The organism is Lysinibacillus sp. BPa_S21 (genome assembly GCF_023337795.1).
In the GTDB taxonomy this organism is placed as follows: Bacteria; Bacillota; Bacilli; order Bacillales_A; family Planococcaceae; genus Lysinibacillus.
Genome location: NZ_JALIRS010000003.1, coordinates 288,358 through 346,028, shown reverse-complemented (window position 1 = coordinate 346,028; position 57,671 = coordinate 288,358). Strand labels below are relative to the sequence as shown.

54 protein-coding genes and 1 riboswitch (2 of these 55 only partly in view) are annotated in these 57,671 nt (G+C 37.2%); of the genes, 36 read left to right on the top strand and 18 right to left on the bottom strand.

Going from position 1 to position 57,671, the window contains the following annotated elements:
* The 5 genes from MOK21_RS07550 to MOK21_RS07530 form a co-directional block, all read left to right on the top strand.
* A protein-coding gene (locus MOK21_RS07550; protein WP_249073323.1) for a vWA domain-containing protein crosses the window boundary here: on the top strand, positions 1–1,034 show its 3' portion. It extends 712 nt beyond the left edge of the window; the window shows 1,034 of its 1,746 coding nt (coding positions 713–1,746); its start codon lies off the left edge, out of view; the stop codon is at positions 1,032–1,034.
* Complete coding sequence (locus tag MOK21_RS07545; RefSeq protein ID WP_249073322.1) at positions 1,018–3,615, top strand: VWA domain-containing protein; 2,598 nt, start codon at positions 1,018–1,020, stop codon at positions 3,613–3,615. The genes MOK21_RS07550 and MOK21_RS07545 overlap by 17 nt, the downstream gene beginning before the upstream one ends.
* Positions 3,616–3,978: 363 nt before the next feature.
* The gene (locus MOK21_RS07540) at positions 3,979–4,401 is read left to right on the top strand and encodes a MarR family winged helix-turn-helix transcriptional regulator (protein WP_249073321.1); all 423 of its coding nucleotides are present in this window, start codon (positions 3,979–3,981) and stop codon (positions 4,399–4,401) included.
* 37 nt (positions 4,402–4,438) lie between these two features.
* Complete coding sequence (locus tag MOK21_RS07535; protein ID WP_249073320.1) at positions 4,439–4,762, top strand: hypothetical protein; 324 nt, start codon at positions 4,439–4,441, stop codon at positions 4,760–4,762.
* A 13-nt stretch (positions 4,763–4,775) separates the two neighbouring features.
* Entirely contained in the window at positions 4,776–5,255 is a 480-nt protein-coding gene (locus MOK21_RS07530) for an EVE domain-containing protein (protein WP_249073319.1), read from the top strand.
* Positions 5,256–5,320: 65 nt separating this feature from the next.
* Here MOK21_RS07530 and thiW read toward each other — a convergent pair whose 3' ends face one another.
* The 7 genes from thiW to MOK21_RS07495 all read right to left on the bottom strand — a co-directional run bounded on the left by thiW (position 5,321) and on the right by MOK21_RS07495 (position 12,385).
* The gene (thiW, locus tag MOK21_RS07525) at positions 5,321–5,821 is read right to left on the bottom strand and encodes an energy coupling factor transporter S component ThiW (protein ID WP_249073318.1); all 501 of its coding nucleotides are present in this window, start codon (positions 5,819–5,821) and stop codon (positions 5,321–5,323) included.
* Between the two features lie 242 nt (positions 5,822–6,063).
* Positions 6,064–6,171: riboswitch (TPP riboswitch) on the bottom strand.
* Between the two features lie 66 nt (positions 6,172–6,237).
* Entirely contained in the window at positions 6,238–7,434 is a 1,197-nt protein-coding gene (locus MOK21_RS07520) for an MFS transporter (protein WP_249073317.1), read from the bottom strand.
* A gap of 618 nt (positions 7,435–8,052) precedes the next feature.
* Positions 8,053–9,126 (bottom strand): ABC transporter substrate-binding protein, encoded by a 1,074-nt coding sequence (locus tag MOK21_RS07515; RefSeq protein ID WP_249073316.1) that lies wholly within the window; start codon positions 9,124–9,126, stop codon positions 8,053–8,055.
* Positions 9,123–9,920, bottom strand: a complete 798-nt coding sequence (locus MOK21_RS07510) for an ABC transporter permease (protein WP_249073315.1) — start codon at positions 9,918–9,920, stop codon at positions 9,123–9,125. Before MOK21_RS07510 ends, MOK21_RS07515 begins: the two co-directional genes overlap by 4 nt.
* Complete coding sequence (locus MOK21_RS07505) at positions 9,917–10,729, bottom strand: ABC transporter permease (protein ID WP_249073314.1); 813 nt, start codon at positions 10,727–10,729, stop codon at positions 9,917–9,919. The genes MOK21_RS07510 and MOK21_RS07505 overlap by 4 nt, the downstream gene beginning before the upstream one ends.
* Positions 10,719–11,825, bottom strand: coding sequence for an ABC transporter ATP-binding protein (locus MOK21_RS07500; RefSeq protein WP_249073313.1), 1,107 nt, complete (start codon positions 11,823–11,825; stop codon positions 10,719–10,721). The genes MOK21_RS07505 and MOK21_RS07500 overlap by 11 nt, the downstream gene beginning before the upstream one ends.
* Before the next feature lie 17 nt (positions 11,826–11,842).
* Positions 11,843–12,385, bottom strand: a complete 543-nt coding sequence (locus MOK21_RS07495) for a helix-turn-helix domain-containing protein (RefSeq protein ID WP_249073312.1) — start codon at positions 12,383–12,385, stop codon at positions 11,843–11,845.
* 406 nt (positions 12,386–12,791) lie between these two features.
* Between MOK21_RS07495 and MOK21_RS07490 the strand changes: the two genes are divergently transcribed.
* The 7 genes from MOK21_RS07490 to MOK21_RS07460 all read left to right on the top strand — a co-directional run bounded on the left by MOK21_RS07490 (position 12,792) and on the right by MOK21_RS07460 (position 20,399).
* On the top strand, positions 12,792–13,334 hold the full coding sequence (locus MOK21_RS07490; RefSeq protein ID WP_249073311.1) for a peroxiredoxin: 543 nt from the start codon (positions 12,792–12,794) through the stop codon (positions 13,332–13,334).
* 522 nt (positions 13,335–13,856) lie between these two features.
* On the top strand, positions 13,857–14,309 hold the full coding sequence (locus MOK21_RS07485; protein ID WP_053483465.1) for a TlpA family protein disulfide reductase: 453 nt from the start codon (positions 13,857–13,859) through the stop codon (positions 14,307–14,309).
* Between the two features lie 354 nt (positions 14,310–14,663).
* On the top strand, positions 14,664–15,326 hold the full coding sequence (locus MOK21_RS07480) for a potassium channel family protein (protein WP_079559812.1): 663 nt from the start codon (positions 14,664–14,666) through the stop codon (positions 15,324–15,326).
* 5 nt (positions 15,327–15,331) lie between these two features.
* On the top strand, positions 15,332–15,811 hold the full coding sequence (locus tag MOK21_RS07475; protein WP_249073310.1) for a hypothetical protein: 480 nt from the start codon (positions 15,332–15,334) through the stop codon (positions 15,809–15,811).
* 237 nt (positions 15,812–16,048) lie between these two features.
* Positions 16,049–18,571 (top strand): bifunctional lysylphosphatidylglycerol flippase/synthetase MprF, encoded by a 2,523-nt coding sequence (mprF, locus tag MOK21_RS07470; RefSeq protein ID WP_249073309.1) that lies wholly within the window; start codon positions 16,049–16,051, stop codon positions 18,569–18,571.
* Positions 18,572–18,914: 343 nt separating this feature from the next.
* Positions 18,915–19,883, top strand: a complete 969-nt coding sequence (locus MOK21_RS07465; protein ID WP_249073308.1) for a S66 family peptidase — start codon at positions 18,915–18,917, stop codon at positions 19,881–19,883.
* Positions 19,884–19,901: 18 nt separating this feature from the next.
* A complete protein-coding gene (locus MOK21_RS07460; RefSeq protein ID WP_249073307.1) occupies positions 19,902–20,399 on the top strand; it encodes a GNAT family N-acetyltransferase in 498 nt (165 codons plus the stop codon).
* Between the two features lie 41 nt (positions 20,400–20,440).
* Here MOK21_RS07460 and MOK21_RS07455 read toward each other — a convergent pair whose 3' ends face one another.
* A complete protein-coding gene (locus tag MOK21_RS07455; RefSeq protein WP_249073306.1) occupies positions 20,441–20,995 on the bottom strand; it encodes a GNAT family N-acetyltransferase in 555 nt (184 codons plus the stop codon).
* Positions 20,996–21,303: 308 nt separating this feature from the next.
* A complete protein-coding gene (locus tag MOK21_RS07450; RefSeq protein ID WP_249073305.1) occupies positions 21,304–24,393 on the bottom strand; it encodes an efflux RND transporter permease subunit in 3,090 nt (1,029 codons plus the stop codon).
* Positions 24,394–24,492: 99 nt separating this feature from the next.
* On the opposite strand from MOK21_RS07450, the gene MOK21_RS07445 reads away from it, so the two are divergent.
* A complete protein-coding gene (locus tag MOK21_RS07445; RefSeq protein WP_249073304.1) occupies positions 24,493–25,326 on the top strand; it encodes a TetR/AcrR family transcriptional regulator in 834 nt (277 codons plus the stop codon).
* A 352-nt stretch (positions 25,327–25,678) separates the two neighbouring features.
* Here MOK21_RS07445 and rnjA read toward each other — a convergent pair whose 3' ends face one another.
* On the bottom strand, positions 25,679–27,346 hold the full coding sequence (gene rnjA / locus MOK21_RS07440; RefSeq protein ID WP_249073303.1) for a ribonuclease J1: 1,668 nt from the start codon (positions 27,344–27,346) through the stop codon (positions 25,679–25,681).
* 5 nt (positions 27,347–27,351) lie between these two features.
* On the bottom strand, positions 27,352–27,561 hold the full coding sequence (locus tag MOK21_RS07435) for a DNA-dependent RNA polymerase subunit epsilon (RefSeq protein WP_079559694.1): 210 nt from the start codon (positions 27,559–27,561) through the stop codon (positions 27,352–27,354).
* A gap of 444 nt (positions 27,562–28,005) precedes the next feature.
* On the opposite strand from MOK21_RS07435, the gene MOK21_RS07430 reads away from it, so the two are divergent.
* Positions 28,006–28,776: a Cof-type HAD-IIB family hydrolase gene (locus MOK21_RS07430; protein WP_249073302.1), complete on the top strand. Its 771-nt coding sequence runs from the start codon at positions 28,006–28,008 to the stop codon at positions 28,774–28,776.
* A 47-nt stretch (positions 28,777–28,823) separates the two neighbouring features.
* Here MOK21_RS07430 and MOK21_RS07425 read toward each other — a convergent pair whose 3' ends face one another.
* A complete protein-coding gene (locus MOK21_RS07425; protein ID WP_249073301.1) occupies positions 28,824–29,600 on the bottom strand; it encodes a DeoR/GlpR family DNA-binding transcription regulator in 777 nt (258 codons plus the stop codon).
* A gap of 146 nt (positions 29,601–29,746) precedes the next feature.
* Here MOK21_RS07425 and MOK21_RS07420 point away from each other — a divergent pair, with 146 nt between their 5' ends.
* From MOK21_RS07420 to phnX, 5 genes are read left to right on the top strand one after another with little or no spacing between them, the layout of a single operon-like run.
* Positions 29,747–30,499, top strand: a complete 753-nt coding sequence (locus MOK21_RS07420) for an ABC transporter ATP-binding protein (protein WP_249073300.1) — start codon at positions 29,747–29,749, stop codon at positions 30,497–30,499.
* Positions 30,492–32,156, top strand: a complete 1,665-nt coding sequence (locus MOK21_RS07415) for an ABC transporter permease subunit (RefSeq protein WP_249073299.1) — start codon at positions 30,492–30,494, stop codon at positions 32,154–32,156. The genes MOK21_RS07420 and MOK21_RS07415 overlap by 8 nt, the downstream gene beginning before the upstream one ends.
* Positions 32,119–33,102, top strand: coding sequence for an extracellular solute-binding protein (locus MOK21_RS07410; protein WP_249073298.1), 984 nt, complete (start codon positions 32,119–32,121; stop codon positions 33,100–33,102). The genes MOK21_RS07415 and MOK21_RS07410 overlap by 38 nt, the downstream gene beginning before the upstream one ends.
* A 15-nt stretch (positions 33,103–33,117) precedes the next feature.
* Positions 33,118–34,212 carry a 2-aminoethylphosphonate--pyruvate transaminase gene (locus tag MOK21_RS07405; protein ID WP_249073297.1) on the top strand — a complete coding sequence of 365 codons (1,095 nt, stop codon included), beginning with the start codon at positions 33,118–33,120 and terminating at the stop codon, positions 34,210–34,212.
* A complete protein-coding gene (gene phnX, locus MOK21_RS07400) occupies positions 34,209–35,015 on the top strand; it encodes a phosphonoacetaldehyde hydrolase (RefSeq protein WP_249073296.1) in 807 nt (268 codons plus the stop codon). Before MOK21_RS07405 ends, phnX begins: the two co-directional genes overlap by 4 nt.
* An 80-nt stretch (positions 35,016–35,095) precedes the next feature.
* Here phnX and def read toward each other — a convergent pair whose 3' ends face one another.
* Entirely contained in the window at positions 35,096–35,653 is a 558-nt protein-coding gene (gene def, locus MOK21_RS07395) for a peptide deformylase (protein WP_249073295.1), read from the bottom strand.
* 393 nt (positions 35,654–36,046) lie between these two features.
* On the opposite strand from def, the gene pdhA reads away from it, so the two are divergent.
* From pdhA to MOK21_RS07360, 7 genes are all read left to right on the top strand, one after another.
* Positions 36,047–37,162, top strand: a complete 1,116-nt coding sequence (gene pdhA / locus MOK21_RS07390; RefSeq protein ID WP_249073294.1) for a pyruvate dehydrogenase (acetyl-transferring) E1 component subunit alpha — start codon at positions 36,047–36,049, stop codon at positions 37,160–37,162.
* A 3-nt stretch (positions 37,163–37,165) separates the two neighbouring features.
* Complete coding sequence (locus tag MOK21_RS07385; RefSeq protein WP_079559704.1) at positions 37,166–38,143, top strand: alpha-ketoacid dehydrogenase subunit beta; 978 nt, start codon at positions 37,166–37,168, stop codon at positions 38,141–38,143.
* 236 nt (positions 38,144–38,379) lie between these two features.
* A complete protein-coding gene (locus MOK21_RS07380) occupies positions 38,380–39,720 on the top strand; it encodes a dihydrolipoamide acetyltransferase family protein (protein WP_249073293.1) in 1,341 nt (446 codons plus the stop codon).
* A gap of 5 nt (positions 39,721–39,725) precedes the next feature.
* Positions 39,726–41,141 (top strand): dihydrolipoyl dehydrogenase, encoded by a 1,416-nt coding sequence (lpdA, locus tag MOK21_RS07375; RefSeq protein WP_249073292.1) that lies wholly within the window; start codon positions 39,726–39,728, stop codon positions 41,139–41,141.
* A 455-nt stretch (positions 41,142–41,596) separates the two neighbouring features.
* A complete protein-coding gene (locus MOK21_RS07370; RefSeq protein WP_249073291.1) occupies positions 41,597–42,379 on the top strand; it encodes an SDR family NAD(P)-dependent oxidoreductase in 783 nt (260 codons plus the stop codon).
* Between the two features lie 246 nt (positions 42,380–42,625).
* Positions 42,626–43,069, top strand: a complete 444-nt coding sequence (locus MOK21_RS07365) for a CidA/LrgA family protein (protein WP_249073290.1) — start codon at positions 42,626–42,628, stop codon at positions 43,067–43,069.
* The gene (locus tag MOK21_RS07360; RefSeq protein ID WP_249073289.1) at positions 43,062–43,739 is read left to right on the top strand and encodes an LrgB family protein; all 678 of its coding nucleotides are present in this window, start codon (positions 43,062–43,064) and stop codon (positions 43,737–43,739) included. The genes MOK21_RS07365 and MOK21_RS07360 overlap by 8 nt, the downstream gene beginning before the upstream one ends.
* 33 nt (positions 43,740–43,772) lie before the next feature.
* Here the strand turns inward: MOK21_RS07360 and MOK21_RS07355 are convergent, their stop codons facing one another.
* Positions 43,773–44,369, bottom strand: coding sequence for a class I SAM-dependent methyltransferase (locus tag MOK21_RS07355; RefSeq protein WP_249073288.1), 597 nt, complete (start codon positions 44,367–44,369; stop codon positions 43,773–43,775).
* 224 nt (positions 44,370–44,593) lie between these two features.
* Between MOK21_RS07355 and MOK21_RS07350 the strand changes: the two genes are divergently transcribed.
* Positions 44,594–44,923, top strand: a complete 330-nt coding sequence (locus MOK21_RS07350) for a helix-turn-helix transcriptional regulator (protein ID WP_249073287.1) — start codon at positions 44,594–44,596, stop codon at positions 44,921–44,923.
* 40 nt (positions 44,924–44,963) lie between these two features.
* Here MOK21_RS07350 and MOK21_RS07345 read toward each other — a convergent pair whose 3' ends face one another.
* Positions 44,964–46,433: an aminotransferase class I/II-fold pyridoxal phosphate-dependent enzyme gene (locus tag MOK21_RS07345; protein WP_249073286.1), complete on the bottom strand. Its 1,470-nt coding sequence runs from the start codon at positions 46,431–46,433 to the stop codon at positions 44,964–44,966.
* Positions 46,434–46,584: 151 nt separating this feature from the next.
* On the opposite strand from MOK21_RS07345, the gene MOK21_RS07340 reads away from it, so the two are divergent.
* Positions 46,585–47,544 carry an NAD(P)H-dependent flavin oxidoreductase gene (locus tag MOK21_RS07340; protein ID WP_249073285.1) on the top strand — a complete coding sequence of 320 codons (960 nt, stop codon included), beginning with the start codon at positions 46,585–46,587 and terminating at the stop codon, positions 47,542–47,544.
* 21 nt (positions 47,545–47,565) lie between these two features.
* On the top strand, positions 47,566–47,853 hold the full coding sequence (locus tag MOK21_RS07335) for a UPF0223 family protein (RefSeq protein WP_249073284.1): 288 nt from the start codon (positions 47,566–47,568) through the stop codon (positions 47,851–47,853).
* A 435-nt stretch (positions 47,854–48,288) separates the two neighbouring features.
* Here MOK21_RS07335 and MOK21_RS07330 read toward each other — a convergent pair whose 3' ends face one another.
* On the bottom strand, positions 48,289–48,915 hold the full coding sequence (locus MOK21_RS07330; protein ID WP_249073283.1) for a YktB family protein: 627 nt from the start codon (positions 48,913–48,915) through the stop codon (positions 48,289–48,291).
* A gap of 123 nt (positions 48,916–49,038) precedes the next feature.
* On the opposite strand from MOK21_RS07330, the gene MOK21_RS07325 reads away from it, so the two are divergent.
* Complete coding sequence (locus MOK21_RS07325; RefSeq protein ID WP_053483442.1) at positions 49,039–49,236, top strand: hypothetical protein; 198 nt, start codon at positions 49,039–49,041, stop codon at positions 49,234–49,236.
* 179 nt (positions 49,237–49,415) lie between these two features.
* A complete protein-coding gene (locus MOK21_RS07320) occupies positions 49,416–50,210 on the top strand; it encodes an inositol monophosphatase family protein (RefSeq protein ID WP_249073282.1) in 795 nt (264 codons plus the stop codon).
* 47 nt (positions 50,211–50,257) lie between these two features.
* Here the strand turns inward: MOK21_RS07320 and MOK21_RS07315 are convergent, their stop codons facing one another.
* Positions 50,258–50,443, bottom strand: coding sequence for a DUF5325 family protein (locus MOK21_RS07315; RefSeq protein ID WP_079559722.1), 186 nt, complete (start codon positions 50,441–50,443; stop codon positions 50,258–50,260).
* A gap of 138 nt (positions 50,444–50,581) precedes the next feature.
* Between MOK21_RS07315 and typA the strand changes: the two genes are divergently transcribed.
* The 5 genes from typA to MOK21_RS07290 all read left to right on the top strand — a co-directional run bounded on the left by typA (position 50,582) and on the right by MOK21_RS07290 (position 55,993).
* The gene (typA, locus tag MOK21_RS07310) at positions 50,582–52,426 is read left to right on the top strand and encodes a translational GTPase TypA (protein ID WP_249073281.1); all 1,845 of its coding nucleotides are present in this window, start codon (positions 50,582–50,584) and stop codon (positions 52,424–52,426) included.
* 32 nt (positions 52,427–52,458) lie between these two features.
* Positions 52,459–52,824 carry a YlaH-like family protein gene (locus MOK21_RS07305; protein ID WP_374110120.1) on the top strand — a complete coding sequence of 122 codons (366 nt, stop codon included), beginning with the start codon at positions 52,459–52,461 and terminating at the stop codon, positions 52,822–52,824.
* A 614-nt stretch (positions 52,825–53,438) separates the two neighbouring features.
* Positions 53,439–54,431, top strand: coding sequence for an ABC transporter substrate-binding protein (locus tag MOK21_RS07300; protein WP_249073280.1), 993 nt, complete (start codon positions 53,439–53,441; stop codon positions 54,429–54,431).
* A gap of 1 nt (position 54,432) precedes the next feature.
* Entirely contained in the window at positions 54,433–55,200 is a 768-nt protein-coding gene (locus MOK21_RS07295) for an ABC transporter ATP-binding protein (protein ID WP_249073279.1), read from the top strand.
* On the top strand, positions 55,193–55,993 hold the full coding sequence (locus MOK21_RS07290; RefSeq protein ID WP_249073278.1) for an ABC transporter permease: 801 nt from the start codon (positions 55,193–55,195) through the stop codon (positions 55,991–55,993). Before MOK21_RS07295 ends, MOK21_RS07290 begins: the two co-directional genes overlap by 8 nt.
* A gap of 307 nt (positions 55,994–56,300) precedes the next feature.
* Here MOK21_RS07290 and MOK21_RS07285 read toward each other — a convergent pair whose 3' ends face one another.
* Positions 56,301–57,671: the 3' portion of a S8 family peptidase gene (locus MOK21_RS07285; protein ID WP_249073277.1), read on the bottom strand. The gene runs 60 nt beyond the window's last position; 1,371 of the gene's 1,431 nt are visible here — the last part of the coding sequence; the start codon falls outside the window, past its right edge — the gene reads right to left on this strand; the stop codon is at positions 56,301–56,303.

The window sequence follows — 57,671 nt, the reverse complement described above, 5'->3', positions numbered from 1 at the left end:
AAAATGATACGGACCAAGAGCAAAATGTATCGCTGTCGATAGAAAATGCTAAAGGTAAGGAGTTAGTTTCAGAGAGTGTCATTTTGCCTCCAAGTGAAGCAGTAACAAAAACCTTTAAAGACCTACATTTAGAAGATTCTATGACGGCCAAGATAGATGCTAAGGATGATTACGCTGTTGATAATACACAAACGGTATTGCTACAGACAGCTACTTCAAAGGTGATTGTCGATCAAAGTATACATCAACTCATTCAAAAAGGTATGCAAACGATTAATAGCAGCGTGAAAATTGTGCCATCTTCACAGGTGGCTGACCATCAGGATGCCACTGTTGTGACGAAACAGACAGCGCTACTCGAAAAGATGGACAAGCCAATTGTATTATTTGGACGGGATGATGTTGAGAAGGTTGAAGCTTCTGGGGAAGTCGGTACAACAAGTGATGCACTGTTTGCATTTAGTGAGCTTAAAGGTATTTACGTCAGTGCTGTATATCCTGGATTCGACGATTATAAAACGATTGCATCCGTTGGAGACAGGCCATTTATTCAGCGCTCACCTAAAGGAGATTTAGTTGTATTAGCTGATATTGCAGATACAGATTGGCCGTTACATCCTTCATTCCCATTGTTTTTATGGAGTGCCGAGCAGGAGCTTTCAGAATCAATTGGTTCACTTGGAGTTTTTACACCAAATGAGCAACGTGCAGTTGCTTTAGCGCAGGGGGACTGGAGTATTTATTCACAGGAAGATGAATTTTTGTCAACCATTACAAAGGGTCTATTAACTGCCCCAATGAAGCCTGGAATTTACACAGCTCGCTCAAAAGATGAAGAAAAGCGCTTTATTGTACAGCTTCAAGCGCAAGAACGTGTTATTGAAAAAGGGACTAGCTATACGCTTGGAGAGCTTCCGGACAATGGTAAGGAAGAACAGTCAAAAACCTCGTTCGTACCTTGGTTGATCCTTATTATCGTCGTATTACTGGTTGTAGAGTGGGAGGTGCAACGACGTCGTGGATTTACGAATTGATATGCCATTAGCATTGTTGCTTTTACTTCCGTTGCTTGTGTATTTTGGCTGGACTTATTGGCGTGAACGTCAGCGACTAAAGAAAAGCCATATCGTCGTACTAGGAATTCGTATTGTGGCAATATGCTGTTTGGTTTTTGCACTTGCTGGGCCCTATCTTTTATTGCCCGTAAAGGAAGAACAAGTATTATTCTTAATTGACCGTTCTGCTTCAATGAATGGAACAGCTGATGAGATGGCCAATGCCATAGCGGAAAGTTTACAGTCGAAAAAAGATGAACAGCTTGCAGGGATTTATTCTTTTTCATCGACATTACAAACGGAAGCTATTTTATCGGATTCTTTAAAGGAAGTACCTAAATTCACAGCTATAAAAGCAACAGATCAAACAAATATCGAGCAGAGCCTACAGCTTGCATCAGGCATTGTAGATCCGAAAAAAGCAACACGGCTTGTGCTCTTAACGGATGGCAATGAAACAAAAGGAGATGCCTTGGAATTTGCAACGAAGTTTAAAGGGTCAAATATTAGTGTGGATGTGATGCCATTTAACCAACCTGTTGCTAAAGATGTATCCATGAAAAGTTTTGTAACGCCACAAGTAGCTTATGTAGGCGAGCAGCAACAGCTAGTCGCCGAAATCAATGCAACTGTAGCAGAACAAGGTGAGCTATTATTATACGAAAATGATAAGCTTATTCATCGTGAGAAAGTTGAGCTTACAGAAGGTTCAAATGTTTTTACGTATAAACATTCAGCAACGACTGAAGGACTTGTGAAATATGAGGCACTTGTACAGGTCGAACAGGATGCCATTTTTGAAAATAATAAATTAACTAGCGTCACAATGGTGCAAAGTGAACCACATTTACTTATTGTTAATGGCTATGATACTGCATCACCAATTGCAGCAGCACTTGGCAAACAATCAATTGCCCACGATGTTGTAGATGCTAAAAGTTTGCCAAATGAGCTTTCTAGTTATTTACAATACAATGCAATTATTTTTGATAATGTACCAGGGCATTTAGTCGGTGAGGCAAAAATGAATGTCATTGAGCAAGCCGTGAAAAACTTTGGTGTCGGTTTTACAATGGTTGGTGGCGAAAATAGTTTTGGCTTAGGCGGTTACTTTAAAACACCAATCGAAACTTTATTACCTGTTGAAATGGAGATCAAAGGTAAGGAACAATTACCATCATTAGGGCTTGTTATCGTACTTGACCGTTCGGGAAGTATGTCTGGAACAAAGCTAGAACTCGCGAAAGAGGCGGCCGCTCGCTCAGTTGAAATGCTACGAACTGAGGATACGCTCGGGTTTATTGCCTTTGATGATCGACCTTGGGAAATTATTGAGACAGGGCCACTTGGCAATAAGGAAGAAGCTGTAGATACGATTTTATCTGTAACGCCAGGTGGGGGTACCGAAATTTATGGATCACTTGCTAACGCCTATGAAAAACTAGCTGATCTAAAGCTACAGCGTAAGCATATTATTTTATTAACGGATGGACAGTCACAGCCAGGTAACTACGAAGACTTAATTGCACAAGGAAAAGAGAATGGCATTACATTATCAACGGTTGCAATTGGTCAGGATGCAGATGCCAACTTACTTGAAGCACTTAGTGATATGGGCAGTGGGCGTTTCTATGATGTCGTCGATGAGCAAACGATTCCTTCTATTTTATCTCGTGAAACAGCCATGATTTCACGCACATATATTGAAGATAACCCATTCTATCCAACGATATTTAATGCATCTGGCTGGAATACGTTATTTACAAATGGTGTACCTAAAATGAATGCTTATATAGGCACTACAGCAAAGCAGGGAGCCACGGTTATTGCAGAAAGTGAGAAGGAAGATCCAGTACTTGCAGAATGGCAATATGGCCTTGGCAAAACATTTGCCTTTACTTCTGATTCTACAGGAAAATGGACAGGAGACTGGGCAAGGTGGCAAAATTGGGGCACGTTTTGGCAAACGCTTATTTCAAAAATGCTACCAAGCTATAACGATGTTGCCTATGATGTACGTCTAGAATCAGACGGCACATTTGTCATCACTGACCCAACAAATGAAGCGGCGTTTTTAGATATAGTTGCTGTCAATGAGGCGGGTGAAGAACTTGAAACGCAGCTAGAAACAATTTCAGCATCACAAGTTCGAGCAGTCGTACAAGCAGAACCAGGACTAATCTTCTTCCGCATAGCCGATAAACAACAGGCTATTTACCAGGCAGGCTTAAGTGTACCTTATAGTGCTGAGTATGAATTACGTCCAGTGAATGATCAGCTTGTCAAGGGACTGACAAAGCAAACAGGCGGCTCCGTATTGAAGGAACCGAGCGAAGTATTCCGTGAATTTACGAAAAAAGGAGCGGAACGTCAAAATATTGCAACATGGCTTTTATTAGCAGGAATGCTACTATTCTTTATTGATATTACGATTCGACGCTTCGGTTGGAGCTTCCTAACAAGACCAAAGAAAAAAGAATCACCTGTAGAGGAAAAACAAATACAGGCAGAGGACACAAATGTTGCCCAGCTATTAAAGGGCATGAAAAAACGACATTAGTAAGTTAAAACGGTGGTTCATGGGTTTTTAAGCTATGAGCCATCGTTTTTTTGCATTCTATCTAAAAAAATGACAATCAACTTTTTAGTATTAACACTTTCAGCGATTATCACCCAACATTTAAATTTTATCGACGAACTTTCGCAATTTATCGACCAACATTTAAATTTTATCGACTAACTTTGGCGTTTTATCACCCAACTTTTAATTTTTATCGACATCCACCTTCTAAAGAGATGCGCAAATTTTCTGAGACAGGTAAAATTTTACTTGTAAATAATGTATATAAGTGTAATAATTGATGATAGTAATAAAATATTACTATCATTTTTACGTACTATAAATTTTTGTGGGGGATCGTACATGACCAATATTATGAATTCTTTTGGTTTTCTAAGCTTTAAATTAGCCGAGGCTTTAGAGGAAAATCTCGAGAAATATATCAACGAAAAATTTCAAATGAAATCGAGAGAAGTCGGGATCATGATTGCTGTAAAAGAAAAGAAACTTAGCCAAATTCAAATAGGGCAGATTTTAAAGCTGGATAAAAATAGTGTCCGCTTTTTTATCGATGATTTAGAAGAAAAAAAGTATGTTTATAGGGAAAAAAATCAAGAAAATAGAAGAGAGAATTTAATCTGCCTTACAGAACAAGGTGAAAATTTGGCAGAAGAATTAATGAAGACCCTTGCGATTTCTGAGAATGAAGTTTTACAACTACTTTCATTGGAAGAAAAAGAGCAGTTGAAAAGTATTTTGACAAAAGTATATGAAAATCGTACATAGTGCTTAAAACCTTATCAATTAGAAAGAGTGATGACAGATGAAAGCAGTAGAGGTTATGAAAGAGTATTTAAAAAGAGCACAAGAAGAGGGTCAGGATTTATCTGACATGTATGCAGATCACGGGGAATTGAAAAATTTTAAAGGTGAAATTTTTAAAGGCAGAAAAGAAATACAGAACTTTTATATGTCACCTATGCCGAAAGGCTTTAAATTAACGATCCAAAATATTGAAGGCGATGATCTAGAATGTAGGGCAATTGTTTCCACTACTTGGGATGGTTTACCAAACCCAGTATTTCTGGAAGAAAGGTTGATTCTTGAAAATGAAAAAATTAAATCATTTACAATGATCCCAAAATAAAGGAGACTGAAGCATGTCATTAAATCCTAAAGGAAATCCTCTTCCCACGCCTGAAAGAGACACGAAATATTGGATTGGCGTAGCATCTCTCAATCATGTGCAAAAAGGAGTTGATGGAGGGTTTAGCCAGCTATGCCATGGCAAAGAAAGACCTTTGAAACGAATGAGAAAAGGAGATTGGATTATCTATTATTCTCCTAAAAAAAGTCTAGATGGTAACGAGCCTATAAGAGCGTTTACCGCAATTGGAAGAGTAAAAGACGAGAAAATATACGAGTTCCAAATGGCAGAAAATTTTATCCCTTATAGAAGAGATATAGATTTTTATAAAGATGCAAAAGCTGTGCCAATAAAAAGGATCTTAGATTATTTGGAATTTGTAGAAGATACATCGAAGTATGGTTATAAATTCAGGTTTGGTCATTTTGAAATAAGCAAAAAAGATTTTTTATTAATTGCACATGAAATGGGATTACCATTGAAGTATGGCTGAATTTGTTTAGAATAAAAAACGTTACTTTCTTAATTTATTGCCATAAAGAAAGTAACGTATAATCATTATTTAAGTAAAGTGTTAAGGTTAGTTACAAATACTGTCTTTCGCAAATTGCTAGCAATGACAACGCCTAATACAGCACCAATAGTACTTGAGGTTAAAAAAGCAGGCATGAAAAATAAAGCAGCAACGGATGTCCCCATAAATAAATGTGCGTAAGGTACTGCAATGAGTGAGGCGATAATTCCTGTCCCGAACATTTCGCCGACACCTGCTAGCCATTGCTTGCCGCTATATTTATAGGCAAGAGCTGCACACAGTGCACCGATAACACTGCCTGGTATAGCTAATAATGAACCTGTACCTGTTAAAATCCGAATAATGGCTGTGACGAGGGCGACCATAACAGTAGGCACTGGTCCAAGAATGATAGCACTAATAACATTGATGGCATGCTGTACAGGGTAGGCACGCGCAATTCCCGTTGGTATTGAAACGAAGGTAGAACCTGCTACGGCAATTGCTACTAATATGGCCATGATTGTTAACTTCCGAATTGACATAATTTCCACTCCTCTGAAATATGAATTTAATAGTGATCGCCGGTAGATGCGGAAGTTCCGCCGCAAAAAGCACGAAAAACGCCGCTAAAGGTGTGAGTTCCGCCGCAAAAAGCATGAGAAACGCCGCTAAACATGGAAGTTCCGCCGCTAAAGCGCAAAAAACCGACAATAACAATAAAAACCAGAAAAAAAGCCGCTTCCTAAAAACAATAGGAAGCGGCCCTGCATTTTTACATAGTAAAAAGCAAGTGTCGCCACTTCCCTCCGCTAGTGTGAACTAGATCAGGTTCAAAGGGTCCGTATATGACCATATACGTCTCAGCCTTTTAAAGACTCCCCTAGTGGTAAAAATTCATTTGTCAGTTATCCCCATAATTATGTAGCATACTACTAGAAATAGTCAATAACTTTTCAGACTATTTTGTATCAGGATGCATAAGATGTGGTGCTTTTTTCATTGTCCAAATAAGGGCAAGGAAAAAGCAAGCCATTAAAATAATAGCTCCGACAATATAAGGGCTATTCATATTCCAATCGAATAATATACCTGCTAAAGCTGGTCCAATCATATTCCCAAGACTCATATACGCATTGTTCAGACCTGCTGCATAGCCTTGTTCATTCTCGGCAATCTTTGAAATCAATGTGTTGACAGCTGGACGAATCAACGTCGTAGCTGTAGAGAAGATTGTCGCTACAATCAAAATAAATGCAAAACCAGATACAAATAATATTAAGAAAATCGAAACGGCTGCAATAAATAAATTGACTAATACTACCTTCATTTCGCCGAAGCGATTAAACAGCGGTGTAATAATAAACATTTGTACAACAACACCAAAAGCGCCACCCACAACTAAAATAATAGCGATATCAGTAGGTGTGTAATTAAATTTGTCAGTCACAAATAACGATAATGTTGTTTGGAAATTAGCAATTCCGAAAGAAAATACAAGCATGATAATTAACATCACAAAATAAGGCATACGGACTGAACGGGCCATCTGCTTAGCAAGATTATCCCGCTTCTGTGCTCTTTGCGCTGTGTTCGGCTTAGTAGCAGGCAATAAAAAGAACGATAAAATAGCTGCTAAGATCGCTGCAATGCCTGCCGTATAAAACGGAAAATGCAAACTAACTTTTGAGAGGAATCCACCGATACCTGGTCCAATCATAAAACCAAAGGACATTGCTGCCCCGAGCATACCCATACCTTTTCCTCGTTCCTCATATGTTGTGACGTCTGCCACAAAAGCCATTATAGGGGGCGCAACAAATGCAGATCCGAGGCCACCTAAAAAGCGTGCTAAGAAGAGCATCCATACATCAGTAGAAAGCCCAAAACCAATTTGTGCAAGCCCCGTTACTATAAGACCGAAAATAATGAGATTTTTTCGACCGTGCTGATCCGAAAGATTCCCAGCAATAGGAGAAAATACGAATTGTGCAAAAGCGAACGTTGCAATTAACATGCCAAGTACTTGTCCTGCAGCACCAAATAGTTTTAAATAATCAGGCATGACAGGAATAATAATACCAATACTCCCCATTGCGATAAACATATTAAACATTAAAATATACAAAGCCGCCTTATTAGACTTCTGCTGGGTCATCGAATACCCCTTTCTTTATTAAAATATACTACAGTCTACCACAAGGTTTATAGGTTTGCTATTGACTATAAGTCTGAAATAAGAATTCAGATGACCTTCCGGCAAAACAAGTGGTTGATTTCCGTTCCGACTGGGCGCTTTGTTGCTGTCGCTTCGCTTTCGCACAGATAAAACATTTGCCGCTGACGCTTCGCTTTCGCGCAGAGCAGAGCTTCCTAGGGGCGTCCGATGAGCCGCTTCACTCGCGTTGCTCGCTCCAGGGTCTCGGGCCAACAGGATGTTGGTCACGAAGGCATTATCACAGGATGTGATGGTTTTAGCCTTCGTTCCTCTATCGCTAATCCCCAAGGAGTCGCCCAGTCTCCACTCCAATCAACCACTTCCCAGAATGTATCTTTCTTACATAACACTCTAATTTATAGTAATAAAGCGATGTATCCTAGCCTCTTTTTTTCGTTTAGCTAATGGTAGACTTCTATGGGGAAACTGGGTGCAGTATTTGTTTTAATAATTAGAATCCCACACCTGAAAAATTAAAAAATATAACATCAGAAAAACGCAAGAAATCAACTTTTCTAAAATTGATTTCTTGCGTTTTTAAGGTTTTTAGTTTTGGGTTTAGCGAATACTCATTTTAAATTCTAAGAAAAGCTCATTGTATTTGCCTAAGTAATCAGGACCTAAGTTTTTATAAACTTCTAATGTTTTACGTTGCTCTTCAGATGGGTAGAAGCGCTTATCAGATACGACTTCTTTATCCATTAACTTCATCGCTGCAATATTAGGGGTAGAGTAGCCTACATAATCAGCGTTTTTAGCACCTGATTGAGCTTTCAGCATAAAGTTAATGAAAGCATGTGCGCCATCTATATTTTTTGAAGTTTTTGGGATAACCATATTATCAAACCATAAGTTTGAGCCTTCTTTTGGTACAGCAAAGTCTAAATCTTCATTTTCTGACAACATATCTGCTGCTTGACCAGACCAAGTGAGTGCTACAGTAGCTTCATTATTAACCATCAGCGGTGTAATTTCATCCCCGATAATGGCTTTAACATTTGGCGCTAATGTGATTAGTTTATCAGTAGCTTTCCGTAGCTCTTGATTATTTAAAGAATTGAGCGAGTAGCCAAGGCTGTTTAAGCCCATACCAATCACCTCACGTGCACCGTCTACTAAAAAGACTTTACGTTTTAACGAAGGATCCCATAAGTCCGCCCAAGATGAGAAGTCTAGGTTTCCAACGAGCTTAGGATTATAGACAATACCGACTGTTCCCCAGAAATATGGAACAGAATATTTATTGTCGTCATCAAATGGTAAATCTAAAAAATAGGGGTCGATATTTTTAAAATTAGGGATTTTCGTTTTATCTAAAGGAACAAGTAATTTTTCTTCCTTCATTTTTTCAATCATGTATTCAGAAGGTACTGCAATATCGTAAGCTGTACCGCCTTGTTGAATTTTTGTCATCATGGCTTCATTTGAATCAAACGTCTCATAGATGACGTGAATGCCTGTTTCTTTCTCAAATTGCTTTAGCAAATCGGGGTCAATATATTCTCCCCAGTTAAAGATAGTTAATGTATCTTTACCACTTTTTCCACCACCAGCACTTAGGGCATTAGCAGCGTAGAATAATAGGGCGGAAACGACAAGTATTGCGATTGTCGCTTGAATTAATTGCTTCATTGAGTTCCCCCCGTTCTTTTACTAGCACGGCTTGTAATGAAGTAATAGCCAACTACGACGATAACTGTTACAAAGAATACTAAACCAGAAATAGCGTTAACCGTTAAGGAAATACCGGCACGTGCCATCGAGTAAATTTCAACAGATAATGTACTGAAGCCGTTACCTGTCACGAAAAATGTTACCGCAAAATCATCGAGGGAATACGTTAAGGCAAGGAAAAACCCTGCGAAAATACCAGGTTGAATATACGGTAAAATAACACGCATCATGACATCTTTTTTCGTCGCGCCTAAATCTAATGCAGCATCGATTAATGATTTGTTCATTTCTAATAGTTTCGGTAAAACCATCAATACAACAATTGGAACACTGAACGCTACGTGTGCTAATAACACAGAAGTAAAGCCTAATTTAATACCGATCATTGTGAATAAAATTAAAAAGCTTGCACCGATAATGACATCTGGGCTAACAATTAATACATTGTTTAAAGAAAGTAGGGTATTGCGCATTTTCGAATCTTTTACAGTGACAATGCCGATAGCCCCTAGTGTCCCGATGATTGTAGAAATCAATGCAGAGAGTAATGCCACGATGACTGTATTAATTAAAATGACAAGTAGACGTGAATCCTCAAACACAGCTTTATAATGTTCTAATGTAAAGGACTCAAAATTATTCATCGATCCGCCACTATTGAACGAATAGAAGATTAAATAGAAGATAGGTGCATACAAAACGATAAAAACAATCGCTAAATACACTCTTGCTGTAGCAGATAGTTTTTTCATCGTACGCGACCTCCTTTATCCTTTTTCTGTCCTGTAATTAACATAACGATGACCATGAATAAAATTAAGAAAACAGCAATTGTTGAACCCATTCCCCAGTTTTGGGTTACAAGGAATTGTTGTTCAATCGCTGTACCAAGTGTAATCACACGGTTTCCTGCAATTAAACGAGTAATCATGAAGAGTGATAATGCAGGAATAAACACAACTTGAATACCTGATTTAACACCGTCCATTGTTAAAGGCAATATTACGCGACGGAATGTAGTAAAGGCAGATGCCCCTAAATCACGTGCTGCATAAATAAGAGCCGGATTTAAACGATCTAATGAGTTAAAAATCGGTAAAATCATAAATGGAATAAAAATATAAACGGATACGAACACAAAGCTAAGGTCAGTGAATAGCATTTGCTTCGGATCAAAACCAAATACTTCAATGAATGCATTTAATGGGCCGTACAAGCCAAAAATCCCGATAAAGGCATATGTTTTTAACAATAGATTAATCCAAGAAGGAATAATAATTAGTAAAAGCCAAAGCTGCTTATATTTCGTTTTTGTTAAAAAATAAGCTGTTGGATACGAAACAAGTAACGTAAAGAACGTAATTAAAAATGCATACCAGAATGAACTTAATGTCATTTTTAAATAGACAGAAGTAAAGAATGCTTTATAGTTATCGAGCGTGAAATGGCCATGTATATCTAGTAGGGAATAGTAAACAACAAGTGCAATCGGCGCGATAACGAAAAATGCAATCCACAAAACATAAGGAAATAAGGCTGATTTCGAAGTCTTAGTTTGCATCTTCGTCGTCCCCATACGCCTCTAAACGTTTATCGAATTCTTCTTCTGTTTCATTTAAGCGCATTACATGAATTGCTTCAGGATCAAAGTCTAAACCAATTTCTGTCCCTACCTCAGCTTTTTTCAATGAATGCACGAGCCATTCATTACCATCTTTGTCATACGTAGATAACTCATAATGCACCCCACGGAACAATTGAGTATCCACTTTAACGACAAGCTTGCCTTTATCGATTGTTGTCATTTCTAAATCCTCAGGGCGGATGACAATATCAATTTTTTCATTTGGCTTCATACCTTGGTCAACACATTCAAAAACTTTACTAGCAAACTCTACTTTGAAATCTTCAATCATCACGCCAGGAACGATATTTGATTCACCAATAAAATCAGCAACGAAGCGGTTAATTGGCTCATCATAAATATCTACTGGTGTACCAGATTGTTGGATTTCACCTTCACTTAAAACAAAGATTTCATCACTCATCGCAAGTGCTTCCTCTTGATCGTGTGTGACAAATACAAATGTTTTCCCAAGTCGTTGTTGTAACTCTCGTAGTTCATACTGCATCTCTGTACGTAACTTTAAATCTAAAGCAGAAAGAGGCTCATCGAGTAAAATGACTTCAGGATCATTGACAATAGCACGAGCGATTGCAACACGTTGGCGTTGACCACCAGACATTTCGGAAATTTCACGATTGCTATAGCCTGATAAGTTAACGAATTTTAAAGCTTCAGCAACACGGTTTTTAATTTCACTCTCAGGGAGTTTTTTTATGCGAAGTCCAAATGCGACGTTTTCAAAGACATTTAAATGAGGAAACAACGCATAATCCTGGAAAACAGTATTTACTTGGCGTTCATTTGCTGGCACCGAGTTGATTTTTTTATCATGAAAATAGATATTTCCTGTAGTCGGTTCTGTGAATCCAGCAATCATACGTAAAATAGTAGTTTTACCACATCCAGATGGACCTAATAATGTATAGAATTTTCCCTTTTCTAGCTCTAAGTTAATGTTTTTTAAGACGACCGTGCCGTCATTATAGGACTTTGAAACATTTTCAAAGCGGATAATCGAATTCGTTGTCATAGATGCGCCTCCTTAAGCTATAAATATGAATCCGTTGCGACAAGCAAAATTTTTGTTTCATCAGCATGTGCATTAAAAATTTGATGATGATCTGTCGCGTCAAAATAGAGAGCATTGCCTTCACTCGCTATGTACTGTTCATCTCCTAAAACGAGACGAATACGCCCTTCGACAACAAAAATAAATGTTTCGGAAAGTGAGGGTTCAAACTGTTTGAATTCCCCATCAGCAGCTAGTGTTAAGAAAATTGGCTCCATCTCTTTTTCATTGGAAGTAGGAATGAGCCATTGAATCTCATATTTTTTTTCTTCGTCTGTATAAGTGGACTGATCTTCCTCTGTATAGACAACCTTTTGTTCAGGTGCTTCATCATCGAAAAATTCCTTAGGTGTTGACCCTAAAACTTCTAATAGTGAAAATAGAGTTTCAATGGAAGGTGAATTTAGGTCGCGTTCTAATTGAGAGATATACCCTTTACTTAAATCTGTACGTTCTCCAAGTTCCTCTTGGGTAAGACCTTTTTTTAAACGAAGCGCTTTGATTTTTGCTCCTATTTGCATCTTTTCCCTCCTAGAAGAAGTTTAGCAATCATAAACTTTTGAAATACGAAGTTTACTTTAACGAAACTTTTAGTTTACTAAAACCATTACAATTATACATAATAATAAAGAATTTGCAATCGTTTTTTATTAAAAAAAAGATGATGTAATTTTTAGAAATTATACATAAATATCGCATAGAAAAATTTTGTTTAAACCAGAATAAAATTGTTAAAAATAGCTAATAAATAGGCTGTAGCAGCTATTCCATTTAGGGATTTGACGAAAATTTGTCAGATTATTTAAAACGAGCACTTTTGAGAAGTTTACTTGTTTGAAAAACTACGATTACTCTGTTATCGTAGAAGACGAGTTCGCTGGTGCGAATGGAATATATACACTACATATATAATCGGAGGGATTTATAATGGCAGAACGCATGGTAGGTAAACAAGCACCTGACTTTACAATGGAAGCGGTACTTCCAGACAAATCATTTGGCAAAGTATCATTAGAAGACATTAAAGCACAAGACAAATGGACAGTTCTTTTCTTCTACCCAATGGACTTCACTTTCGTATGTCCAACAGAAATCACTGCAATGAGCGATCGTTATGATGAGTTCGAAGATTTAGATGCAGAAGTAATCGGTGTTTCTACGGATACAATCCACACTCACTTAGCATGGATTAACACGGACCGTACAAAAAATGGTCTTGGTGAATTAAAATACCCATTAGCAGCAGATACAAATCACCAAATTTCAAAAGAATATGGTGTGTTAATTGAAGAAGAAGGTATCGCACTACGCGGCTTATTCATCATCAACCCAGAAGGTGAATTAAAATACCAAACAGTATTCGATAACAACATTGGCCGTGATGTAGACGAAACTTTACGTGTACTTCAAGCTTTACAAACTGGTGGTCTTTGCCCAGCAAACTGGCGCCCAGGTCAAGCAACTCTATAATTTAGAGTTTGTACGGCTTTGAACTCAACTCAAAGCTTAGCGTAACTGGATCATTCAACAAATAAAGAGTCCCCACAGCATGTTTGTGGGGATTTTTTTAAACTTGATATAGGAAAAAGGTTCGACACCAAAAATTGTGGATGGCTTTTGTTAAAACGTCTACTGTGTAAATAAGTTGATTGGAGTGGAGACTGGGCGACTCCTAGGGGATTAGCGATAGAGGAACGAAGGCTAAAAGCATCACATCCTGTGATAACGCCTTCGTGACCAACATCCTGCTGCTGCCGCTGCGTTAACACTACGCTTTCGCACAAAAAACATCTGTTGCCCCGACGCCCCCAGGAAGCTCTGCGCGAAAGCTAAGCGTCAGCGGCAAATGTTTTATCTGTGCGAAAGCGAAGCGACAGCAACAAATGTTTTCTGTAGCGAAAGCAAAGCAGCAGCTACAAAGCGCCCAGCCGGAACGGAAATCAACCCACGTTTTGATAATGAACCCCATAAAAGGAAAAAGGAGAATGTTTTATGAAACTTCGTGAACAAATGCCTGAACTTGTAGGCGCAACAACTTGGTTAAATGGTGAAGTAACAAAAGCAGATTTAGTAGGCGAAAAACCAACGTTAATTCATTTCTGGTCAGTTAGTTGCCATTTATGTAAAGAAGCAATGCCGGATGTGAACAATTTCCGTGATCAATATAAAGATGAGCTAAACGTTATTGCAGTGCATATGCCACGTTCTGAGGAAGATACAAATTTAGAAACAATCAAATCTGTAGCAGCAGAGCATGACATTGTTCAACCAATCTTTGTGGATAGCGAATTAAAACTAACAGATGCATTTGAAAACCAATACGTACCTGCGTATTTTGTATTCGATAAAGATGGTCAGCTTCGTCACATGCAAGCTGGTGGTAGCGGCATGAAAATGCTAGAAAAACGTGTGAATCGCGTTTTAGATGAAATGCGCAACGCATAAAATAGTGGATGAAGAGGCGGGGATATTTTATTCCTCGTCTTTTTTTATAGAAAACACCATGTTAGTTTTTGGGGCCCCTCTGATTCCTTCTTTGGTCAAGCTGATCAGTTAAGAGGCAAAGCTGATCACTTTCGGGGTCAACCTGAGCAGATTTAGTGGAAACCTGATCACTTCTAGGATCAAGCCGAGCAGTTCGTCTCACACCCGATAAATTCTAACGAAAAAACCCACTAAGCTGAACGGTCCTGTACAAGGTTTGTCTTTCCATGACGAATAGCCTCTTGTTTTGGCGATACATATAGCAAAGAATGCGTTACAATAATGGTATAGTAGTTTTCGGAGGGATTTATAATGATGAAAAAAGAGTTTGCTGTCATTGGACTTGGACGTTTTGGCGGAAGCATTGTTCGCGAACTGATGAGTCAAGGCGCACAAGTTATGGCGATCGATCATTCCTCAGAGCGGGTGGACGAGTTTGCTTCCATTGCCACACAGGCCGTTATCGCTGATTCGACGGATGAATCGGTATTAAATTCATTAGGTATTCGTAATTTTGAGCATGTTATCGTAGCAATTGGCGAAGATATTCAGGCTAGTATTTTGACAACTATTATTTTAAAAGAAATCGGTGTTCAACAGATTACTGTAAAGGCCCAAAATGATTACCATGAAAAAGTTCTGCGTAAAATTGGTGCAGATTTTGTCGTGCATCCTGAGCGTGATATGGGAATACGTATTGCCAATAATATGCTGTCTAATACAGTGCTTGATTATCTAGAGCTTTCGGATGAACATTCAATTATGGAGCTGAAGGCCAATGATGCGATTGCAGGTTACTCCATTATGGATTTAGATATCCGTGCAAAGTACGGGATTAATATTGTAGGTCTTAAGCGTGGTGCAGATATTATTGTATCTCCACAAGCGAGTGATAAAATTTTGCTAGGAGATATCATGCTTGTTATTGGGGCTGATGTAGATATTAACCGCTTTGTTAAAAAGGCATTGAATGGGTAGTGAAAATGAATAAACGAAGATGGAAACTAGTTATATTTGCTGCAATTATTGTTATTATCGCCTTTACATTGCAGTCTCGCGACAAAAATGAGGAGGAAGCAATTTCTCGCATTTTAGATCATGCAGCAGAAATTGATGCAATCGAGCTTTTGAAAGGAGAGCAATCTCTATTAAAAGCAAAAGGTCAGGATGCAACAGCCTATATTGAAAACTATCCTCTAAGCCATGTTAAGAAACTAAGCAAAAAAGAACGCGCTATATTTGAAGAAAAACCACTCTATCATATTGTCTATGAAATGAAAGGAAAACCATTATATGAGGTGGATATTTTAAAGGTCGCTATTAGCTCTGAGCTAAGTGAGGAATTACAGCAGATGGTTTTTAAGGTTGGGGATCAGCAATATTTGATCTATTGGGCAAAAGAGAAAAAAGCACTTGAGCAATCAAGAAATACGCAACGCTTACTCGAACAATATATTAAATAATAAAGAGGGTAGTGAAAACAGCAAATAGCTGTAATCGCTACCCTTTCTTGAGCAAGGGCATAGTTTTCCTCTAGGCAAAACGCTACACCCTTAAGCTTTGACGATACATATAGCAGAGAATACGATACAATAATGGTATGTTATTCTTTGCAGGATTTTTTAATCTACTGACATTGAACGGAGACGTTTAAGGATAAAATTAATGTTAAGAAAGCAAATGAGGAGTAGGTTTAACACATGTTCAACGTTCGAAAAGAGGCGCTATTTAAATTTTTGAAAATTCTATTTCCAATAGCGCTTTTAGCAATAGCTGTTTATGAAATTCTACAAACTATAAGTGGAATAGATGTTCATTTACTACGGAAAGAAATGAACGAATTACATGTATGGGAGCTCTTGTTCATTCTTTTTATCACCTTCTGTGCCATTACACCGATGATTTTGTATGATGTTATTTTAGTGAAAATGGCAGGAATCAAAATAAATAAACGTATATTGTTGAATCATTCATTTATTGTGAATACCTTCTCCAATCTTATTGGCTTTGGTGGTTTAGTTGGTGTATTTCTGCGTAATTATTTCTATTCCAAATATAAAGAGGATAAGGAAGACTTGTTAAAAAGCATAGCCTCCGTTACACTCTTTTATTTAACAGGGATTTCGTTGCTAGCGTGGATTATGTATATATTCTTTTGGGACTTCCCGTTGTTAAAAGAAGTACGATGGTTAAAGATAGCGGTTATTCTTGTCAGCTTATATGCGCCGATTTTTATTGCTATGCTGATCATTCGTAATAAAAAAGCAGGTTCTATAAATCCAAAGATCTCTCTTCAATTGATAGGTACGTCAGTAACTGAATGGGTTGCAGTCTTTTTAGTTATCTGGATATTAACTTTTATTTTGGACATTCCAATAGAATTATCCAATTTAATTCCCATATTTTTAATTGCTTCCTGTGCGGGAATTGTCAGTATGATACCTGGCGGAGTGGGCTCATTTGATCTTGTTTTTTTATGGGGGACACAAAGTTTAGGAATGGCTGATGAGAAAGTGCTTTTTCTATTAATTTTGTACCGCATTGGCTATTTTGTACTTCCGTTCTTGGTTTCTGCCCTTTTATTTGTAAAAGAGTATTGGAATCGTTGGAATGAATCGTGGGACGACTTGCCGAATGTTATTTTCCAAAAGCTGAGTCACATGTTATTAACGATATTGGTATTTCTCTCCGGTATTGTCTTATTGCTATCTGCGTCGGTGCCAGGTATTCTAAGTCGACTAAAAATAGCTCAGGAATTTCTATCTTCGCCAATCATGCATGTCTCTCATCAGATGACTGTTGCAGCTGGCTTTATTCTCCTAGGGTTATGTAGGGGGATTAAATATAAAGTGAAAAGGGCATATCAGCTTAGTCTTATTGTCCTTAGTAGTTCAGCGATATTTTCAATTTTTAAAGGCTTGGACTATGAAGAAGCTATATTTTTAGTAATCGTCGCAGGGTTATTAATTGCTTCAAAAAAACAATTTTACCGTGAAAGTTACGTTTTGACATGGGGAATCGTGTTAATGGATCTTGCTGTAGTGACATTCATTACAGTGATGTATGTCTTGATTGGTTATGTCAACTTACCTACTTCTAAAATCCGTATTCCAGCTGCTCTACAGGAATATATCATTACAGATTACCGAGACCTATTTTATAGTGCAGTCATAGGTATCCTAATAGCAATTGTCATTTTTTATATAGGGTATTTTATCCGCGCACCTAAGAAAATGGAAAAGCTTTTATCTAGTGAGCAAGAAGAGGTCATCAAAAATCATTTGATGACCTATAAAGGAACGGAGTATTCACATTTAATTTTTTTACATGACAAATTTGTCTATTGGAATAAAGAAGGTACAGTTTTATTTTCCTATCAAATATTCGCTGATAAGATCGTGGTACTGGGAGATCCAGTGGGAAATGAAGCCGATTTCTTATCTGCTATTCAAGAGTTTTTAGAGTTGGCGGACAAGCATGGGTATACACCAGTCTTTTATGAAATTAACAATAATATTTTCCCTTCTTTACATGAGCATGGATATAGCTTTTTTAAGCTTGGCGAGCAAGCTTTTGTAGATTTAGATGAATTTACGCTAGCTGGTAAAGGAATGAAGGGACGACGAGCGGTAAAGAATAAATTTGAACGAGAAAATTTTACAGTTGAAATAGTAAGCCCTCCTTACTCACGGGAATTCATGCATGAATTGCAAGAAGTATCAACGAAGTGGTTGCAGGGAAGGGCAGAAAAAGGCTTTTCTCTTGGCTTTTTTGATGAACACTATTTAAACACTTCCAACATTGCTGTTTTACGTGGTACAGATGGGGTGATTGGCTTTGCCAGTCTCATGCCAATGTACGATAATGGCGAAAGACTCTCAGTAGATCTCATGCGTTTTAAGCCGGGAGCACCATCTGGAACGATGGATTTCATTTTTCTCTCTTTATTTGAATGGGCAAAAGAAGAAGGCTATCGTGTTTTTAATATGGGGATGTCACCATTGTCAAATGTCGGACAGTCAAGATATTCTTTTTTAAGTGAAAAAATTGCAGCACAAATATTTTTACATGGACAGCACTTCTATCATTTTAAAGGATTAAAAAACTTTAAATTAAAATATGCAGACTTTTGGGAGCCAAAGTATATAGCCTATCGAAAGAAATCTTCATTGCCATTTACAATGGCGCAAGTCACGCTATTAATCGGCAAAAAGAGAAAATAGTTCAATCAAAAAAAGATGCATTGCAAAATTAATTTGCGATGCATCTTTTTTTGATTTGAATTAGGAAACGCTGATAAAGCATGGAACATCGCTGATAAAAGAGTCAGAAACGCTGATACCACCGAACATCGCTGATAAAAGAGTCAGAAACGCTGATAAGGCACCGAACATCGCTGTTAAAAGTATCAAAATCGCTGATAAACCTTAAACATCGCGTAAAGTACATGAAAAAATTGTAATTTTATAATTGATTTTCCATTGACGCTTTGTAATAATAGAGAAAATTTAGTGCTAGATGAAAGATTAATAGTAAAAATTAAAACTTTGTAAAGGAGGGGACAGTTTGCGTATTCCAGATAAATTAACAGTAGGTGATGAGATACGTGTGATTGCACCTAGTCGTAGCGCAGCAATTATAACAGCAGAAGGCCTTGAACAAACAAAGAAAAAACTTGAAAAGTTAGGCTTTACTGTATCGTATGGGCGTCATATTTTTGCGTGTGATCTGCAAAATTCATCATCAATAGAGCATCGAGTTGCTGACATTCATGATGCCTTCCAAGATAAGCATGTGAAGGCTATCTTAACAGCTATTGGTGGTTTCAATTGTAATGAAATTTTACCCTATCTTAATTATGAAATGATAGCAAATAATCCAAAAATACTTTGCGGTTTCAGTGATATTACCGCTTTAGCAACCGCTATAACAACAAAATGCGGATTTGTTTCGTATTCAGGGCCTCATTTTCCTAGCTTTGATATGGAACAGGCACAAGACTATCAGCTATCATATTTTCAAAAATGTTTGATGAACAATACACCATATACGATTAAAGCATCAAGCGTTTGGAGTGATGATGCATGGTATTTAGATCAATATAATCGTCATTTTGAAGCAGCTAGCTGGAAGGTATATTCTAAAGGTGAAGCAAGTGGACAATTATTTGGTGGAAATTTATGTACGTTAAATCTGCTTCAAGGGACAGAGTATATGCCTGAATTAACAAATAGTATTTTATTTGTAGAGGATGATGAAATCGTTAATCCAGAAATATTTGCCCGTGATTTCACTTCATTATTACAAGCTACTAGCAGTATTAAAGGTATTGCGATAGGGCGTTTCCAAAGGGCTTCTAATATGACGGAGGAGCAATTACATTTTATTTTAGATAAACATCCAAGCTTGAGAAGAATTCCAGTTTTATATGATGTTGATTTTGGACATACACAACCAATCTTTACGTTTCCTATCGGTGGTGAAATTCAACTGAGCACGGAAGATTTCCCTGTGATACATGTTACTAAGTTTTAAAAAGGGGGAGGGATTAGGATGGTAATAAGAGAGGCAATAGGTAAAGATGCTGAACAAATTATAGCGGTCATAAGAAATGCAGAAGAGTCTAATTTTATGTTATTCGGGCCTGGTGAACGAAAGTTAGAGACTGAGCAATTTACTAAATTTATCGAGAATTTTCACAATAATAGCCATTCAGCTTTGTTTGTAGCTGAAATAGAAAAGCAAATAGTTGGTTATTTAATTGTTCAGGGTAATCATATGCCATCTAGAGTTTCACATCGAGCCTATATAGTCGTAGGTATCCATCAAGAATATAGAGGACAGAAAATTGGTACTGCATTGTTTAGTCACCTCGACGATTGGGCAAAAGAAAAGAGCATACATCGATTGGAACTAACAGTCATGACAAATAACACAGCAGGCATAGCTTTATATAAAAAAATGGGGTTTGAAATAGAGGGGACTAAAAAACATTCCTTATATGTTGATGGGGAATATAGGGACGAATATTACATGGCAAAAATAGTGTAACATGAAGAAGGGCCCTACTGAATTTCAGTAAGGCTCTTCATTTAAAAATAATGTTCATCCGTTATAGCATACAGTTTTACATTTTGATGATCACCTTTAACAAACATACTTTTTCGTAAAATACCTTCGAAAAGCATTCCCGATTTTTCCATTACTTTTTGGGAACCGATATTGTCCTCGAAACATCGTGCTTGTATCCGAACTAATTTTAATTCGTTAAATCCATAGTCTATTAATTTTTTTACTGCTTCGGTCGTCATCCCTTGATTCCAATAATCTTCAGAAAGAACGTAGCCAATTTCCGCACATTTATGCTGGTCATTAAAAGAAACAAAGTCGATCGTGCCAATTAACTTCTGCTTATATTCAATGCCCCATAATAGATGATTACCTTGTTTATACCCATTTAAAACAAATTCAACAAACATTTTTGTTTCGTCTAAACTTTTATGAGGATCCCAAGTCACATAACGTGCTACATTTTCACTGGATGTATACTTAAACATTGCCTCTAAATCATTTAATGAAATCGGTCTTAATGTTAATCTTGCTGTTTTTAAAACAGGTGGTGCTTGTTTGAAAATGTTGTCGCTCACAAAACTCCCCCTTAAAGGCAATTTCCTGTATTTAATTATAACAAGATTTGTAAATTCTCGTTAAGCTTTTTATTTGAGATTGAGAGGAGAGGTGGATTGTCGATAAAAAATTAAAGTTGGTTAATAAAACGTGAAAGTTGGTCGATAAAATTTAAAAGTTGGTAGATAAAACTGAAAAGTTGGTCGATAATTCCTGAAAGTGTTTCGATAAAACTATTAAGTTTGGACCCACGTTATGCTAATGAGTTATAGACAATTATAGAAAAAAGGGCCCCTTCATTGGAGAGCCCTTTTTCTACATGAATCTATTAATTTTCTTCCATATCTTTTCGGTTTTTCTTTAACATTTTAGATAGCATTTCATACACGATTGGTACAACTACTAATGTTAATAATGTTGAAGATAGTAAACCACCAATTACGGTAACTGCTAGGTCTTTTGAAATTAGACCACTTCCACCATTACCAAGTGCCATTGGAATCATTGCACCGATTGTTGCGATGGCAGTCATTAGGATTGGACGTAAACGAGTTGCACCTGCTTCTAAAATGGCATCGCGCATAGCAAGTCCGTCACGTTCCATATGAATAATGCGGTCTACTAATACGATGGCGTTTGTTACAACGATACCTATTAACATTAATAGTCCCATCATAACAGAAACAGAAATTGTTTGATTTGTAACGTACAAGCCGACAAATGCACCAATTACTGAGAATGGTAGTGAGAACAGAATAGCAAATGGTGCTAAACCTTCGCCGAATGTTACTACTAGGATGAAGTAAACAATCGCGATCGCAGCTAACATAGCGATTCCGAGCTGTGTGAACGTTTCTTGCATGTCTGCAGCAACGCCTCCAACGCCAGTCGTTACACCTTTAGGTAAATCTAATTTATCGATTTTCTTATCAGCAGCTGCAGTTGCTTTTGACATATCGTCACCGATAATTGTACCAGAAACTTTTGCGAAATATTCACCTTTTGAGCGAGACAATGTGTTTAATGTAGTGCCTTCTTCTACTTTTACTAACTCACCGATTGTCATTGTTGTGCCTGTAGCTGTTTGGATTTTAGTAGCTAATACATCATCAAGAGATTTGGCCGCAGCTTTTTCTTCATGTTGTACAAGAACATCAATATCTTTACCGTTATGCTGAACTTTAGTTAAAACTTCTGGTGCTGTATTTTCATTTAAAGCCATTACAATTTGAGCAGTAGTTAAACCGTATTGTAGAACATTCTTTTGATCTACTTTTAAGGTATTCTCAACGAATGGATCTTCATTATCAGACTTAATTTCTTCTAATTCATCAACTTCTTTTAATGCGCCTTCTACTTGTTTCACGGCTTTACGAAGCTTTTCTAAATCTTCACTATATAATGTGTAACTTACTTCATTTGAAGAACCCGACATTGATGAGAAGTTTTGAGATTTCCATTCTCCAGATTGACCGATGTTCATTACATAGTCTTCTACTTCTTGACGTGCCCCAGGGAAGTCCTCCATATCTGGATCGAAGATGAGGTACATTAAGGCACCACCAGCACCGCCACCCATCATCATTGCTGAAGGATCAACATGTTTTGGATCATTGATCGAAACTTGTAAAATATCAACGTCTTTGCGTTTCATTAATTCTTTTTCTACTTTTGCAACATTTGCTTCTGTATCTTTCATTAGCTCGCCTGTAGCAGGAGTATACGTTAAGTACATCACCTTATCTTCTTGAGAGCCCATGAAGCTGAAGCCAATAAGTGGTGTTAAAGCAAGAGAACCAACAAGCAATACAATCGCAATAACTGATGTAATGATTTTATGGTTTAATGCTTTTGTTAGTATACCTTTATACCAAAGAGCTAGTTTACCAACTTCTTTATGTTGACTTTCTTTTTTCTCACCGTATATTTTTTTACGGAATAAGAAGTGAGATAAAGCTGGAACTATTGTAATCGCCACTATTAATGAAGCACCGAGTGCAAATGACATTGTTAACGCAAACGGTATGAATAATTCACCAACCATACCACCTACAAACATTAGTGGGGCGAATACGGCCACAGTTACTAATGTAGAAGAAAGGATTGGTTTGAACATTTCAATTGTCGCTTCACGAATAAGCGCACGACCTGTTAGTTTTTCTCCTTTTAAATGGATACGTCGATAAATATTTTCAACAACTACAATGGAGTCATCGATAACACGACCGATCGCCACGGTAATCGCACCGAGAGTCATAATGTTTAATGTGATATTCATCCAGTTTAATAGTAGTAATGCCATGAATACTGAAACTGGGATAGAAATAATCGAAATAATTGTTGATTTGAAATCACGTAAAAATAGTAAAATAATTAGTACGGCAATGGCACCACCGAATACTGCTTTTTCAATCATAGTGTAGACTGAATCCTCAATCGGTTTACCTTGGTCAAGTGAGATATCTACTTTTAAGCCGGCTAATGATTTTTCTTCGTCTTTCATTAAATCTTTCACTGCATTTACGACTTTTACCGTATTTGCATCTTGAGCTTTAACGATTTGAATTGCAATTGCATCTTTGCCATTTGTACGTGATACAGATTGTACTTTACCTTCGACCTCAATCTTTGCAATATCGCCTAGGCGAACGAATGGTGAAGGATTTGTAGCAGAAGGTGTGACTGGGATCAATAATTCTTTTAACTGATCGATAGATTGTGCTTTACCGTCTACTGATACGGCCTGTTCACCAACAGTAAATTGATATAAACCAAGTGATAGTGACATATCACTTGCTTGAATCATTTGCTTGACAGAATCCTCTGTTAAGCCGAGAGCAGCCATTTTCGCTTTATCATATTTAAATGATACTTCATTAATGTGCTGACCATTGATAGTTGCTGAAGCAACGCCATCAATTTTTTGGATTTTAGGAAGTAGAATGTCTTCTACTGTTGACGTTAATTCAACAATATCTTCCTTAGAGCTACTAACTGATAAAGCGACAACAGGCATCATATTCATGCTAATGGCCATAACTGTCGGCTTTTCAGCACCTTCAGGTAACTTGATTGTATCTAAAGCGGACTCTAATTGGCGTTTTTTCTCATCCATATCAATGCCGTAGTCGTATTCAACTTGAACTTGAGCTACGTTTGAAGAGGAATTTGAGTAAACAGCTTTTACATCTTCTAAGCTTTCTATTGACTTTTCAAATGGCATAGAAAGCTCATTCATAACCTGTTCAGGTGTTGCGCCAGGATAAACACCCATGACAATTAAATATGGTATAGAAATATCAGGTATCGATTCCATTTTCATTCTTGTACCTGAATAAATACCAGAGACAGTGATGATAATTGTTAATAACCACACTGCCAATTTGTTTTTCAATACGAAATTAACTAAACCTTTCACCTTTACACCTACCCTTTATTGACTAACTTGATTCATTTATTTATACTAATGACTAATCGGTCATTTGTCAATGAAATACATTAGGAGAGAATTAAAAGTATGTTAAAAAAGCAACTTATTATGGAGAAAGCGTTGGAGCTATTCTCAGAACAAGGCTTTGAAGCTACATCTGTACAGCAAATTACAGAACGATGTGGAATTTCAAAAGGTGCATTTTATTTATCTTTCAAAACAAAAGATGAGCTTATCATTTCTATGGTAGAGCACTATTTACAACAGTTTATTGCTGATGTTGACCAAGTAGTCAGAAGCTCACTTAGTAAAGATATCATTTTAGTTGAGTTTTACAAAAGTATTTTTCAAGCATTTAAAAACAATGCTGCATCTGCCCGTGTGTTTTTTAATGAGAAAGTACTTCTTTCAAAAAAAGAGTTGTTTCAGAAAATAATGGCCTATGATGCTGATATGTCTAAGTCGATCATCTATATGCTTGAGCAGCTCTATCAAGATGAACTCCACGAGACAAAATATGATGTCATGTATTGTATTAAAGGATTTATGAAAAGTTATTCAGAGCTTTTTATTTTTTCCGATATACCACTCGATTTAGATCAATTGGCTAAATCTCTAGCTGAAAAGACGGAAATTATTGCACGGCATACGACGATTCCATTTATAACTGAAGAGCTCGTTCAATTGACACCGGAACCTTATAATGAAAAAGTTTCACAGGAATCTTTACTGGAATTAATCGAACAATATCTAAATGGGTTAGAAGAGTCTATAGAACGCGAGTCTCTTGAATTACTAAAATTTCAAGTTGAAAATCCAACCTATAGTAAACCAATTTTAAAAGGTTTAATCGAAAACATACGATTGCAGCCAGATTATAGATGGGTTGCTTATGTAATAGCTAAATACTTTAATATTTAGACATGATAGGATTGCTCTCACTCTCAAAGGTAAACGGTCCTATTTTTAATGGGACAAAGAGAGTCTGCAAAGAATGGAAGTAATAGCGGTAATATGTAATAGTCTAGGTGAATAGAAGTGATTGCAGTGCTGCTAATAGCACTACAATAAGAACATGAACACCATTCAAGTATGGTAGTCATTTATTCGAAACGGTATTTTACTGAATGTTATGCTTGCTCAAAACCGATTCCGGGCGCAATAATGCCGAGACATATTTGCTAGTTGTTATTACTATATACGAAAAAATAGTAAAAAGGTTTCGGAAAAATAAAAAAACTACGCAATTTTGCGTAGTTTTTTTGTAATGAGGTTAAACCTCCATAATAATCGGTAAAATCATAGGGCGACGTTTTGTTTTTTCGAATAGATATGGACCTAAAACGTCAGTTATTTCATTTTTAAGCTCAGTCCATTGAGGAGTTTTGCTTTGAATGGTCTCGTTCAGGTGGCGATTTAGCATTTTTTGTGCTTCATTAATCATCGTACCTGACTCGCGCATGTAAACGAAGCCTCGTGAAATAATGTCTGGACCGGAAACGATTTTTTGGTTTTCCATATCCACACTTACAACAACGATTACTAAACCTTCTTCCGAAAGAATGCGACGATCGCGTAATACGATATTTCCGATATCTCCAATACCATTGCCGTCAATATAAACGTCTCCTGAAGGGATGCGACCAGCTACATGCGCCTCATTGGCACTTAATGCTAGCACGTCACCATTCTCCATAACGAATGTATTTTCGAGTGGAACATCACAATCTTCTGCTAGATGCGTATGCATTTTCAACATACGGAATTCACCGTGAATTGGCATGAAGAATTTAGGCTTCATTAAGCGTAGCATCAATTTTTGTTCTTCTTGAGAACCGTGACCAGAAGTATGGATATTGTTTAGTGCACCATGAATAACTTCTGCGCCTGCACGGAAAAGTAAGTTGATGATCTTGTTAACACTTACCGTATTTCCTGGCACTGGCGAAGAAGAGAAGACAACTGTGTCACCAGGCTGGATTTGGATTTGACGATGTGTACCATTTGCAATGCGAGAAAGGGCAGCCATCGGTTCACCTTGAGAGCCTGTACATAATATCATTACTTCATTTGCTGGAAGGCGATTAATGCTTTGTGCATCAATGAATGTATCCTTTGGTGCATTTATATAACCTAGTTCGCGACCAAGTGTAATGGCATTGTCCATTGAACGTCCAAAGACAGCAATTTTTCTTCCGTATTTTATTGCAGCATCTGTTGCTTGTTGTAGACGGTAAATGTTAGATGCAAAAGTTGCGAAAATTATACGACTATCAACCTTACGGAAAATTTCGTCGATACTTTTACCAACTGTACGCTCTGACATTGTGAAGTTCGGCTTTTCCGCATTTGTACTATCTGAAAGTAAGCACAGTACTCCATCTCGTCCGATTTCAGCCATTTTTGTTAAGTTGGCTGGCTCACCTACAGGTGTAAAGTCAAATTTAAAGTCACCTGTATGCACGATGTTACCGGGTGGTGTTTTTACAACGACACCGTAAGCATCTGGAATACTATGTGTTGTTCTAAAGAAGCTAACCGATGTTTTTCTAAACTTAATAACATCATCTTCTTTAATTTCAATAAGCTTTGTCGTACGTAGCAAGCCATGCTCGTCTAATTTATTGCGTAATAAACCAAGTGCAAGCTTACCGCCGTAGACAGGAACATTTACTTGACGTAATAAGTAGGGAATACCACCAATATGGTCTTCGTGTCCGTGTGTAACAAATAATCCTTTGATTTTGTCGACGTTGCGTACTAAATAAGTATAATCCGGAATTACATAGTCAATGCCGAGTAAATCGTCTTCGGGAAATTTAATACCGGCATCAATTAAAATGATTTCATCTTGAAATTGAACGCCGTAAGTGTTTTTGCCGATTTCGCCCAGTCCGCCGAGCGCGAAAACAGCTGCTTGGTCATTTTTAACAAACTTCATGTTTGTTAAATTTCCTCCAAGACGAAGTTCGGACTTGCTTGTTCGTAGGCTAAATAGTTACCTTCAAGCAGTTGAATGAACTCGATGTTGTAGTTTCGGTCTTTTAGCTTTTCACGTACTTCGCGGTCTGAAGCAGCTTCAAGGTATAGACTTTTAGTATTTTCGCGAACTGGAATTTCATTTGCTTTTTCTTGATAATAAACTTTGTAAATCATAGTTTGCTCTCCTTTTATTGCGTACAATTTTCTTGCATCTTTGACTAATACCACACACGTACTACAAGAAAAAACAGCAAATTTCTAGTGTAAAGAAGAAATTAAGCGTTTGAAGTTCTTGTATCTCAGTGCTACATCCAGACGTAATTACAACAAGGTGCAATTGAATTAAGCAATGAGACAGTGGTTGCACATAGCCAAATAAATGCATTTCCTTTATATTATCACGCAGTTACTCTAAAATAAAGAAAAGCCCTTCAAATAATGAAGGGCAAATGTTAGGCAATTGATTTTTTTCCGAGTATGCCGCGAAGTTGCTTCAACAATTTACGTTTGAGTTTCTTCAGCATGGCACATCACTCCTTAGGATCATTGTAATAAAAAATACTGCCTCTGTAAAGTCATTAGCCTTGTAAAATAATACGTCATGAAGGGGAATATAAGATGAATAAAATTTTATTTTTTGATGTAGATGGTACACTTTATAATAGTGAGAAACGATTACCTGCTTCAGCGAAAGAAGCTCTTTTTGAAGCTCGTCGTAATGGATATGAGTTAGCGATTGCAACTGGGCGAGCACCTTTCATGATTCAATCCTTACTTGAAGAGCTAGATATTGATACGTACATAACCTTTAATGGACAATATGTCGTTTATAAAGGTGAGGTTGTCTATACAAACGGTATTGAAAAAGACGAACTAACTAAGATTATTGCCTTTGCTGCAGCGCGAAATGAACCTGTTGTATTTTTAGACGATCAGCGAATGATTGCGTCAGGCGGAAACAATGCTTGGGTGGCAGAAAGCTTAAATACATTAAAATACCCGTATCCAGAGATAGACTCAACTTATTATATGCAGAACAGTGTCTATCAAACACTTATATTTATGGAAGAAAAAGATGAACCTATGTATCGGGAAGCATTTCCAAACGTACAATTTGTACGCTGGCATCGCTATTCTTGTGACATTTTACCAAAGGGTGGGTCAAAGGCTGCTGGTATTGAAAAGGTGCTTGAAAGAATGGGACTTACGATAGAAGATGCCATTGCTTTTGGAGATGGTATGAACGATATTGAAATGCTACAAGCTGTAGGGACTGGCGTGGCGATGGGGAATGGACATGAGCGCGTAAAAGCTGTTGCTACCCATATTGCAGAGCATGTAGATGAGGATGGTCTTGCTAAAATCATGCGCCAATTAAACATTATCTAAAAAAGCAACTAGTTGTAAGAATTGACTACAACTAGTTGCTTTTGTATTTATTCAATGTCTTTAATAGTTGTTTTTACTATTTTCAACTGTACATCTTTATTTGTGAAATGATTGATTGTGTCTTTAGAGAGCGCGGAATCTGTAATAATCATATCTACCTCATCTACTGGACAAACTTGAATAGCAACATCTTTATTAAATTTCGAAGAGTCTGCTGCTACATATACAGTTTGAGAAATATTAATAATTTGTTTACGGGTAATTGCCTCTTCTAAACTGAAATCTGAAATTCCTTTTTCAATAGATACACCACTAGCACAAATAAATGCTTTGTTAATATTAAGGTGATCGAATCGGAAGAAGAAATCATTAGACGTTACGGATTTTTCGGAGTGACGAACTTTACCACCTATGATGATCACTTCAATATTGGAGCCAATTAAATCGAAGGCTACAGGAAGTGAGTTTGTAATGACTGTTAATTTTTCTTTCTCTAATAAAAATGGTGCCATTTGAAAGGTAGTCGTCCCGCTATCTATAAAAATACATTCCCCATCTTGTACTAAAGAAGCGCATGCTTTTGCAATGGCGATTTTTTCAGTTAATTGGTCATGAAGTCGTTGATCTATCAATCCTTCAGCAGGCTCGATATATTTAACGCCGCCATAAAACTTCTCTATCTTCTTTTCCTGAACAAGCTGTTGAATATCACGACGGATTGTTTCCATTGAAACGTTGAACTCTTTTGTGAGGGTTACTAATTTTACTATCTTATGTTCCCGTACGAATTGCAGAATATGTTGTTGCCTTTCTATTGTATACATTTCATCACCTCTACTACTAATTTACTCTAAACACTCGCAACTTTGTCAACAACTGGTCAAGATTTACTTAACATTTACACAAATCTGGATGTCCCTTTACAAATTGTCCCTATACTAAAGTTAAGAACTAAAGAGAGGTGAACAATTTGTTGGAACTAAAAAATATCTCGAAAAACTATAAAGATAAAAAAGTTTTAATGAATATAAATTTAAACATTCAACCTGGTGAAATCGTGTCGTTATTGGGACCGAGCGGCTGTGGAAAAACAACTTTACTCAATATTATTTTAGGTCTTACGCAACAAACAAATGGACAGCTTCTATACAATGGACAAGATATTTCGAATCAATCAATGAGAGATCGCGGGTTTAATATTGTTTTTCAAGACTTTGCATTGTTTCCTCATTTAAATGCGTATGACAACATCGTGTATGGTTTGAAAAATATAAAAGAAGCTATGTCAAAAATGGAGGTTCAGGAATATATAGACTTTTTAGAACTGACTCCACATTTACATAAAAAGATTCATGAATTGTCAGGTGGACAAAAACAGCGTGTCTCTATAGCTAGAACACTCGTGATGCAGCCTAAAATTTTATTGTTAGATGAACCTTTAAGTGCGCTTGATGGAGTGATAAAAGAATCGATTAAGGAACGTATTCAATCTATTGCTCGCCAATTTAATCTAACAACAATTATTGTAACGCATGATCCGGAGGAGGCTCTTACGCTATCGGATAAAGTTCTAATTATTAATGAAGGAACTGTTTCGCAATTTGGAACACCACAGGAAATATTACATACACCCGAAAACCAATTCGTGGAAGATTTTATATTAAGGCAGCTCCATATAAAACGTCATAACATTTATCAGCTATTTGGAGAGTCTTATGCTTAAAACAAATAAAATGATGAAATTGATTTTTCTCCCGATTATATTCTTTTTTATATTCTTTCTAATTGTTCCGTTACTTTATATGTTTTGGCAGTCTTTAAAAAAGGGGAAAGCCATCACCATTCAAAACTATGTGGAAACATTGCAAAATGTAGAGATTCGTGATGCGTTTTTAAATAGTTTTCAAGTTTCCTTAGTAGCGGCTTTGATCACAACAATTATCGCTTTTTTATTGGCGTATGCTGTGCATTTTACAACGATGCATCGCTCTACGAAAAAACTTGTCCAAGTTGGTATTACTTTGCCAATGCTTTTACCGACCATTACCTATGGTTTTGTCCTGATTTATACCTTTGGCAATCAAGGGATTATGACGAAGATATTTGGTCAGCCCTTATTTACGGTATATGGGTTTAACGGTTTGTTAATTGGTTATGTACTTTATACGTTACCTGTTGCCTTTATATTAATGCAAAATTCTATGCAATACATCGATAAGCGCTTTCTGCTAGTTTCCATGCTGATGCATGATCGTCCATTACGAAGATTTTATCATACAGTATTGCGACCGATGCTAGGGACGATTGGCGGGGCATTCATATTATCGTTTGTTTTAAGCTTTACAGATTTCGGGATCCCTGCGTCAGTTGGTGGTGGTTACAAAGTTATTGCAACTGAGCTATATCAAGCAATGCTTGGCTCCATTGTACATTTTGAGAGGGGTGCGGTGATTTCGATTTTCATGTTAGTGCCTGCTGTACTTGGAGTTGTTATGTTAACTATTTTAGAACGCTTTAATTTTCAATATAAGCAAGTTTCTAAAAGTGACCTCGTTGTTCACCGGTTACGTGATGTCATGTTTACTGTTTTCTCATGGGTCTGTGTGGGCGCAGTGTTCATCATGTTTTCAACAATATTTATTGTCCCTTTAACGAAGGGCTATCCATATGATTTCAGCTTTACTTTAGAGCATGTGAAAAACGTCTTAGCTGAACAGGGCTTGAAGCAAGTCTATATGAATTCACTAATTGTTGCTGTGTTGACAGCGGTTTTAGGAGTAGGTGTAGCATTTGTAGCCGCTCTATTAAATGTAAGAACACCACTTAAAGGAAAGAAAAGCTTAGATCTTGCTTCGATGATTACGAATACTGTGCCAGGTATGGTACTTGGTCTTTCTTATTTGTTTTTCTTTACCGGCAGTAGCTTGAAGGGGACTTTCCTTATCGTTATTGCGTGTAATATTGTTCACTTCTTTACGACGCCCTATTTAATGGCGAAAAATTCATTGCAAAAAATGGATCCGACATGGGAAGTGACAGCTGAGCTATTAAAGGATTCGTGGTTAAAAACGGTCATTCGTGTAATTTTGCCGAATATTAGACCTACGATTTATCAAATGTTTAGCTATTATTTTTTAAATGCCATGGTGACTGTTAGCGGGGTAATTTTCCTTGTCAGTACGAAAACGATGCTTGTATCGACACGTATAAAAGAACTTCAACATTTTGCGAAGTATACAGATATTTTTGTCCTATCGATTTTTATTTTATGTACAAACCTCATTGTGAAATTAGGTTGTGACTATATAGCAACACCAAAAGAAAAAACAAAGGAGCATACAGATGAAAAAATCAACAGTAATGATGTTAGGTACAGTTAGCACTGCCATTGTTTTGGCTGCTTGTGGAGGAGCGGAAGCGGGTTCGAAAGATCAAGTCATTATTTATTCAAATGCGGATGATGAAGCCGTTCAAGTAATGGAAGCAACATTAGATAAAAAGGGTTATGAAGGTAAGTATTTAATCCAATCATTCGGAACTTCAGAACTGGGTGGGAAAATAATGGCTGAGGGGAAAGACATTGAAGCGGATGTCGTTACAACAGCTTCTTATTTTATCGAAAGTGCACAAAAATCTAAGTCAATGTTTGTAGATTTATCTTCTGATTTAAAGCCTCTAGATGGTGGTACTACATTTGCATTACCGATTTTAGGGAATATCGGGTCAATTTTTATCAATACGGATTTATTAAAACAAAAAGGGTTGCCAGTTCCAGCATCAATAAAGGATTTAACAGACCCTGCTTATAAAGATATGTTGTCATTTCCGAATATTCTAGATTCGTCAACAGGTTGGTTATTAGTGCAAGCGATTATAAATGAGTATGGCGAAAAAGAAGGCAAAAAGATATTAGCTGATTTAACTAAAAATGCTGGACCGCATATCGAAAGTTCAGGATCTGGGCCTATTAAAAAAGTGAAAACCGGCGAAGTGGCTGTAGGGTTTGGTCTACGTATTCAAGCGATTGATGCTAAAAAAGAAGGGCTACCGATTGATTACATCGATCCGATAGAAGGTAATTTTACATTAACTGAATCAGTAGCCGTGGTAGATAAAGAAGGGGATGAAGCGCTAGCGCGTGACATAGCCAAAATAATATCAACGGAGGCCCGCCCTGATTTATTGAAGCAATATCCTGTAGCCCTTTATGAAGGTGAGCAAGTCAATGAAGAGTATGTGCCTAAATATTTGAAGAAATGGGACACAACATTAACGGTTGATCTATTAGAAAAACATCAAGCTTTCTTTAAAGAAGCGCAAAAATAAGGAGATATTGATTTAATGAATAGCTATAAATTGTTAACGCCAGGACCATTAACGACAACTGAAACAGTAAAACAAGTGATGTTAAAGGATCGTTGCACATGGGACGATGATTATAAAACGGTCACACAAACAATACGTAAGCAGCTTTTGGAGTTAGCGCAAGTAAAAGAAACCGATTATACAACTGTTCTTATGCAGGGAAGTGGTAGCTTTGTTGTGGAATCTGTGTTAACAACTGCAATTGGAGATGAAGATAAAGTCCTTATTATCACAAATGGTGCTTACGGTGAACGCATTGTTGATATGGCAAAAGTACTTAAGCTACAGCATACGGTCTATAGTGTTCCTTATCATGAACAACCGTCACCACTCCAAGTGAAAACGCTGTTGGAAAATGATTCAACAATAACGCATGTTGCCGTTGTACATTGTGAGACGACAACTGGCATATTAAATCCTATAAGTGAAATAGGAGACGTTGTGAAAGGGTTGAATAAAACGTTTATTGTTGATGCGATGAGTAGCTTCGGTGGCGTACCAATGGATGTATCGGTAATGGGGATTGATTATTTAATTAGCAGTGCCAATAAATGTATCCAAGGAGTACCAGGCTTTGGATTTGTGATAGCGAAGATTGAGGACTTAGAAAAGTGTAAAGGGCAAGCTAGAAGCGTTGCGTTAGATTTATATAATCAGTGGGAAGTAATGGAAGTGGATGGGAAATGGCGTTTTACATCACCTACACATGTTGTGGCTGCTTTTGCGAAGGCAATAGAGGAGCTAGTGGAAGAAGGTGGAGTCCGTGCTCGACACGAACGATATGCGACGAATAATCGTATACTTCGCGCTCGTTTGCAAGAGCTTGGGTTTAATGCTTATATTTCAGAGGATCTACAATCACCTATTATTACAACGTTTTTATTCCCTTATGAAGGTTTCTCCTTCGAACATTTCTATCATGCGATGAAAGAAGCAGGTTTTGTTATTTATCCGGGGAAATTAACGGATATGGATACATTCAGAATTGGTAATATTGGGGATATTCATGAAGATCATATGAATACACTATGTAAGGTTATCGAAAATTATATGGCGGTGATGAAAAAATGAAGATTGAAGCGATTATTTTAGATTGGGCAGGTACAACTGTTGATTTTGGCTGCTTTGCTCCTGTGAATGTTTTTCTTTCAATTTTTGAAGATGCGGGCATCGAGGTAACGCTAGAAGAAACACGCAAACCGATGGGCATGCTGAAAATCGATCATATTCGTACAATGCTAGAAATGCCTAGAATTCGTGAGGCATGGAATCAAAAGTATGGACGACATTTTACGGAAGAGGATGTCCAGGCGTTATATGTGCAGTTTGAATCAAAGTTAATGGAGTCATTAGCAACTTACACTGATCCGATTCAGCATGTGAAAGAAACCATACATCAATTAAAAGAAGCGGGTATTCGTATCGGTTCTACGACGGGGTATACTGACTCAATGATGGGGGTAGTGACTCAACATGCAGCAGCAAATGGATATGAGCCTGAATTTTTAGTAACGCCTACTCAAATAGGAGATAAAGGACGTCCGTACCCATATATGATATTTAAAAATATGGAGGCATTAGGTATTAAGGCAACAAAGCAAGTTGTGAAGGTTGGAGATACTACTTCAGATATTCAAGAGGCTTTAAATGCAGGTGTATGGGCTGTTGGTGTTATTGTTGGAAGCTCTGAAATGGGGTTATCACAAGAAGAATTTATGGCCTTGTCAGAAGAAGAGCAGCAAGAGGCTATTGAAAAAACAGCACTAGTATTTAAAGAAACGGGTGCACACTATACAATTCGAACAATGAAAGAGCTGCCAGCGTTGCTTGAAGAAATTAATGAACGTTTAGGACAAGGAATAGTCATGGTGTAAACATAAAATATCACAACGAGCTGGAAAGAAAGGAGACCCCGCAGTTTAAAAACTGCAGGATTTGCTTTCTTTCTGTGCTTTTAATCACGCTCATATGGTGTTGAATCTGGGATTTCCGCAAATGGATTTTTTTCATTAATGCGATCGTAAAACATAATGCCATTAAGGTGGTCTAATTCGTGTTGGAAGGCTATAGCAGGCATGCCTTTAAGTCGCATTTTTTTCTCTTCACCGTCAACTGTTTTAAATTTAACTGTAACACGAGCATGACGTGGTACATAGCCTGGAACATTGCGATCTACAGAAAGGCAGCCTTCACCCGCTGGAAGGTAAGTGTTTTCTACAGAGTGGCTAACGATTTTTGGATTGATCGCTACAAAACTTAATTGTTCGCCATTGTCATCTGTTAAATGAAGGGCAAACATACGATGTAGGCTATTTACTTGATTGGCAGCTAATCCAATGCCACCGCGTAAATTATATTTATCTGCCATTTCAGGATCTTGGCTGTTTATTAAATATTGAAGCATATCTTCTGCAAGTTGTTTTACTTCATCAGTTAAAGGAAATTTGACCTCCTCAGCTTTTGTGCGTAAAGTCGGATGACCTTCGCGAATAATATCATCCATTAAAATCATATATGAATCTTCCTTTCAACTTTATAGTGCTTACTAATAATTATACATCACGTCTTAAAACAATCACATGAAAAAAGACCTTATTTGAATATACTTAAAAAATTATTATATAGCTATTAGATTGTCTAGAACTGGGCATTCTACTATTGGTAATCATGAAAGGAAACTAAATTAATGAGCGCTTCTACTATGTTGTTATAATACAGTTGTTGTGGATTAGTGGTACAGTGTGAAACAGAGTTGTTTAATCGTTACTTTAGAAAAAATCTTTGTTTATACGCGTAATATATGATTGACCGACGGTATTTTATTCAGTATACTGAGTGCAAAGAATAAGTTGTACTAGTTGAAACAGTGATTTATTTTAATACAGCTGAAAGGGAGATGTGACAAATGAGCAAGAAAAACAATAATATTTTTGATGCTAAACAAACGCTGACTGAAATCGAAGATAAGTTTGAAATGTTTCAAATTTTGAATGAAGAAGGCGAAATTATAAATGACAATGCAGACCCAAAACTATCTGATGAGGAGCTAGTTGAGTTAATGACGCGTATGGTTTATACACGTATTTTAGACCAACGCTCTATTTCTCTTAACCGTCAAGGTCGATTAGGCTTCTATGCGCCAACGGCTGGGCAAGAAGCATCGCAACTTGCTTCACACTTTGCATTAGAAAAAGAAGACTGGATTTTACCTGGTTACCGTGATGTACCACAAATCGTATGGCATGGTTTACCTTTAGATAAAGCGTTTTTATTCTCACGTGGTCATTTTATGGGGAACCAAGTTCCTGAAGGCGTAAACGTATTAGCACCTCAAATCATTATCGGTGCACAATATATTCAAGCAGCAGGTGTAGCTCTTGGTATTCAAAAACGTGGTAAAAAGGCTGTGGCTGTAACTTATACAGGTGATGGTGGCTCATCGCAAGGGGATTTCTATGAAGGCATTAACTTTGCAGGTGCGTTTAAATCACCAGCAATCTTCATTGTACAAAATAACCAATATGCAATTTCAACACCTCGTGAATTACAAACAGCTGCGAAAACAATTGCTCAAAAAGGTGTAGCAGCAGGCTTACCAAGTATTTTAGTTGATGGAATGGATGCGCTAGCAGTTTACGTAGCAACACGTGATGCACGTGAGCGCGCAGTTAACGGCGAAGGTCCAACATTAATTGAAACAATGTGCTATCGCTATGGTCCTCATACAATGGCAGGGGATGACCCAACGCGTTACCGCACATCGGATACAGATAGTGAATGGGCACAAAAAGACCCTCTTGTACGCTTCCGTAAATATCTAGGGGCGAAAGGTTTATGGGATGAGCAAAAAGAAGAGGCTGTTATTGAACGTGCAAAAGAAGAAATTAAAGAGGCAATCAAGAAAGCCGATGCTGCTCCAAAACAAAAAGTAACAGAGTTAATGGAAAACATGTATAAAGGCGAAATGCCATCTAATTTAAAAGAACAGTATGAAATCTATAAAGAGAAGGAGTCGAAATAACCTATGGCACAAATGACAATGATTCAAGCAATTACAGATGCACTTCGCACAGAATTAAAGAATGATGAAAACGTTCTTGTATTCGGGGAAGATGTAGGTGTCAACGGTGGGGTATTCCGCGCAACTGAAGGCCTACAAAAAGAATTTGGTGTTGACCGCGTATTCGATACACCATTAGCAGAATCAGGTATTGGTGGCTTGGCAGTTGGTCTTTCTCTTCAAGGTTTCCGTCCAGTTCCTGAAATTCAGTTCTTCGGCTTTGTTTATGAAGTAATGGATTCTATTAGTGGTCAATTAGCACGTATGAGCTATCGTAGCGGTGGTGTCTATAATGCACCAGTAACAATCCGTTCTCCATTTGGTGGTGGTGTACATACACCAGAAATGCACTCAGACAGCTTAGAGAGTTTGATGACAGCACAACCAGGGTTAACGGTTGTTGTACCATCTACACCATACGATGCTAAAGGCTTACTGATTTCATCTATTCGAAATGATAACCCAGTCATTTTCTTAGAACATTTAAAATTATATCGTTCATTCCGTGAAGAGGTACCAGAGGAAGCATATGAAATTCCACTAGGTAAAGCGGATGTGAAACGTGAAGGTAAAGACCTAACAATCATTGCCTATGGTTTAATGGTTCACGAAAGCCTAAAGGCTGCAGAAGAGCTGGAAAAAGAAGGTCACTCTGTAGAGGTTATTGATTTACGTACAATCCAACCAATTGATATTGAAACAATTATTGCGTCAGTTGAAAAAACAGGTCGTGCAATCGTTGTACAAGAGGCTCAAAAACAAGCAGGTATCGCTGCAAATGTGGTGGCTGAAATTACAGAACGCGCGATTTTAAGCTTAGAAGCACCTGTACTTCGTGTGGCTGCACCAGATACTGTGTACCCATTCCCACAAGCTGAAGGTGTTTGGTTACCAAACTATAAAGATGTAATGGAAACAGCGAAAAAAGTTTTAACATTCTAACTTCTTTCAGCGGAGTCTCCCACTTCTATAGGTGGTGTGATGAATGCGGTTTGAAGTCACTTTTCAGCGGGTGTCCAAACATCCGCTGAAAGAAGTTAAAGCCTCCGGCGGATGTCACAGAATCGGAAAGGAGTTCTTTGTGCAAGCACAAAGCCGATTCCGGACGCAATTATGCCGAGGCATAATTGATTATATGTAGCTTCTAAACGACTGTAATATAGAAAGGATGGGTACACATGGCATTTGAATTCAGATTACCAGATATAGGCGAGGGTATTCACGAAGGCGAAATCGTGAAATGGTTCGTTAAAGCTGGAGATACAGTAAAAGAAGATGATATTCTTTGTGAAGTACAAAATGACAAAGCAGTGGTAGAGATCCCTTCTCCGGTTGAAGGGAAAGTTGAGGAAGTTTTAGTAGGAGAAGGCACAGTAGCTGTTGTTGGTGATGTCTTAATCCGCTTTGATGCACCTGGCTATGAAGACCTAAAGCTAAAAGGTGATGACCATGCTGAAGCGAAAACAGAGGCTCAAGTCCAAGCAACAGCTGAGGATGGTCAAAAAGTAGAAAAGGCACCTGTTAAAGAAGAGCAGGCTCCAGCGGCACCTCCTGTAAAGACTGAAGCTTTAGCTGTAGCTGATGAGAATAAGCGTGTCATTGCAATGCCTTCAGTACGTAAATTTGCACGAGAGCATGATGTTAATATTCGTGAAGTTCAAGGTACAGGCAAAAATGGTCGTATTTTAAAACAAGATATTGAGAATTTCCTAAATGGCGGAGGTGCTGTAGAAGCCGAAGTAGCACCAGTAGCTAATGAAGAAGCTGTTCAGCAAGAAACAACTGTACAAGCAGCACCAGTAGTCCTTGAAGGTGATTTCCCAGAAACACGTGAGAAAATGTCGGGCATTCGAAAAGCGATTGCAAAAGCGATGGTTCACTCGAAACAAACGGCTCCACATGTTACACTAATGGATGAAGTCGATGTAACAGCTTTAGTAGCACATCGCAAAAAATTCAAAGATATCGCTGCTGAAAAAGGTGTCAAATTAACGTACTTACCATACGTAGTTAAAGCCCTTATTTCAACTTTGCGCGAATTCCCAGAATTTAACCGCTCATTAGATGATGCAACACAAGAGATTATTCAGAAGCATTATTATAATATTGGTATTGCAGCAGATACAGAAAAAGGCTTGTTAGTACCAGTGATTAAACACGCAGATCGTAAATCTGTATTTGCAGTATCAAACGAGATTAATGAATTAGCGACTAAAGCACGTGAAGGCAAGCTTGCACCACATGAAATGAAGGGTGCTTCGATGTCGATTACGAATATCGGCTCTGCAGGAGGACAATGGTTTACTCCGGTAATTAATCATCCTGAAGTAGCAATTTTAGGTATTGGTCGAATTTCAGAAAAACCTGTAATAAAAAATGGTGAAATTGTAGCCGCACCTGTGTTAGCATTATCATTGAGCTTTGATCATCGTATGATCGATGGAGCCACTGCGCAAAATGCTTTAAATCACTTAAAGCGTTTGCTAAGTGAACCAGAATTATTATTAATGGAGGCGTAACAAAAATGGTAGTAGGAGATTTTCCAATCGAAACAGATACTCTTGTCATTGGTTCAGGTCCTGGAGGATATGTAGCCGCAATCCGTGCAGCTCAAACTGGCCAAAAAGTAACAATCGTTGAAAAAAATGTACTTGGTGGTGTGTGCTTAAACGTAGGCTGTATCCCATCAAAAGCATTAATTTCAGTAGGTCACCGTTTTGAGCATGCTAAACATTCAGATGACATGGGTATCATCGCTTCTGACGTGAAATTAGACTTCTCAAAAGCACAAGCATTTAAAGACAGCGTTGTTAAAAAATTAACTGGCGGTGTTGAAGGCTTACTTAAAGGTAATAAAGTTGAAATTGTACAAGGTGAAGCTTATTTCGTTGACGCTCACTCAGTGCGTATCATCAATGGTGAATCTGCTCAAACTTACACATTTAACAATGTAATTATCGCAACAGGTTCTCGCCCAGTTGAAATTCCAACATTTAAATTCTCTGAGCGCGTACTAAATTCTACTGGCGCACTTTCTTTACAAGAAGTACCAGGTAAATTAGTAGTTATCGGTGGAGGCTATATTGGTACAGAGTTAGGCTCGGCTTATGCTAATCTTGGCTCACAAGTAACAATTATCGAAGGCGGAAAAGATATCTTAGCTGGCTTCGAAAAACAAATGACACAAATCGTGAAAAAAGGCCTTAAAAAGAAAGGCGTTGAAATGGAAGTAAACGCATCTGCAAAAGGCGTTGAAGAAACAGAAAACGGCGTAGTGGTAACATATGAAGTTGGCGGAGAAGAGAAAAAAGTTGAAGCTGACTACGTATTAGTAACTGTAGGTCGTCGTCCAAATACAGATGAAATGGGCCTTGCTGAAATCGGTATTGAATTCGGTGAACGTGGTCTGATCAATGTTGACAAACAATGTCGTACAAATATTCCAAACATCTATGCAATTGGTGATATTGTCGCTGGTCCTCAACTTGCTCATAAAGCATCTTACGAAGGTAAAGTTGCTGCTGAAGCAATCGCTGGTGAAAAATCAATCGTTGATTATTTAGCTATTCCTGCTGTATGCTTCACAGATCCAGAAATGGCAACAGTTGGTTATAACGAAGATGAAGCGAAAGCTGAAGGCATCGAATACACTGCAGCGAAATTCCCATTCGCAGCAAATGGTCGTGCACTTGCATTAAACCAAACAGAAGGTTTCGTGAAGCTTGTTGCGCGTAAAGAAGATGGCTTATTAATCGGTGCTCAAATCGTAGGTGCTGGTGCATCTGATATGATCGCTGAAATGGGCTTAGCAATTGAAGGCGGTATGACTGCTGAAGATGTTGCATTAACAATCCATGCTCACCCAACATTAGGTGAAATTACAATGGAAGCTGCTGAAGTATTACTTGGCAACCCAATCCATATTGTAGCGAAAAAATAATAAAGTTCATGAAAACGGCTATAAAGCATCTGCTTTGTAGCCGTTTTTTTGTATAAATACTTTGAAGACTTATCGGAACAATTTCATTTTTTATCGGAATAATATCATTATTTGAGACACCTCCTTTAGAATGTTTAAAAACTAAATGGTCAAAGAAATTTTCGTGAATGTTATGGTGCTTTAGATAAATCGATTGTAAATCAACAAGCGCCTAGTCGGAACGGAAATCAACCGCTCACATTGCTGAAGAGCCATACTTTATTTAATTTCATTGACATAATAGTTTTTTGTATAATAGTTGTAATTTTGATAAAGTATTTATATCGAATGAATATTCGAAAAATACAATCCGATTAGGATCTATTAAATTTTGGATAGATTTAGTGTCAAATCCGAGAATGATAACGCTGTTTATGAAACAAGAGAAGTGAAAGAAAAAAACTGGGGTGATAAAAATGGAGCTAGGCTTGAAGGGGAAAGTAGCAGTTATTACAGGTTCAAGTAAAGGTATTGGTTATTATACAGCGATGCAGCTTGTGAAAGAGGGGGCGAAGGTTGTACTTTGTGCTCGTGGTGAAAAACAGCTTCAAGTGGCTGCGGGTTGTATTAAAAACGAAACGGGCGAGGACGTTTTAATTGTACCGGCTGATATAACAAAGGAAAAGGACTGTAAGTACTTAATTGAACGAGCAGTAGAGCATTTTGGTCGCCTTGATATTCTTATTAATAATGCAGGTACAGCTTCAGCTAATCCATTTGAATCGGTTAGTAGTGAGCTATGGCAAGCTGATTTAGATTTAAAAGTGTTTGGTGCTGTCAATTGTTCAAAGTATGCTGTACCTCATTTGCGTAAAGTTGGTGGTGGTGCAATCGTTAATGTGACTGCAGTAATGGCTAAAACACCACCAGCAAATTCACTCCCTACTACTGTAAGTCGTGCTGCAGGGCTTGCGTTAACGAAAGCTATGAGCAAAGACTTAGGACAAGATAATATTCGTGTGAATTCTGTTTGTATCGGCCTTATTCGTAGTGATCAAATAGAGAAGAAGTGGAGAGAAGAAGAGCCAGAACTTTCGTGGGAAAATTATTCTCGCAAAGTTGGTCAAGCAATTCCACTTGGTCGGGTAGGGGATACTCAAGAAGCGGCAAATGTCATTACTTTTTTAGTATCTGAGGCAGCTAGCTATGTGTCGGGTACTTCGGTAAATATTGATGGCGGTTCAGGACACGCTTTATAGATACATAAAAGAGTGAAGAGAATTGGTTCTCTCCACTCTTTTTTGCTCTTCTTCTTCATTAAAAAGACATTTTTCTCACGCGTTTTCATAAGAATTGGAATGAGTAATCATTGACGCTGCAAATACATGATTTGCTTAAATATTGTTTCTATTGTAGTCTTTTTTCTATTATTTTTCTAAAATTATAATAGACAGAAAATTCCTTCAGATGTAGAATAAACGTAATGGGGGGTGTAATGTGGCGAAATGTTGAACGAAAATTTTGCTTCGATGTTAAAGAGAGTTGTTCGTATTATTGTTCAGATTGGGATACTAAATATTTTTTATTACATGGGTGTCGGTATTGTGGCTTTACTACATGTACCTCTTCCAGGAAGTGTAATTGGATTACTTTTATTAGCACTTTCACTCAATTTTAAAATAATTAAAGTAGAATACATTCAAGATGGAGCAGGTTTCTTAATTGGCGTATTAACCTTGTTTTTCATTCCCGCAACAGTAGGCGTGATTGACTATCCTGAACTTTTGTCAACAACGGGTCTCTTGATTATTCTAGCCGTTATTGCTAGTACGCTCATCTGCATTTACGTTACAGGATTATTTAGTCAAATGATTGAGAAAAAAGAATTAGCTAAAAAAGAGAAAGAAGCCATTGTAGAAGACGGAGAGGGGGAACTAACAGTTGACTGAAATTATTGTTGTCGTTGGCACCATTGTCTTGTTCGTGCTATTTACAAAACTTTATCAACGTTTCCCACATCCCCTAATGATTCCACTAGTGACGACAACAATCGTCAGTGCGGTCATATTATTAGTCTTTAATATCCCATACTCTACTTATTTGGAGGGAGGACAATGGCTTCAAAAAATGCTAGGTCCAGCAGTTGTAGCACTAGCGTACCCGCTATATAATCAGCGTGAGATCATTATGAAGTATAAGTATGCTATTCTGTCAGGTATTTTTATCGCTATGATTACGGGCTTAATAACAATATTTGTTATGCTGAAATGGATTGGAGTTAATAAAAGCTGGTTGCTGACGGCCTTGCCTAAATCATTAACAACACCTGTAGGTATGCAGGTGAGTGAGACAATTGGAGGCATTCCACCATTAACGGCTGTACTCGTAATGCTAGCAGGATTTGTAGGTGCCATTATTGGACCATTAGTTATTAAATACGGCAAAATTGACTCTGCCGTTAGTAGGGGTGTCGCAGTAGGCAGTGCCTCACATGGTGTTGGACTTGTGAAATTAAGAGAATATGGAGAACAAGAATTATCAGTAGGCTCGTTATCTATGGGTTTAACTGCAATTATTGGTGCATTTCTATGTCCATTATTTGTTTATTTATTTTTGTAAAAAAACTATATACAGAAATTTGTATATAGTTTTTTATCTTTTTTCGATAATAATTTGAATGGTATGAGCGAGGCCTGTATGGAGTATACCTTCATGTCGTACTTGTTCACCTGTGAAAAAATGGATAATTTTAAAAGGCTGACACCAATTTAGAACATCCAATGGATCATATAAAAAATCAAGCTGTCTTGGGCCACCTGTGGCGTAGGATAGTTGATAAGTTGAATAAAGTTCCATCATAATACGACCGCCAGACTTTACAGAATCTACAATCCGCGTAAACACTTCATGTTGCTGTTCAGTTGGAAAATGTCCAAACACCATAATAGCAGCATCAAACATCTCTACTGGTAGTTCATCTTGGAGTAGATCAGTAAGCTTTGTATGAACTGTAACATTATGTTTTTCTGCAAGCTGACTCGTTTTTTCAAGCCCACTTTCGGCATAATCAAAGGCAGTTACTGTATGACCTTGTAAAGCTAAAAATACTGCATTTCGACCTTCACCTTCTGCGTATGCAGCCACATTTGGATAACCCTTTAAATAGTGTATATAGTCTTCAATAAATGCATTTGGCTGCTCACCATAAACATATTCAGTTGTTCTAAATCGTTGATCCCATGTGTTCATTCCATCACCTCTTTAATTTGCTAAGCACAAAGCTAATTTCAGACGCAATTATGCCGAAACATAATTGATTATATTGTAAGTAAAGTAAGCTTCAGAATCTAATTTTTTGCTTAGTTCATGAAAGCAACTATGCGTTGCGAATTAGCAAATAACAACTTCTAGAATAAAGTGTAGGTATCCATTATTATTTGATCAAAATATTATAAGTTGGAGGTGAAGTTCAAATGAATTTGGAAAACCGTTTAAAGGAATTAAGAGAACAACATAAGTATACACAGGATGATGTCGCAGGCTTTTTAAATATTTCAAGACAATCCGTTTCAAAATGGGAGCAAGGAAAGGGCTATCCTGATATCGATAATTTAAGAAGGTTAAGTGATTTATATAAAATTTCTTTAGACCAACTTATTACAGGTGAAGAAAAATATCATACACCTGTAGCTTCTGATTCAAATAAATCGGATCATAAAACTGTTGGAGATTTTTTGTGGAGATATTGGTGGCTCGTTTTCCCTATGTTAGGTATGATCTCTTCTTGGTTCTATTACCATTAGTAATCGAAAAAAGCTACCTCTATCTGAGGTAGCTTTGCTATTAAATAATTGGTTTACGTTCTTTTATGACGCGAATCGTTTTCAAAGTTGTATCTTCTGGTCCTTGTACAGGTAAACCAGCTTCAATATTCATTTGAATATAACGAATATTTTCTTGAGTAATTATTTCCCCGGGAATAAAAATCGGAATACCTGGGGGATATACCATAACAAATTCTGCACAAATACAATTATCCGCTTCTGCAAGAGGAACAACTTCAGTATCTGCATAAAATGCATCACGTGGTGACATGGCAAGTGCAGGGATTTCTGGCACATTGACGATTGCTTCGGTTATGGCAGCTTCTGAATCGAATGCTTTTGACATACGACTAAGGGCGTTGATTAGGAGATTAATTTCCTTTTTCGAATCCCCGAGTGTCACTAAACACAAAATATTATATAGGTCCGATAATTCTACTTCGACATTGGCATTGTGTCGAAGCCATTCCTCGGCTTGATGACCAGTGATACCTAAATCTTTAATACTTATTAGTAGCTTTAAAGGGTCCATATCATAAGTTGCCGATGAATGTAATTTTTCTTTACCGGCACATTTTAAATGTGGAATTTGGTTAATGCGTTTCCGTGCATCCTTTGCCAAGCGAAGAGCATCGCCAATTAAATCATACCCATGGATTGCTAGCTGACGTCGAGCTGTGTCAAGGGAAGCGAGTAATGGATAAGATGTCGATGTTGTTGTTAGCATCGACAGGACAGCCTGTACGCGCTTAGCAGACACAAGCCCTTCACGAACATTTAAAATAGATGTTTGAGTCATTGAACCACCAAGCTTATGTACGCTTGTTGCAGCCATATCAGCCCCAGCTTCCATTGCGGAGTATGGGAGGTCATCATGAAATTTAATGTGTACACCATGTGCTTCATCGACAATTACCGGGATGTTGCGGCTATGGACTATTTCGACAATACGCTTTAAATCTGCCGTGAAGCCGAAGTACGTTGGATTAATAACAAGTACTGCCTTTGTATCTGGATAAGCATTTAATGCTTTTTCGACAGCTTCAGGCGATATTCCGTGCGAAATACCATATTCACTGTCTACCTCAGGATGAATAAAAATCGGGATTGCACCAGCAAAAACAATCGCCGACATAATGGATTTATGAACATTCCGTGGTACTAGAATCTTATCACCTGGACCGACGACGGTTAGAATCATCGTCATAATGGCGCCACTAGTACCTTGAACGGAAAAGAATGTATGATCAGCACCAAAGGCTTCGGCAGCAAGTGCTTGCGCTTCTTTAATAGCGCCTTTTGGTGAATGCAAATCGTCTAGTGGAGCAATATTAATTAAATCAATTGATAAAACGTTGTCGCCGACGAATTCTCGGAATGCAGGATCCATACCTTGCCCTTTTTTATGGCCTGGAATATGGAACTGAATTGGATGTCTGTTCCGATGTTTAAGTAATACGTCGAACAATGGAGTCTCTAATTGTGACAACGCAGGTACCACCTCACATTATAATATTTAAGAAAACAAATGAATTATAGCACCTAATTGCATGAAAAAATAGACTTTACAGAAAAAAATAAAAATTAAAGGATTTTTTTATAATATCGAGAAATTAGTATCGTAGGAAAGGGGAGATACTATGAATTGGAATTCACGTGTGACGGAGCTTTTAAATATTAAATACCCAATTATACAAGGGGGATTAGCCTATTTAGCATATGCGGATTTAGCAGCAGCGGTGTCGAATGCTGGGGGCTTAGGACAAATAACAGCAATGAGTTTACGAGATCCTGACTTATTGCGTGCAGAGATTCATAAAGTACGAACATTAACGGATAAACCGTTTGGCGTAAATTTTGCCATTGGCATGTATGGTACTGGTTATGAGGATATGGTGCGTGTTGCGGTGGAAGAAAAGGTACCGGTTGTGACAATGACTGGCGGTAATCCTGCACCCATCTTTGATATTTTGGAAGGAACGGATATTAAAAAATTAGTACTTGTTGCAGCACGTAGACAAGCACAAAAGGCGGAAGAACTTGGCGCAGATGCTGTTATGGTTGTTGGGCAAGAGGGCGGAGGTCATCTTGGACGCGACGATATAGGGACAATGGTGCTTGTACCTCAGGTTGTAGATAGTGTGAAAATACCTGTTATCGCCTCTGGTGGGATTGGTGATGGACGTGGCTGGATGGCAGCTCATGCACTAGGGGCAGAGGGAATTGAAATGGGTACGCGTTTTATAGCGACCAAGGAATGTGTTGATGCCTCTGAGGCTTATAAAGAAGCCTTAATCGCAAGCACCGAGGCAGATACGACAGTAATAAAACGTTCTATAGGTGCACCAGCAAGAGCGTTGCGCAGTGAATTTACAGAAAAGATTTTAGAAATTGAGCGCGCTACACCAACGTATGAGGCGTTGAAAGATTATATTAGTGGGAAAGCGAATAAACGTTTTATTTATGAGGGCGAGAAGGATGAGGGACTTGGCTGGGCTGGACAAGTGACAGGGATGATTCATGATATTCCAACAGTTGAAGAGCTTATCACTCGAATGCTTGCAGAAGCGGAAAGTATCCGGGTAAAATGGGGTCAGTAACATAAAGGTGGTTATGTCCAAATGGAATACTCTTATCCGTTTTCAACAGATTGGTCAACTGAGGAAATTGTTGATGTTGTCCAATTTTTTGAAGGAATTGAACAAGCTTATGAAAAAGGCATTAAGCGTGAAGTAATGATGACGAAATATCGCCGTTTTAAAGAAATTGTTCCTTCACAGGCCGAGGAAAAAACAATTTTCCGTGAATTTGAAGAAGCTAGTGGCTATGTCAGTTACCCTGTTGTGAAACAAACAAAAGAAGCAGCTGATGGCACAATTATTAAAGTAGCACCAAAGCAACGTCGATAAAAATCGACCTGGGACAAAATTGATCAAAATCTTAAAAAGCGTGAGAAATCAACTTTAGCAACGTTGATTACTTGCGCTTTTTTGATACGGAATTTTTTCAATTTCACTTTAAAAATATGCTGTCAGTTGTTGGTTCACTACTTTTAAAATGTGGACGTGAGTATTCCTCATGTCCACATTTTTTTATTTGATTGCTTTACACTATCTCGGTGTTAAAAATAAGCAAATTTCATATACTACATATACAAAATAAAACATTTTCAATTTTTTTGAAAATCAGCGAAAAAATAATAATTTACTCAAACTCTCTTTTACGAAAATATTTCTCAAAAAAATTTCATTTGCTAGGGATAATAACGTAAATTTTCCACAATATATAAATATAAGGTTTTATCATATAAAAATTGTTTTAGTTATTATGCCACAATGCCAAACTTATTTTCCAACAATGATGTTGTAAATAGGGAGTAAACGGCTAAAGGTTTCTTCCGTTAATTGATGAAGTTGGTTAGCTGACAGCTTGACAGCTTGTTCTTTTGGAATATGACGACCTACTAAAAACTCACCTTTTTTAACATCACGTAAACGAATCAGTAATTCATCTAGCTTGTCTTCCTTTGCATCTTGCAAGGAGATTGCTGCTGGAGACATGTGATCTCCAGAGACAATAAAATCATCAGGAAGTTGCTGTAGTATGGCTTTGTTGGCAATTAAACGTTCTGCCATCACATTTTTTTGTGGGGCTTCATAAATAATAGCTAAGACAATGAATAAATGTGTGCTCCAAAGACCAATCTGAAAGTGAGGTAATGATTTATAACCTCTTTTGTACGGTGCGAAGGCAACCCAGCTATCATTTGGGGGATTTACTGTTCTGCGCGCATGCTTCGCAACATGAGGATAAAATTCTTCTCCAAGATGACTTGAAAAGAAGGAAGAAAAATCCTCACCAAGCAATTGGAATTTTGGCCGTACACATAAATTTAATGCATCCATTCTCTGTTCTAAACCATCTATTTGAAAAACATTGAAGTCTTTGTTAGTCCATTTTATTTTTGTCATTTTTATTAACTCCTTTCGATTTATAAGGTTTATTTTATTAGAAAAATGGGAAAAAATCTTATAACAAGAACTTTACCAAATCTAATAAGTTTTGTGAAAAAATAAAAAAAGGAAGTGATTTTTATGAAACCCATCGTAAAAATTATACGTAAAGTTGACATTGAGAAGCAATATGAACACATTTTACAATTAGAATTAGATTATGAATTGGCTTCGTTATTCTCGGCAATGAATGAAAAAAATGAGCTTGAAATTGAAAAAAGTAAAAAACGCCTCGCTGAAATTCAGCTAGAACTTGAAAGCTTGCACGCCTATGCGTAATAAAAATTTTATACCGATTTGAAAAATCACTTGCTGAATATTCCGACAGCAGGTGATTTTTATTGCTATAAAGGGTAAAATAGACAATATATCATAATGGAATTATGTGTTACTTATTGATGTTTTTTAAGTAGGCTAAAAGCATAGGGCCTTTTCTTATAATCGAAGGGTGGGTTTTTATGGATTTACAACAAATGGATCAATTTGCAAAAAGCATTATATATGAAGCGGGTAGCCGTATTCGAGAGGCCTTTTCGTATAATCTAGTGATCGAGACAAAATCAGGTGCAAATGATCTTGTCACAAATATTGACCGCGAAACAGAATTATTTTTTATCGAAAAAATCAGAGGTTTTGATCCAACCCACAAAATTTTAGGGGAAGAGGGTATGGGAGAGAAAGTAGAATCATTAGAAGGTGTTGTATGGATTATTGATCCAATCGATGGCACGATGAATTTTGTGAAACAACACCGCCATTTTATGATTTCTGTCGGTATTTTTGTGAATGGGGTAGGCAAGCTAGGTTACATATTTGATGTAATGCGTGAAGATTTATTTTATGCTATTGCAGGCGAAGGGGCATGGTACAATGACTCACCATTACGTAAATTACAGTCAGTTAAAATGGAGGAATCGGTCATTGGTATCAATGCTCATTGGGTAGCACCAAATCGACATATTCACCATGAAAAGGTTATTGAATTGGTTAGGACAGTACGTGGTACAAGGTCTTATGGTTCAGCAGCAATGGAAATAGCGTTTGTTGTCAGTGGTAAATTAGATGCTTATGTATCGATGCGATTATCGCCATGGGATATTGCTGGTGGTACGATTATAGCTAAGGAAGTTGGAGCGATCGCCACTAATTTACATGGAGAGGGCTTTGATTTCTTGCATCAGGATACATTTATTATTGCCAATCCTTCTATACACAAAGAGTTGTTAGAAAAATATATTGTGCCTTATGAATAATAAAGGAGCCGTCTATTTTTAGACAGGCTCCTTCTTAAGTCATCTTATTAAAGTAAGCCTTGCTCACGAAGCTTACGTTTCATTTTAAAGGCTGTCATGAAAATGACACAAGTAGCCACAATGCCTGCTATTATACCTAATACACTGCTAATTGCCACTGAATACCCGATAGAACACATTGCTAAAACAGCAGCTAATGCGTAAATGGCCATTACGAATTTTGCACGATTCATAGCTGAGCCTCCTATATTAAAAATTTATAATGCGAATATATTTTTTAGAATGAGGAAAATTCTAATAAGGACATTTCTATCCTTCTTGTGCTATAATATCACAGTTAAACATTCGAAAAAAGAATATGGAGTGGAATAATGACAAACTTACGTCAAGATCTTCGCAATATCGCAATTATCGCACACGTTGACCATGGTAAAACTACTTTAGTCGACCAATTATTAAAACAATCGGGTACATTCCGTTCAAACGAACATGTTGAAGAACGTGCAATGGACTCTAATGATATTGAACGTGAACGTGGTATTACAATTTTAGCGAAAAATACTGCAGTAAATTATAACGGAACTCGTATCAACATCCTTGATACGCCTGGACACGCCGACTTTGGTGGTGAGGTAGAACGTATTTTAAAAATGGTAGATGGCGTTTTACTAGTTGTCGATGCGTATGAAGGTTGTATGCCGCAAACACGTTTTGTATTGAAAAAAGCGTTAGAACAAAAATTAACACCAATTGTGGTTGTTAATAAAGTAGATAAAGACTCAGCTCGTCCATTAGAAGTAGTAGATGAAGTATTAGAATTATTCATCGAGCTTGGTGCAGATGACGATCAATTAGACTTCCCTGTTGTTTATGCTTCTGGGGTAAATGGTACTGCTTCACTTGATGCAGATCCATCGAAACAAGAAGAAAACATGCAATGTCTATTTGAAAAAGTAATCGAATCTATTCCAGCACCTGTTGATAATTCAGCTGACCCATTACAATTCCAAGTAGCATTACTTGACTATAATGATTACGTTGGTCGTATCGGTATCGGTCGTGTATTCCGCGGTACAATCGAAGTAGGTCAACAAGTAGCACTTATGAAATTAGATGGATCAGTAAAACAATTCCGTGTTACAAAAATCTTTGGCTTCTTTGGCTTAAAACGTGAAGAAATTCAATCAGCAAAAGCTGGTGATTTAATTGCCGTTTCAGGTATGGAAGATATCAACGTTGGTGAAACTGTGTGTCCTGTTGAACACCAAGAAGCTTTAACACCATTACGCATTGATGAACCAACTTTACAAATGACGTTCTTAGTAAACAATTCACCATTCGCAGGTCGTGAAGGTAAATTTGTAACAGCACGTAAAGTAGAGGAACGCTTACGTTCTCAACTTCAAACAGACGTTTCTTTACGTGTTGAAGATACAGATTCTCCGGATGCTTGGACTGTTTCTGGACGCGGTGAGCTTCACCTATCTATCCTTATTGAAAATATGCGTCGTGAAGGCTTTGAGCTACAAGTATCAAAACCACAAGTAATCATCCGTGAAGTTGATGGCGTAAAATGTGAGCCATTTGAACGTGTACAAATTGATGTTCCAGAAGAAAATGTTGGATCAATTATCGAATCAATTGGTACTCGTAAAGGTGAAATGTTAGATATGGTTAACAATGGAAATGGCCAAGTTCGTTTAACATTCTTAGTACCTGCACGTGGTTTAATTGGTTATACAACTGAATTCATGTCAATGACAAAAGGTTTCGGTATCATCAACCATACTTTCGATTGCTACCAACCATATATTCCAGGTCGTATCGGTGGTCGTCACCAAGGTGTACTTGTGTCAATGGAAACTGGTAAATCGACAACTTATGGTATGATGCAAGTAGAGGACCGTGGTACACTATTTGTAGAACCAGGTACTGAAATTTATGAAGGTATGATTGTTGGTGAAAATACACGTGATAATGATATCACTGTAAACATTACAAAAATGAAGCAAAAAACGAATGTTCGTTCTGCGACTAAAGATGCGACAAATGTAATTAAAAAGCCGCGTTTATTAACACTAGAAGAAGCATTAGAATTTTTAACTGATGATGAGTACCTAGAAATCACGCCAGAATCTATTCGCCTTCGTAAACAAATTCTAGACAAAAACGAACGTGAGAAAGCAGCGAAAAAATTAAAAAACGCTGACAAATAATTTTTTGCTTCCACGAAAGGAAGAGGATATTGATGTTGAATTGGTTGTTATTAAACTCCATTCAAGCATCTGAAATGAGAGAAGGAACTGAGGCTGAAGTATTAGAGGATTTCACCGGTATTAGCCGTCTTATTTATGAATACTCACCAAATTATACTGTAGCAGGGTATATTGTTTTCTTCTCCGTATTCATTTTGTGCGCAATTGTTTATAAACTAGGCTTTGCACGAAAATTAAACTTTAGGCAAAATATTGTTATCTACATTTGTTTGTTCATAGGATGTATTGTTTTGACATTCTTTGCTCTTTCATTACCGATGATAGAGGGCTTAATTGTTGCAGCATTATTTTTAGGTATTTATAAAGTGCGGTTATCTAGAGAAAATAAAAATGCATAAAAGGTAATTTATAACTAAACCAGTCAGGTGATAACAAAAATATCATCTGACTGGTTTATTCTTATAATAATCAAAATTATTACAGCTTTTTCGATTGAAAATCATAAATAAAAAATAACTTTAAGTGTTTAATCATTCATTAAAAAATTTCTCTATTTTATAGATTGTAGAAAAGTAATCAGGGCATCATCCAAAAGACAGAGACGATAAAAATACGTTTTAATTTGACTTTAAAGGCTATATTAATTCAAATAAAAAAATCTACAAACCCCGTAAATGTTTTTTCAACATAACGGGGTTTTCTCGCTTTGTATTGGACGCATATATTTCTATCTCCTTTTTTGGGGGGTATTTTTTATATATTGTCCTTTTGTGAATATTATCCATTAAATTCCTGAAATACATATAATACTATATTGTTCAACTGAATTATATGTGAAATTGAATTTGATTTTACTGTGCACCAGACGTCCCTTTCGGATCCTAAGGTTTCCGAAAGGGACGTTTAATTATTTATTTTAGAAGTACTTTAACATAATTCTTCGCACCTTAAATGACATAAGTGAATAAGTTAATGTCGATAGGCTTATTTCATCAATCAAGGAGGAAATGAAATGCGTTGGCTTAAAAAAGGTTTGCTATTTAGTGTTGTCGCTTTGTTACTCCTTTCTTTGACAGCATGTAATAAAACGGAGCTTGAAAAAGTTAAAGTTGGAGAAGTGACGCGCTCGATTTTCTATGCGCCGCAGTATGTAGCACTTGAAAAAGGATACTTCAAGGATGAAGGTCTTTCTGTTGAGCTACAAACAATTGCGGGTGGCGATAAGACAATGACGGCGTTGTTGTCTGATGGCATTGATATCGCCTTAGTCGGGTCAGAAACTTCTATATATGTAACGCTCCAAGGCTCCAATGACCCGATTCAAAATTTTGCGCAGTTAACACAAACAGATGGCACGTTTTTAGTTGCGCGCGAAAAGATGGATAATTTTTCGTGGGATCAGCTAAAGGGTTCTACATTTTTAGGGCAACGTAAAGGTGGAATGCCACAAATGGCGGGTGAGTTCGTACTGAAAAAGCATGGCATTGATCCTAAGAATGATTTAAAACTCATTCAAAACATTGATTTTGCTAATATTGCTACTGCCTTTGCTTCTGGAACAGGTGACTATGTACAGCTATTTGAACCAACTGCGAGCATGTTTGAGAAAGAAGGTAAGGGCCATATTGTCGCTTCATTTGGTACGGAATCAGGGAAATTACCTTATACATCATTTATGGCGAAAAGTAGCTATTTAAAGGACAATGCGAAGGCAGTTCAAGGCTTTACAAATGCATTGAAACGAGCGCAGGATTTTGTACAAAAAGCAAGTCCAGCCGAAATAGCGAAAATTATTCAACCATACTTTGAGAATGTAGATGTTGAATTAATTGAAACAGTGGTTGAGCGTTATAAATCACAGGGATCTTATGCTACAGATCCAATTTTGGATGAGGGAGAATGGGATAACTTGCAAACGATCATGGGGGAAGCTGGTGAACTTCCTCAACGGGTGGATTATGGAAAGCTTGTGAATACAACCTTTGCTAAAAAGGCAGCTGAGTAATATGGAATTTTTAAAACTAGAAAATATTCATCATAGCTATTTTTCGAATACGCAGGCAAAAGAGGTTTTACGTGATATTAGTTTAGATATTCGTAAAGGTGAGTTTGTTTCTTTTATAGGACCGAGTGGATGTGGGAAAACGACGCTATTATCAATTATTGCAGGATTATTTGCCTCTACAGAAGGCAAGGTATACATTGATGGTGAGGAAATTTCAACACACAATCAATCTCTAATTGGCTATATGCTTCAGCAAGATTATTTATTTCCTTGGAAAACGATCGAAGAAAATGTCACAATTGGTTTGAAAATCATGGAGCGAAGCAATAAGGCTCATAAAGTAACGGCAAATGCACTTTTGCAAGAAATTGGTTTACCGCATGTAGGGAACAATTATCCGAGAGAGTTATCTGGTGGCATGCGTCAACGGGTAGCACTTGCAAGAACATTAGCAGTAGAACCTAAAATTTTATTGCTAGATGAACCATTTTCGGCACTTGATTATCAGTCGAAATTAAAATTAGAGGACTTGGTTGTTGAAACGTTAAAGGCCTATCAAAAAACGGCAGTTCTAGTGACACATGATATTGGTGAAGCCATTTCGATGAGTGAACGAGTATTTCTATTTTCTGCAAATCCAGGTAAATTGCATAGAGTATTTGACATACCTTCAGAGTTACAAAAGCTTTCACCTTTTGATGTTCGACAGCATCCAGCATATTCAGAGGTATTCCAAACTATTTGGAAGGAGCTGGAGAGTCTTGGATAATACATTATTTAAACAATATCAGCAGATGCTAAAAAAAGAAAAGCGTTTTGTTCGAGTATATCAGCTTATTATCTTACTAGTATTTTTCGGTGGGTGGGAGCTTCTTTCAAGATTTGGATGGATTGACCGTTTAATTTTTAGTTCACCAACGCAAGTATGGCATACATTCGTAGAAAAAGTGAGTGACGGTACGTTAACATTGCACGTTGGTGTTACTTTAATAGAAACGATTATTGGCTTTATTGCCGGTACATTAATCGGTACATTAATAGCGATTGTCTTGTGGTGGTCGCCAATGATATCGAAGGTACTAGATCCATATTTAGTTATTTTAAACGCCATGCCGAAAGTTGCTTTAGGACCAATTTTAATAGTCGCGCTTGGTCCAGGTTATTTTTCAATCATAGCGATGGGGGCATTGATTTCAATCATTATTACAACCATCGTAGTTTATACAGCTTTTAAAGGAGTAGATCCAAACTACAGCAAGGTATTACAAACTTTTGGGGCAACAAGATGGCAAATATTTAGAGAAGTTATTTTACCAGCTTCATTTCCAACGATTATTTCTACTTTGAAAGTAAATGTAGGACTTTCCTGGGTAGGTGTCATAGTTGGGGAATTTTTAGTCGCTTCAAAAGGGCTTGGTTATTTAATTATTTATGGCTTCCAGGTGTTTAATTTTAATCTTGTGCTTATGTCACTACTCATCATCGCCTTTTTTGCGACGATTATGTATCAAGTTGTCGAGTTAATTGAAAAGGCGATTGTAAAAAATAATGGTTCACAATGATAAAAAATGCTATCGTAAAAATAAAATAGTATACTAGAACACCCCGTAAATGCTAGTGATTAAACTTACATTTACGGGGTGTTTATATGATGAATACTACAAAAACTGCATATTATCTTCAAGATGTTCTGTTTTAGAGATATGTTGAAAGAAACTATTCAAAAGTACGATAATAATTAGATTTACAAAATTTGTTTTTTAATATTTTGAAACGTGGATTATGCTTCGCCTAATGAGCAAAACCTTTGAAAAAGTCTCTAAATTTGAGTCTAACGTCTTTAGGAATTAAATATTTTACATGTTCATCTTAATGGGCTGTTTCATAATTACTAAATAATTTATAGATATTTAATATCCCATTTCCAACATGTTCTTTAGGTCCAATTCTAGAGGTTCCTTGATTATATAGCTTATTAATTGCTTTATTGGGTTGATTTTTAAAATTGTTTTGATCAATAATTAGGCCAAGAGCTCCTGCTACTTTTGGAGCGGCGTTAGAAGTACCTATAGAATATGAATAACCACCGTTTGAGGACGTGCTTAAGATGCTTTCTTCTTGAAACCAGCCTTCTTCTATCCAACGATTCTGACCATAAGTTTCTAATAATCTTGTATCTCCCCCATAAGATGCAATATCAACGAAGTTTTTTCCATAGTTAGAAAAATTTGATAGTTGATTTGTTGGGCCAACAGAGGAAACAGAGACTACATTAGGGAGTCCAGCAGGTATATCTAATAGAGAACCATTAATTTCACTATTATCTTTTGATAAAACTTCTTTCCAAAACTTATTAAGTGTATAAGAATCATTTAAATTTAGAGAATCATTACCTACAGCTGCGACTACGATACTTCCTTGTTTTTTAGCAAAATTAATTGCCTCTTTGTAAGCTTTTATTTCAGCTAAATGATTTATCTTTTCACCCTTTTCATTTGTTATTTGTCCTTGTACAAGGTATTCACCTAAACTAAGGTTAATAACATCCACATCATCTTTGGCTGCTTCAATAATCCCCTTAATAATCCAAATGGATTCGCTAGATCCCTTTCCAAAAACACGATATGATCTAATTCCTATTTGGGGGGCAACCCCTTTCATCATTCCATTTGCAGCTATTTGTCCTGCTACAAAGGTACCGTGACCAGTTAAATCTATTAAACGGTCACTTTCACCTGTTTCTTCGGTGTCTGTTTCATTAATACCGCCTTTAGGTACAAGATTAATTGATCCTTCAACAATATTGTTTTTTAAATCAGGATGTTCAGTGTTTATCCCCGAGTCAATAATTCCTATTATTGTTTTTTTGCTTCCCTGAGCGATTTCGTAGCTCTTACCATTTGATGTGGATAAAATCATATCCCATTGTAAGTGCCATAATGGCGGTTTGTTAGAATTGTCAGAGTTTATAGAATTGACGGGTTTTATATTAACGTCTTGAATTCGCGTTTGCTTTGTTTTTTGTTCCATGGACTCATTGTAAGAATCTATGTACTGATAATCTTTTAAAAAACCTTCTAACTTGCTAGGCTCTCCTATTAACTGATACATTCCTATTTCTTCAACAGAATACGCTAATTGTATTGAAGACTTTTCTATTTGTTCAAGGAAATCATTAGAATAGCTAGGGCTTCTTAAAAATACAGAATATTGCTTTTCGTATTCCTTTGCTAATCCGTT

What these genes read in the sequence shown, in the direction of transcription:
- MOK21_RS07540 (WP_249073321.1), top strand. Translation starts at nt 3,979, where the DNA reads ATGACCAATATTATGAATTCTTTTGGTTTTCTAAGCTTTAAATTAGCC.
- MOK21_RS07535 (WP_249073320.1), top strand. Translation starts at nt 4,439, where the DNA reads ATGAAAGCAGTAGAGGTTATGAAAGAGTATTTAAAAAGAGCACAAGAA.
- MOK21_RS07530 (WP_249073319.1), top strand. Translation starts at nt 4,776, where the DNA reads ATGTCATTAAATCCTAAAGGAAATCCTCTTCCCACGCCTGAAAGAGAC.
- thiW (WP_249073318.1), bottom strand. Translation starts at nt 5,821, where the DNA reads ATGTCAATTCGGAAGTTAACAATCATGGCCATATTAGTAGCAATTGCC.
- MOK21_RS07520 (WP_249073317.1), bottom strand. Translation starts at nt 7,434, where the DNA reads ATGACCCAGCAGAAGTCTAATAAGGCGGCTTTGTATATTTTAATGTTT.
- MOK21_RS07515 (WP_249073316.1), bottom strand. Translation starts at nt 9,126, where the DNA reads ATGAAGCAATTAATTCAAGCGACAATCGCAATACTTGTCGTTTCCGCC.
- MOK21_RS07510 (WP_249073315.1), bottom strand. Translation starts at nt 9,920, where the DNA reads ATGAAAAAACTATCTGCTACAGCAAGAGTGTATTTAGCGATTGTTTTT.
- MOK21_RS07505 (WP_249073314.1), bottom strand. Translation starts at nt 10,729, where the DNA reads ATGCAAACTAAGACTTCGAAATCAGCCTTATTTCCTTATGTTTTGTGG.
- MOK21_RS07500 (WP_249073313.1), bottom strand. Translation starts at nt 11,825, where the DNA reads ATGACAACGAATTCGATTATCCGCTTTGAAAATGTTTCAAAGTCCTAT.
- MOK21_RS07495 (WP_249073312.1), bottom strand. Translation starts at nt 12,385, where the DNA reads ATGCAAATAGGAGCAAAAATCAAAGCGCTTCGTTTAAAAAAAGGTCTT.
- MOK21_RS07490 (WP_249073311.1), top strand. Translation starts at nt 12,792, where the DNA reads ATGGCAGAACGCATGGTAGGTAAACAAGCACCTGACTTTACAATGGAA.
- MOK21_RS07485 (WP_053483465.1), top strand. Translation starts at nt 13,857, where the DNA reads ATGAAACTTCGTGAACAAATGCCTGAACTTGTAGGCGCAACAACTTGG.
- MOK21_RS07480 (WP_079559812.1), top strand. Translation starts at nt 14,664, where the DNA reads ATGAAAAAAGAGTTTGCTGTCATTGGACTTGGACGTTTTGGCGGAAGC.
- MOK21_RS07475 (WP_249073310.1), top strand. Translation starts at nt 15,332, where the DNA reads ATGAATAAACGAAGATGGAAACTAGTTATATTTGCTGCAATTATTGTT.
- mprF (WP_249073309.1), top strand. Translation starts at nt 16,049, where the DNA reads ATGTTCAACGTTCGAAAAGAGGCGCTATTTAAATTTTTGAAAATTCTA.
- MOK21_RS07460 (WP_249073307.1), top strand. Translation starts at nt 19,902, where the DNA reads ATGGTAATAAGAGAGGCAATAGGTAAAGATGCTGAACAAATTATAGCG.
- MOK21_RS07445 (WP_249073304.1), top strand. Translation starts at nt 24,493, where the DNA reads ATGTTAAAAAAGCAACTTATTATGGAGAAAGCGTTGGAGCTATTCTCA.
- rnjA (WP_249073303.1), bottom strand. Translation starts at nt 27,346, where the DNA reads ATGAAGTTTGTTAAAAATGACCAAGCAGCTGTTTTCGCGCTCGGCGGA.
- MOK21_RS07435 (WP_079559694.1), bottom strand. Translation starts at nt 27,561, where the DNA reads ATGATTTACAAAGTTTATTATCAAGAAAAAGCAAATGAAATTCCAGTT.
- MOK21_RS07430 (WP_249073302.1), top strand. Translation starts at nt 28,006, where the DNA reads ATGAATAAAATTTTATTTTTTGATGTAGATGGTACACTTTATAATAGT.
- MOK21_RS07425 (WP_249073301.1), bottom strand. Translation starts at nt 29,600, where the DNA reads ATGTATACAATAGAAAGGCAACAACATATTCTGCAATTCGTACGGGAA.
- MOK21_RS07415 (WP_249073299.1), top strand. Translation starts at nt 30,492, where the DNA reads ATGCTTAAAACAAATAAAATGATGAAATTGATTTTTCTCCCGATTATA.
- MOK21_RS07410 (WP_249073298.1), top strand. Translation starts at nt 32,119, where the DNA reads ATGAAAAAATCAACAGTAATGATGTTAGGTACAGTTAGCACTGCCATT.
- MOK21_RS07405 (WP_249073297.1), top strand. Translation starts at nt 33,118, where the DNA reads ATGAATAGCTATAAATTGTTAACGCCAGGACCATTAACGACAACTGAA.
- phnX (WP_249073296.1), top strand. Translation starts at nt 34,209, where the DNA reads ATGAAGATTGAAGCGATTATTTTAGATTGGGCAGGTACAACTGTTGAT.
- def (WP_249073295.1), bottom strand. Translation starts at nt 35,653, where the DNA reads ATGATTTTAATGGATGATATTATTCGCGAAGGTCATCCGACTTTACGC.
- pdhA (WP_249073294.1), top strand. Translation starts at nt 36,047, where the DNA reads ATGAGCAAGAAAAACAATAATATTTTTGATGCTAAACAAACGCTGACT.
- MOK21_RS07385 (WP_079559704.1), top strand. Translation starts at nt 37,166, where the DNA reads ATGGCACAAATGACAATGATTCAAGCAATTACAGATGCACTTCGCACA.
- MOK21_RS07380 (WP_249073293.1), top strand. Translation starts at nt 38,380, where the DNA reads ATGGCATTTGAATTCAGATTACCAGATATAGGCGAGGGTATTCACGAA.
- lpdA (WP_249073292.1), top strand. Translation starts at nt 39,726, where the DNA reads ATGGTAGTAGGAGATTTTCCAATCGAAACAGATACTCTTGTCATTGGT.
- MOK21_RS07370 (WP_249073291.1), top strand. Translation starts at nt 41,597, where the DNA reads ATGGAGCTAGGCTTGAAGGGGAAAGTAGCAGTTATTACAGGTTCAAGT.
- MOK21_RS07365 (WP_249073290.1), top strand. Translation starts at nt 42,626, where the DNA reads ATGTTGAACGAAAATTTTGCTTCGATGTTAAAGAGAGTTGTTCGTATT.
- MOK21_RS07355 (WP_249073288.1), bottom strand. Translation starts at nt 44,369, where the DNA reads ATGAACACATGGGATCAACGATTTAGAACAACTGAATATGTTTATGGT.
- MOK21_RS07350 (WP_249073287.1), top strand. Translation starts at nt 44,594, where the DNA reads ATGAATTTGGAAAACCGTTTAAAGGAATTAAGAGAACAACATAAGTAT.
- MOK21_RS07340 (WP_249073285.1), top strand. Translation starts at nt 46,585, where the DNA reads ATGAATTGGAATTCACGTGTGACGGAGCTTTTAAATATTAAATACCCA.
- MOK21_RS07335 (WP_249073284.1), top strand. Translation starts at nt 47,566, where the DNA reads ATGGAATACTCTTATCCGTTTTCAACAGATTGGTCAACTGAGGAAATT.
- MOK21_RS07330 (WP_249073283.1), bottom strand. Translation starts at nt 48,915, where the DNA reads ATGACAAAAATAAAATGGACTAACAAAGACTTCAATGTTTTTCAAATA.
- MOK21_RS07325 (WP_053483442.1), top strand. Translation starts at nt 49,039, where the DNA reads ATGAAACCCATCGTAAAAATTATACGTAAAGTTGACATTGAGAAGCAA.
- MOK21_RS07320 (WP_249073282.1), top strand. Translation starts at nt 49,416, where the DNA reads ATGGATTTACAACAAATGGATCAATTTGCAAAAAGCATTATATATGAA.
- MOK21_RS07315 (WP_079559722.1), bottom strand. Translation starts at nt 50,443, where the DNA reads ATGAATCGTGCAAAATTCGTAATGGCCATTTACGCATTAGCTGCTGTT.
- typA (WP_249073281.1), top strand. Translation starts at nt 50,582, where the DNA reads ATGACAAACTTACGTCAAGATCTTCGCAATATCGCAATTATCGCACAC.
- MOK21_RS07305 (WP_374110120.1), top strand. Translation starts at nt 52,459, where the DNA reads ATGTTGAATTGGTTGTTATTAAACTCCATTCAAGCATCTGAAATGAGA.
- MOK21_RS07300 (WP_249073280.1), top strand. Translation starts at nt 53,439, where the DNA reads ATGCGTTGGCTTAAAAAAGGTTTGCTATTTAGTGTTGTCGCTTTGTTA.
- MOK21_RS07295 (WP_249073279.1), top strand. Translation starts at nt 54,433, where the DNA reads ATGGAATTTTTAAAACTAGAAAATATTCATCATAGCTATTTTTCGAAT.